Genomic DNA, 40,534 nt, shown 5'->3' on the forward strand with positions numbered 1-40,534 from the left:
AGGGGGGAATATTCCCCCCTCCCCGTCAGCCCCTCCCCAAATGGCGATAGTCACTGGGAAGCCGTGCACGGGATGTAGACTGCGCGTAGGACAGGAGCTTGAGCACCGTCAGGTGCGGGGGCGGGAGCACGAGAGGCCGTGAGGCTTCGAGGAGGCAGTCCCCTCAAAATCCGTGCCAGGTGCAATTAAAAGAGACAACCGAATGCAAATGCAGAAGCATGAGCAACATCGCAGACCCGGAACCGTTTCCCGGGACACCATCGGCATACGAAAAAACCAGATCGTTCATATCCCCCGGTGGTGCATAGGGTAGTATGCCCCAAAAGAGCGAATTCGGCAGAGGGTTCGTCGTCAACCTGATGCTGCTTTCACGGCATTTCGGCCTGCCTCCCGAGAAAGCCTTCTATGGCGCCGCGGATCACCTCACCGACTTCATGGTGCCGGAACAGTTCCGGGGAACCGAGATCGATGAACTCGTCGAACGCCTCCGCAAGATGGTGATCTGGCACCAGCCGGGAACCCTGGACAAGGAGGATGCGGCGGACATCAAGAGGATCCTCAACCGGCTCGCGATCGCAGTCGATAGAGAGCTCGGCATACCCGATCCGGATACCGGCAAGTACGACTGACGGGCGCGCGTGCCTCCCGCCCCGTAACCGTGACCGGCCGCGACGCCCGGCCCCTCCGGGTACGTTCGCGCGCAGGCTCCATTGGAACGTAGACAGAAAGGATTACCCCAAAACAGTGTATTTTTCGGAGCCATACAGTATAAGTGGTTATAAAACCAATATATACTGTGAGTTTTGCTGCGATTCAGGACGCCGCTCGTTCAGCGGAGGTCACAAATGACTGATACCTACGATGCTTCCCACATCACGGTACTGGAAGGCCTGAGGCCGGTGCGGGAACGTCCCGCCATGTACATCGGCAGCACGGATACCCGGGGGCTGCACCACCTGGTCTACGAAGTTGTGGACAACGCCGTAGACGAGGCTCTCGCCGGGGCCTGCGATCTGATCCAGGTGGTCATCAACCGGGACGGCTCGGTCTCGGTTGACGACAACGGCCGCGGCATCCCGGTCGATCTCATGCCCCAGTACGGCAAGAGCGCTCTCGAGATCGTTCTCACGGTGCTGCACGCCGGCGGAAAGTTCGATAAAAACACCTACCAGGTCTCCGGCGGGCTGCACGGCGTCGGCGTCTCGGTCGTCAACGCCCTCTCAAGCTGGCTCGATGCAACGGTCTTCAAGGACGGCAACGTCTATGAGATGCAATTCCGGCAGGGCCTGGTTGCAAAGCCGCTCGCGAGCCGCCCGGAGACCGAACACGAGATGGAAGCCCGGTACGAGGAGCGCTACGGCGCCCGGGACGGACAGCGGCTCGACTACGAACGCCTCCGGGGCACCCGGATCACGTTCCAGCCCGACCGCTCGATATTCGAGACCGTCGAGTTCGATTACGACGTGCTGGACCACCGGCTCCGTGAGCTCGCCTACTTAAACAGCGGCCTTACGATCGTTCTGCGGGACGAGCGCACCGGCGATTCGGCCGTCCACTGCTTCGAGGACGGGATCCGGCAGTTCGTCGCCCACCTCGGCGAAGGAAAGGAGAGCCTCCACGACGACATCATCTACTTCCAGAAACGCGACCCCGAGAGCATGGTCGAGGTCGAGGTGGCCCTGCAGTACAACAACTCATACTCGGAGACGCTCTACACCTACGTCAACAGCGTCAACACCCGGGAGGGCGGGACCCACCTCGAGGGGTTCCGGAGCGCCATCACCCGGGCGATCAACAGCGCCGCCCGGAGAAACAACCTCCTCAAGAACAACGATGCGCAGGTCAAGGGCGAAGACGTCAGGGAAGGGCTCGCCTCCGTCATCAGCACCCGGGTGGCGAACCCACAGTTTGAAGGGCAGACCAAGATGCGCCTTGGAAACAGCAACGTTCGGGGCATCGTGGACTCGCTCGTCTACTCGTCACTCACGGAGTACTTCGAGGAGCACCCCAAAACCCTCCAGGCGATCGTGGAGAAGGCGATGGCGGCGGCCCGGGCCCGGGAGGCAGCCCGGAACGCGCGCGAACTCGCCCGGCGGAAGAGCACGCTGGAGTCGACCGGCCTTCCCGGGAAACTCGCCGACTGCCAGGAGCGGGACCCGGCAAAGAGCGAGATCTATATCGTGGAAGGAGATTCAGCAGGCGGCTCCGCGAAACAAGGGCGGGACCGGAAGTTCCAGGCGATCCTCCCCCTGCGGGGGAAGATCCTGAACGTCGAGAAGGCGTCGGAGCACAAGATCCTGAAGAACGCCGAGATCCAGGCGCTGATATCCGCTATCGGCACCGGGGTCGGCGACAGCTTCGACGCGGAGCGGGCCCGCTACCACCGGATCATCCTGATGACGGATGCCGATGTCGACGGAGCGCACATCCGGACGCTCCTCCTCACGTTCTTCTACCGCTACATGGTGGGGCTCGTCGAGAACGGCTACATCTACATAGCCCAGCCGCCCCTCTACCGGATAGCGAAGGGCAAACAGGAGCAGTACGTCTACCGCGAAGAGGAGATGCGGGAGATCCTCGCCGGGTGGGGGGAGAAAGGCGTCTCGATCCAGCGCTACAAGGGTCTTGGTGAGATGAACGCCGGACAGCTCTGGAGCACCACGATGGACCCGGCAAACCGGATTCTCAAACAGGTGAAGATTGAGGACGCCGCCTACGCGAACGAAATATTCGAGAAACTTATGGGAGAGAATGTAGACGCCCGGAGAGATTTCATCCGCAGGCATGCAAAGGAGGTGAGCAACCTTGACGTCTGAAGGGGAAGGGGTTGTCCCGATCAACATCGAAGAGGAGATGAAATCATGCTACATCGACTACGCGATGAGCGTGATCATCGGCCGCGCCATCCCCGACGCGAGAGACGGCTTGAAGCCGGTGCACCGCCGCACCCTCTACGCGATGTGGGAGATGGGCAACACGAGCGACAAGCCCTACAAGAAGAGCGCCCGTATTGTCGGAGACGTGATGGGTAAGTACCATCCTCACGGCGATTCAGCCATCTACGATACGCTCGTGAAGATGGCCCAGCCCTTCTCCTACCGCTGCATGCTGGTGGACGGCCAGGGGAACTTCGGGTCAATCGACGGCGACTCCGCTGCCGCCATGCGTTACACAGAGGCCCGGCTCACGAAGATCTCGGAGGAACTGCTCACCGATATCGACAAGAAAACCGTCGACTTCGTCCCCAACTTCGACGAGTCGCTCCAGGAGCCCAGTGTCCTCCCCGCCCGGATCCCGAACCTCCTCGTCAACGGGTCGAGCGGGATTGCCGTCGGGATGGCGACGAACATGCCGCCCCACAACCTCAGAGAGATCTGCGAGGCGACCTGCCGCGTCATCGACGACGCGGGCATCTCCACGGAGGAGCTGATGCAGGTCATGCCCGGGCCGGACTTCCCGACCGGCGGGATCATGATGGGCACCGCAGGCATCCGCGACGCCTATCTGACCGGTCGCGGAAAGTGCGTTGTCAGGGGCGTCGCGGAGATCGAGGAGGAGGGCCGGACACCGCAGATCATCATCACCGAGATCCCCTTCCAGGTGAACAAGGCGCGCCTGATCGAGCACATCGCCGGCCTCGTCCGCGAGAAAAAGATTGAGGGGATCGGCGATATACGCGACGAGTCCGACCGCGACGGTATGCGGATCGTGGTCGAACTCAAGAGGGGAGCCGCGCCCCAGGTGATACTGAACTTCCTCTATAAGCACACGGCGCTCGAGTCGTCCTTCGGCATCATCAACCTCGCAATCGTCGACCGCCAGCCCCGGACCCTGAACCTCAAGGAGATCATCCACGAGTTCCTCAAGCACCGGGTGGACGTGGTCCGGCGGAGGACCGAGTTCGATCTCACGAAGAACGAGGAGCGGATGCACATCCTCCGCGGCCTCCTCGTCGCGCTCGACAACATCGACGCGGTCATTGCGACCATCCGGGGTTCCGGGACAACCGATGAGGCGCAGAAGGCCCTGGTGGTGAAGTTTGCGCTCGATGAGGTGCAGGCGGATGCCATCTTGAAGATGCAACTCCGGAGGCTTGCGGCACTCGAACACCAGAAGATCCTGGACGAGCGCGATGCAATTGCGGCGGAGATCGAGCGGTTGTCCGCGATCCTGGCGAGCGAGGCGAGCATCCTCGCCGAGATCAGGAAAGAACTCGTCGATATCGGTGCGCGCTTCGGCGACGAACGGAGAACCCGGATTGCGCAGGCAGCCGAGGCGTTCGACAGGGAGGACCTCATCGAGGATAAACCGATGCTGGTCTCGCTCACCTCCTCGAACTACGTAAAACGGATCGACCTCGACACCTACCGGAACCAGCGGCGCGGAGGGCGCGGCATCATCGGCATGGCGATGAAAGACAACGACGGCGTCGAGAGGGTCTTCGTCGCGAACATGCACGATAACCTCCTCTGCTTCACCGACAGGGGGAGAATGTACTGGTTGAAGGTCTACGACCTTCCTGAGGGGCAGCGGACGGGCAAAGGCAAGGCCCTCGTCAATCTCCTGAACCTTGCCGGCGAAGAACGGGTGACCGCGGTGATCCCGGTCCGGGAGTTCCGGCCCGACCGCTTCCTCTTCTTTGCGACCAGGAGCGGAACGGTCGCGAAGATGGCGCTCGACGAGTTCTCGCGGCCCCGGCAGACCGGGATCAATGCCATCAACCTCCGCGACGGTGATGCGCTGGTGGACGTGAAGGCGACCGACGGCGACCAGGAGCTGATCCTGACGACGAAGTTCGGGCAGAGCCTCCGGTTCCACGAGGAGGCCGTCCGCCCGGTTCACCGGAACGCCATGGGCGTGCGGGGGATCAAACTCCGCCACGGCGACGCGCTGCAGGCCGTATCAGTGGTCGAGGAGGAACATCTCCTCACCATCACGGAACGGGGCTATGGTAAGCGGACGGAGTTCGACGAGTTCCGCGGCCACGGCAGGGGCACGCTCGGGGTGCGAAACATCGTCGTCGACGCCCGGGCGGGCAACGTCGTCGGGTCGATGGCGGTCTCCGGCGACGACGAGATCATCGTGATGAGCGCGTCCGGCATCGTGATCCGGACGAAGGTTTCCGAGATCTCGATCCAGAAGCGCGGCACCCGCGGTGTTCGGGTCATGAGGCTCGACGACGGCGACAGGGTTATCGGGTTCACGATCCTGGATTCCGAGGAGCCCGGGGAAGAGGCGTGACGCGTCTTTCCGGCCTGAAAATACCAAAGAACGTTCTTTTTTTCTATCTGGCGAAGGCCGGTAAACGGCGGCTGCAGTGGGTTGAAGGGCACGGTCTCGGACCGTTTCCCGGCCAAAAACAGGTAAACATTCGGTCCTGTTGCAACCCTGTTCCGATCTTCATCCTTTCCCTGGTGAGGCTGGTGCCGGGCCCGGCTGTCCCCAGGATCAACCTTTTTCCTCGAACATGTCCCCATGCAGTGGACCGTGGGAGAATCGCCATTGGGGGAGGGGCTGACGGGGAGGGGGTGTCCCCCTCCCCTGTCTCTCCGCGTTGTAATGGATCTCTGTAACCCCCACCACCCGCGCTTCGCGCTCCTCCCGCCCCCAGGGGGGCGGGCAGTGTGTGGCGATAGGCGATGCCCCTACAGGACATCGCTGGAGAAGACCGAAGGTCTTGGACTTGCGATGGACGGAATGCGACCGGCCGCTAGGGCGGGAGCATGAGCACCGAAGATGCGAACATCCGGAGCACAAGCACCGCAGGTGCGCAGTAGGATGCTCCTCAGGGAGCGTCCTTCGAGCATTGTCAGATGCGCAGCCCGGTGGAAAGCCGTGCCCCTGAGTACCCCTGATTGCGGCCATCTAGAGCAAACGGGGGGTTCAACAAGGCCTTTTTTTCCGCCCGGGTTAAGGCCAATAGACGGAAACTGCAGCGGGTGAAGGGCACGGGCTCAGGCCATCCTCCTGAAGTTGTCACGAAACGCTATTACCAGGAGGAGGACACCCCTTCCCGGGCCCTCCCCCGAGTGACGATGTCCAATAGAAAGCCGTTTCACCCTCCTTGCTCTGAATGTGGCTCAGATGGTAGATACCCGGGAAGTAAGGGCTCCGATCAGGATGTATCGAAGGTTCGGAGATTTTTTGGGACGAACTCCCCGGCCAAAAAAGTTAGAATTCCGGCTTCCTGAAGTACCTGAGCGCTTCGGGCCGGTGCCGTTCAAGCTCCGTGAAGAAGTGCTCTGCAAGTTGCGGTTCGGAGTCATTGATCGCCTGCTGCAGGGTGTGCATCAGCCATCCATGGATCTCCTGGCCGCGGTCAAGCGTGTTCATCACGGCGACGACCGCCTCGTCCACATCCTGTCTGTTGTTCCATCGATAGGGCATCACCACCATCTCCGGAGAGGAAATACCCGTCTCGCCCATAAAGCGTTTTTGGCGATCCCACGCAGGACGGCCGCTCCGCACCGGGAAACGTCCCCGTAACGTGCCGGATCTCGGCACCCCGCACCACCGTCGTTCTCCGCGGGTTTTATCCGGCCGGAGGACAACAGGACGTTCGGATGAGGTGTCTGTGATGTTTCGTACGACAATCCAGGTAGACACGCACGGGGAAGGGGAGATCGTGGACCTCACGCCCCGTGTAGCGCAGGCGGTCACCGAGAGCGGTGTTCGGGAAGGGCTCGCAACCGTCTTCGTCGCGGGCTCGACCGCCGCCGTCACCACCATTGAGTACGAGCCCGGCGTGCTCTCCGATCTCTCCCGGGCGCTCTCGGTCATCGCCCCGGCCGATATCCCCTACGCCCACGACGCGGCATGGGGCGACGGTAACGGGCGGTCCCATGTCAGGGCGGCGATCGTCGGCCCGTCGCTCTCCGTCCCGGTCATCAGCGGTGCGCTCGCGTGCGGGACGTGGCAGCAGATCGTCCTCTTAGAGCTCGACGTGCGGTCGAGCCGTAAGCGGACGGTCTACGTCACCGTCGTGGAGTGAAACGCGAGGAAGGAGACGCACGGCGGCGATACTGCAGGCAGAGCGATAGGGTCGCCTGACTGGCAACCCGAGAATACGTATCGCTCTGCCCTGGTCTTCGCCGGAATTGTTCAGGAAGAATGAGTGATTTAATCGAGCGGTACCGTTTCGAGTTGAGATACCAGTTCCCAGATGCGGGTCCGTGCGTGGACCGGCATGTTCGGGTCGTTGCTGATCTCATCGATCATGGATATTGCGGTTGCGGCGCGGAGGCCGATACTCCGGGACTCGTCCTGGAGAACCGTTTTGGTCGCGTCTGCGACGCGTCGGATATTGCGTGGAATGGTAGAATCCTCGCTGATATTCTGCAGCATCTGAATGCAGATCCGTATTGTTTCGTCTGGACTTGCCATTAGAATTACCCCTCTATTATTAATGGCATCCAGACATATATAAGTTCATTAAGGGAGTTCGACGAAATGACAGCAGATCAGGCTGACGAAGTCATGGCCGAGTATCTCCTGAAGGGAGGGAAGATGCTCGCCAAATCCTGTAAGGTCTGCGGGTACCCCCTGTTTGAGTACAAGGGAAAGACACAGTGTGTGATCTGTCCGCTTGCTGCGCCAGAAGAACCTCTTCCCGAACCGGAGCCGCCTGCACCGGCACCAGAATCCAGGCGGTCCCCGGCACCGGCGGCGGCCGCACGAGGGGAGCCGCAGGGTGAGGCTGCCGTGGAGATCGAACGGACGATCGTCCACCTCTGCGAACGGATCAGGGAAGAACAGAGGCCCGAAGAGTGCCTGACCCTGATGAAGGCGGTCGAGCGGGGCGCCAGAGCCCTCGCGAGACTGGGTCAGCGGTAAGGTCTGCGGGCGAGATCCCATATCGCACGGGCGGTCTTTTCCCCGATCCCGTGCACCGACGCCAGTTCCTCCGGTTCGGCATCGACGATCGCTTTGAGCGACCCGAAGTGTTCGAGGAGGAGACGGGCGCTTTTTAAACCGACATTCGGGAACGCAGCGAGCGCGTACTCCTGCTCTTCGCGGACCGAGTGGTACGACTTCTTCGGGTGCACCTTCCGCTCCCCCCGCTCGCTCCCCTCCCGCTGCGCAAGGACGTAGAGCGTCTCGGCGGTATCGTCCGCGTCCCGCGTGCGGATGAGCGCGACGCCCATATCGACCGTGATGGCCGCAAGCGTGCCCCTGATTGCGTTCGGGTGGATGTTTCGAACCGCATAGAGGTCGTCCTCCCCTTCGATGATCAGGACAGGACGCGGCACCGCGTCGGCCATGGCTCGAATCTGCCCGAAGAGGTCACGCTCGACGAGGGTGTTCATGAAGTCCTGCACGGTCTTCCTCTCCACGAGGATACGGTCGCCGATGGCGTAGTCGCCGAACTCAAGGCGTTCGAGGGTGATCGACGCCCCGAGTTCATGCAGGCGCCCGGCGACCCGTGACGACGTCTCCCGGTCGTCGACGGTGATCGCCGGCCCCGCGGGGGCAAACGCGAGGAAATCCGTCTGTCCGGTGGCGGACGGAACGGCCAGGGCGGGAGGGGGTGCGGGCGTGGTGCTCATGCTCCTGATCCCCGTCACCATCGCCCGCTCCCGGTTCTGGCTCACGTACCGGAATGTCTCATCAGACGTGCCTTTCGTCACCAGCACGACGATCGTGCCGCTGCCGCTTCTTCCTGTCCGCCCCTTCCGCTGGATGCTCCGGATCTCCGAGGGGACAGCCTCGTAAAAGATCACCATGTCCGTCGAGGGGACGTCGAGCCCTTCCTCGCCCACCGAGGTCGCGACCAGGCACCTGAACTCGCCCTCCCGAAACCGGGCGAGGCTCGCGATCTGCTCCTTCTGCGAGAGCCCCCGCTCCGCGTCCCGCGACGCCTGGCCGACGAACCGCTCGCAGGCGATGCCGGCAGCGGTGAGCGTATCCACGAGCGTCTGGACGGTGTCGCGGTAGGTGGCAAAGACGATGATCCGGCTCTCGGGGTGGGCCGCAAGCTGCGCCCGGACAAGTTCGCGGACGATCGAAGCCTTGGGGTGCAGTTCCTCCGTCCAGCCGGAAGCGGCCTCGACGAGGCTTATGTAGGCGGGATCGGCGACGAGGCGCTTGCTCGCCTTGCTCCCCGCGCTCGAGGCTCCCTCCGCACCGAGCCGGGCGAGGTAGAGTTTGAGCGCCTCGCTTCCCTGCGTCTCAACGAGCGAGATGGCATGGCGGAGTTTCATGCACTCGGCGTGCAGGGACGCCGCGATGAACGCCGATGGGTCGCGCGTCCGTATACGCTGTTGGATCTGGGCGTTTAAGGCGTTGAGCGCCTTCATCGAGAGTTTGTCGGGCTTCGGGACGCGGAAGTTGAGTTTCGCGAGCCGGGCAAGACGCGACTCCACGAGCCCCCTGAGGACGACGAGCGCCGCCTGGAGTTCCTCGGGCAGGTAGACGTCGACGTACTGGATGTCGCGCTCGTGGATGTAGGGCAGGACGTCCTCGTCGGTCTCCACCCGTGTCTCGACCGCCTCGATGTGCAGGTTGTCGCAGACCTCCTGCACCTTCGCCGGGTCCCCTCCGGGCGAGGCGGTCATCGCGAGCAGCAGGGGGTCTTTTGCCGCGGTACAGTAGTGCCCGGCAAGGAAGACGTAGGCGTAGTTCCCCACCGCCCGGTGGCACTCGTCCACGACCAGCAGCACGACGTCGGCGAGGCTGTACCTCCCCGCAAGGCAGTCGTTCTTGATCACCTGCGGGGTGGCAAAACAGACCCGGCACGCCTCCCAGGCCCGGGCCCGCTCCTCCGGGGGGGTGTCCCCGGTGAACATGGCAAAATCGGACTCATCCGGCTCGGAGCCGTTCCGGAATAGCAGGAACTGTTTGAAGAAACGGAGGTGCTGCTCAACCAGGGGTTTCGTGGGCGCAAGCACGAGCACCCTCCCCGGGTGGGAGTGGAGGCGGGACGCCGCGACAATGAGCGCGACGGCCGTCTTCCCGAGGCCCGTCGGGAGGACGACCATCGTGTTCGCGTCAAGCGCCCGGAGCGCGATCGAGAGTTGATACCGCCGTTCCTCGATGCTCTCTGGCCGGATCAGCGGGTGGGAGATGTAATTCATGCCCTGAGTTCACGGAACGTGGTGGCGCCGGAGATGAGTGCGGAGAGGACCTGGGGCAGCCGCTCGATCGGTATGCGGACCTGCTCCATGCTGTCGCGGTCCCTCACGGTCACGGTGTTGTCCTCGAGCGTATCGTAGTCGACGGTGACGGCAAAGGGCGTCCCGATCTCGTCCTGTCTCCGGTAACGCCTGCCGATGGCGCCGGAGTCGTCGTACTGGGCGAGGATGCGGCACTGCGTGAGCCGCTCCGTGATCGTCTGCGCGATGGTATCGAGGCCGTCCCGGCTCATCAACGGGAAGACGGCGGCCTGGACCGGTGCGACCGCCGGCGGGAGCCGGAGCACCTTCCGGATCTCGCCTTCGACCTCTTCCTCGGCGTAACTGTGCTCCAGCGCAACGTAGATCATCCGGTCGATGCCGTATGACGGTTCGATGACGTGGGGCATCACCTCTTCGCCGCGGACTTCCACCTCCTCTTCCCGAACCTGGTAGAGGTCAGCGGAGATGAAAACCTCCTCGCCGTCGACGGTGACCCGCGCGCCGTCCTCTCCGGGGTCAGAATTTGCCAGCGCATCCGCGACCGCCTTCGCCTTGCCGCGGTACCGGGGGCCGAGCACGCCCATGTCGGCCACAATCCGCCGCTTTACGACCCTTTTGGGCTCGTCGTAGGGTATGAAGACCGTCATCGAGGTGCCGGAATGCCCGGCGTGCGAGCGCAGGTCATAGTTGGTGCGGTCGGCGATGCCGACGATCTCCACCCACCCGAACCGGCCGGAGTAGACCTCAGCGTCCCAGCAGTCGGCCGCATAATGTGCCCGCTCATCGATCAGGTGCTGGCGGAACCGGAGTTTTGCCGGGTCCACGCCGATAGCGGTCAGGATCCGGTGCGTCAGCGCGATGTAGTAGGCGACGTACTCGTTTGCGATCAGCCCCTCGTCCACGGCGGCGCGCATCGTGATTGCGGCCGGTTCCCGGCCGTCGAGCTGCCGCGCGATGGTGAGGAGGGGCGCTGTGTAGTCCGCGTAGCGATGGAAGGCAGGGTGATCCTTCCGGTCGGGGTGGACGAAGATCTCAGCCTCCGCCTGGGAGAACTCGCGCAGCCGGATCATGCCCTGGCGGGGGGAGATCTCGTTTCGGTAGGATTTCCCGATCTGGACCGCGCCGAAGGGGAGCTTGTCGCGGTAGAAGCGCAGGAGCCGGGCGAAGTCGGTGAAGATGCCCTGGGCGGTCTCAGGGCGCAGGTAGCCCTTCCGCTGCGACCCGGGCCCGATTGTCGTCTGAAACATCAGGTTGAACGCAAAGACGCCCGCTTCGCCCAGAGGTTCCTTGCACGACGGGCAGGGGAGTTCGTAGAGCGCCGCCTGGAGCGCCTCCGCCGGGAGTGTGCCCGCGTTCTCGATGCCGTTCTCCTCCGCGATGTGATCGGCGCGGAGATACTCACCGCAGTGCGGGCACTGCACCATCTTGTCGGCGAACTCTTTCACATGGCCGGATGCGACGAAGATCGCTTCGTTTCCGACGGTGGGGCATTCGATCTCGTAGTAGCCTTCCTGAAAGACGTAGAACGAACGCCAGAGGTTCTCGACGTTCCGCTTCATCATCGCTCCGAGCGGGCCGTAGTCGATGAACCCGGCGATCGACCCGTATATCTCGGATGAGGGCCAGACGAAACCCCGTCTTCTGGCTACTTCCATGACTTTTTCGTAAATATCGCTCGTCTCGGCCATAGTCTTGCAGTACACTTGAGCGCCGGTGCTAATAAAGAATGGTCCTCACCTCGCGCGAGATCACAATTCGTCGAAAAAGGAGCCGGGTGAGGAGGTATTTTTTCCACCGAGGATGAGATTCCGGAAGATATGGTTACATCCGCGAAAATGATCTTTCTGTTTCGACGGATTATATGGTAAGTTTTAAATGTTAGCGGTTGTAATGTAGGGAACGTTACGCCCCGGTTGGGAGAAAAAGTATATATCGAAGGTCAGCATGGGTGACCCTCAGAACCAGACGGTGGAATACAGAACAGAGAGAGACGGACATGGCAGAAGATACCCGCAAGCAGCAACTACTGGAGCTGTTCACGACCATCACGAACAAGAAGACGATCGTTGAGCCGATGAGGAAGGTTCACGGTACACTTCGGGATCGCGACGCTGTTGAGCGCGAGATCGCCCTGATCATGCGTGAGATCCTCGATCAGGGGTATTTCAAGACCAAGCTCGCTCCGCGGCAGCTCGCAAAACTCGTGGTCGCATACTACGACGGCAAGAACGATACCGAGATCGCGAGGGCGCTCGGCGACGAGAAGCTGAGCAAGACCGTGGCACGTGCCCGGGTTCGCCTCAAGCTCTTCAGGGAACTCGATTTCAAGATGCCGTTTGACCAGGAGGCGATGTCGGAGCTTCTTGATTCGGGGAAGACCATGAAGGAGATCAGCGAGGAACTCGATATAAGCCCCTCGACCCTTCGTGAGTACCGCCACGTGATCGAGCAGCAGAGAGACACCACGCTCGATCCGTACCTGGAACGGATCAGGGATGTCATGGAAGACCGCGATCTCTCCGAACTGATGACGCGCGGTGTCGTGAACGACGGCCTTAGCGAAGCGATCGACATCACCGAAGCGATCGACATGGGGGAGTTCTGAACCCCTGCCCATCCCCATAACCCACTGAACACTTTTTTAGTATCCGAGCCGATCTCTTCTCCATGAGGTTGACCTGGCTTGGCCACGCGTGTTTCTCGCTTGCTGGATCGCAGACGATCCTCGTCGATCCCTTCATCCCGGAGGGTACGCTCCCCGCTGAACCGGATATCGTTGCCGTGACGCATGCCCACGCGGACCACCTGGGCATTGCTGCGGAACTCTCGAAGAAGACGGTTGCCATCAACGAGGTGGCGAAGTATCTAAGGACAAAGGGCGTTCCTGCGGAAGCAATGAACATCGGCGGCACCATCACCGTCGACGGTGTCCGGTTCACGATGACGCCCGCGCTCCACTCGTCATGGCTGGAGGACGAGGGACCGGGCTTCTACGGCGGTGTCGCCGCTGGATTCGTCATCACGATGGATGGTATCAGCATCTACCACGCCGGCGATACGGCGCTCTTCTCCGACATGCAGCTCATCCGGGACCTCTACCGGCCGGATGTGGCGCTCCTCCCCATCGGCGGGTGCTTCACGATGGGGCCCGACGAGGCGATGATCGCGGCCCGGTACATCGGCGCGCCGCTGGTGATCCCGATGCACTACGACACCTTCCCCGCCATCCGGCAGAACGTGGAGAACTTCAAGCAGGCCGTCGAGCGGACGACGTCGATCCGGGTCGCGGTGCTCGCACCGGGAGAGAGCATCGAGGTCGGCCCGGAGGGGGCCGGGGAATAAAGGGGGCCCCACACCCCGTTTTGCGGTTGCAGAGGGCGTATGGGTGATTTTTCTGGGTGGCGCATTTGACCGATGATTGAGGGAGATCAACTCATACCTTCGGTGCAAGGAAGGGAGCTTGAGCACGGAAGTGCAAGGTGCGCAGTCCCCACAGTTCACTACATCGGGCTTTATCTCGGCTCTACAGGGCCAGGAATCGTAGACAGCGACAGCACAAGGTGCAAGAGTTCAAGAACACATGTATCTTAACTAACAGAATCGTGGAAAATAAGAGCCGGCGCCTCTGCCAGCACTGAAAACCTTCTTTCACTCTTTCCGTGCCGGAACCCCGATCTTGAACCCGACGCCCTCGAAGGAGGCGACCAGCCGGTCGCCCGAGTAGACGTCTACCGAGAATACCGACGTCCTTTCCGTCTCCGAAACCCTGCGGGCGACCGCCTCGAGCGTGTCCGCCGCCGGCACGGAGAAGTAGCGGATATGGGCCGAGATCGCTATCTGATCGACCCCGTCCATGTTCGCGGCGATCCCGAAAGCGTGGTCGGCGATGGCGAAGATCGCGCCCCCGTGGGTCGTGCCGTGCGCGTTCTTCACGCCACTGGTCGACATCGCCACCCGGACGCAGCCGTCCTCGATCCCCGTGACCTCCATCCCGAGCAGGCGTGCGAACTCGCAGGTGTCGGACCGGTGCACCGCCACGGCATAGTTTTCCGGGATGGATACGGCCTTCTTCATGACACTACTTGTACTCCCGCTGCGTGTAGGTGGCGCCGCCGGCCTCGCCGCCGCGAAGAACGATGTAGAACCATTCCCAGAGCGACTTGAGCGTCCCGAACTGCTGGTAGCGCCGCATCGAGAACCCGACTTTCAGGCCGGTATCGAGGTAGACCTTCCCGAGTTTGCGCATCCGCTGCGCGATCTCGAGATCGTCCCCGGCGTCGATGCAGCGGTACATCCCCGCCCGGAGAAACGCCTCCCGGTCGAACGCCGTGTTGCACCCGAGCGTGAAGTAGATCGTCCGGGTGTAGTAGCCGAGACGCGCGAACGTGTTTGCGCCGAGAAGAGAGAGATGGTTCCTGAACCCCCCCTCGATCGGATAGACCGTGCCGTAGAGCTGCACGATATCCCGCTCTGCAAAGTCCCGCCCGATCCGCTCCACCCAGTCCCGGGGGAGGATGCAGTCGGCGTCGGTCGTCGCGATGATATCGCCTTTCGCGGCCATCGCCCCGTCGTTTCGTGCCCCGCCGACTCGCTTGCTCGTCTGGATAAAGACCTGATCCGCAAGGGGTTCGGCCAGTTCCCGGGTCTTATCCTTTGAGTTTCCGTCGACGACGATGATCTCGTAGGTCTCCCTCGGCACCGTCTGGTCGGCGAGAGACGCAAGACAGCGCTCGATGTTCTGCTCTTCGTTGTAGGTCGGAACGACGACGGAGATCATCCTTCGATCAACTCCCGGTATAGTTGTTGATGCCGTTTTGCTATAAGCGTGATGTCGTATTCCTCCGTCGAGGCACGGGCACGGGAGGCGCAGCGATGCAGGGCCGCTTCGTCATTCAGAACCTCCCGCGCCTCATCGATCTCGGAGAAGAAGAGGACCGAGTCCCCGAAGATCTCCCGGAACTCGTAGATATCCCCGGCGATGACAGGAAGGCCCGCCGAGAGCGCCTCGACGATCACGAGGCCGAACGTCTCGGCGTGGGAAGGCATGAAGAAGACGTCCGCCCCGCTGTATGCCCGGGAGATATCGTCGATGACCCCGGTGAAGATGACGTTCTCGTGGCACTGGGTCTTGAGCATCTGGATCTTCGCGTAGTCCTTCGAGAACGTCCCGTACGGGAACCCGCCCACCCAGATCCAGGTCATATCGGGGTGCTGGTCCGCGAGTTTGAAGAAGTCGTAGATGCCCTTCCGGGGTGTCTGCTGGCCGACGGAGAGCACCACCCTCCGGCCGGGGTCGATCCCGTACTCGTCACGGAATGATTTGCGCTTCTTCCCATCGCGCTTGAAGTATTCACGGTCGATGCCGTTCGGGATGAGGGTCATCGGGATGTCGGGGACGAGCTGTTTGGTCTCCCGGTGGCAGGGTTCCGATATCGTGATGATATGGTCGAACTGGCGGTAGATCTTCGGGTATACCGTGTTTATTCTCTTTGAGAAGGCGACGTTCCCCTCGTTCAGGCGGGGTGTCGAGTGGGCGGTCAGGACTTTTGCGCCCTCGGTGAACTTCAGGTGATACATCGCCCACGGCCCGAAGGTATGGTAGTGGGTCAGGTCGAAATCGTTATGATACCGGTTGCGGGCGACCTCCATACCGGGGAGCAGGGCGAGGTGGTTGTAGAGCGTCCTCGCCGCCGTCGCGCACCCGATGTAGCGCAGGAACCGGAAGTCCTCGACGAATATGTTGACCTTCATTCGTTTCCCCTCACGAAGTCGATCGCGCTCCTGATGCAGCCATCCATATTGAGGTACTCGAACTCTGCGAACCGCCCGACAAGGTCGATGCCCCGCTCCCGGCAGAACTCCCGGACGATTGCGATGTTTCGGAGGTACCCGGTATCGTAGACGACGTACGCGAACTCCTCCCGCGCGACGCCGGTGTAAACGATCCGCTCCCGGGAGGGGATGAGCCCGGCGGCGATGAGCGACGCGACGGTATGCTCGATCACCTCGGCGTCCGTCATCCGCGAAACCGCATCACCCTCGTTGTAGGTGATCTCGGCGAGAATCGAGGAGTGGCCCGGGGGAGCGACCTCGCTGCTGTAGTTTGAGGGGAACGATATCCGGTTGAAGAGGCCGGTCTTCTCGTCGGGGACGTAGAGCCACGAGATCTCGGGAACGTCGCCGGATAGCCCGATGAAGACCGAGCAGAGCGAGTTGTAGCGGAGGGCGTCGCAGGCTGCCCGCACCTCTGCCGGGACGTCCGATAGGCAGGGGAGCAGGTTCTGGAGCGGAATGGTCGAGATCACCCGATCGGCGCGGACGGTCTCGCGGCCGTCGCTCACCACAAAACCCCCACCATCCTCGCGGACGGAGGCGACGGAAAAGCCGGTCCTGACGGCGGGGAGGACCGGTTCCGCGATCGCCCTGACCAGCGCCTCGATTCCGCCGGTCACCGGGTAGGAGAAGACAGCCTGGTGGACGTAGCCCTCGGTCTCGATGCCGATGGCCGACCGGATGATATCCTCGACCGGCGGGCGGGGGATGCGCCCCTCCACCCAGTGGTGCGACATCCGGTCGGCCGGGTAGTTCCAGATCTTTTCGTTATAGGGGAGCATGTAGCATTCGGCGATGCCCCGGCCGAAGGTGTAGGTGATCCACCCGGCGAAGTTTTCCGGCGGCGGGATCTCCCCCTTCTCGACGGCGATGAGGTTTTTGACGAACTCGTTGATGCAGAAGAAGCGGTCTTCGTCGGGCAACTGGTAAAGACCGTTCTCGAAGGGGTATTTGACGTAGCGGCCTTTATAGAGGATCTTCGTGTTCCGCTTCCGCCGGTCGGCGTTCTCACCGAGAACCGAGAGCATGAAGGAGAGGACTTCCTCGTCGCGGGAGAAGATGATGTGGGAACCCCCGAGATCGAACGTGAAATCCTTCTGTGTCTGCGAGCGGCAGAGCCCCCCGATCTTCTCGTTCCGTTCAAGAACGGTTACGTCGTCGCCCTGTTCGTGGAGCAGGCGGGCCAGCGTTATCCCGGTAAGGCCGCCACCCAGTACCGCCGATTTCACGTTCGTACTGTTTATGCCGAAACCATATATGGTTGACCATCCGTTTCCCGCGGTTGCCGCATATCGGTGAGGAAATCAGGAGAAATCAAGCCTGGAGAGCGCGGGGTGCAGGGTTCTCCCATGCTGTCCGGGAGGCCTACGAACTCGCGAGTGCCCCGACGAACTCCCAAACGTCCTTCGCGTAGAGTTCGGGCTCTTCCCAGGCCGCGAAATGCCCGCCGTGGGGGAGTTCGGTGAAGTGCTTCAGGTGCACTCTCCGCTCCGCCCACTCACGCGGCAGCGGGGCGTCGCGGGGAGGGCGGGCGACGGCCGCCGGGACCGGGGTGCGCCGCCAGGGACCAGAGGGTGCGTGGGCGTCGAGGTAGTACCGGCGGACGGACGAGCCGATCGTCTGCGTAACCCAGTAGATCATGATGTTCGTGAGCAGGTCGTCCCGGGACAGACGCTTCTCGACCTCCTCGCCGGTCGTGCCCGAGGCCATGAAACTCATGATCCAGGCGGCGAGGCCCGCGGGCGAGTCGGCCAGCCCGTAGGCGAGGCTCTGGGGTTTGGTCGACTGGATGATGTTGAAGGCGCCTTCGCTCATCCACCACTGTTGAATGTAGTTCGCGAATTCGATCTCGGGCTCTGTAAGGGTCGAAAAATCCGTCGTAGGGTCCGGGTAGCCGACGTCGGTCAGGTGGATCCCGATTAGCACCTCTGTATGCCGTTCCGCGAGTGATTGAGCGATCAGTGTCCCGGCATCGCCGCCGGCCGCGACGAATCTCTCATAGCCCAGTTCTTCCGTCACCAGTCCGGCGAAGAGATCGGCGGTATCGTCGGTGGTCATGGCCTTCCGGTCGGAGAACCCCTGTCCGGGGATGGACGGGACGACCACGTCGAAGGAGCTGGTCAGGAGCGGGATGACGCGGTGATACCGGTAAAACGAGTCGGGCCAGCCGTGGAGGAGGAGGAGCGGCACCGGGTCCGGTCCCTTCCCGCGCTCGTGGACGAAGTGAATTCCCGTCCCGTTGATCTCAGTCCTGAAGTGGGCAAACCGGTTCAATTCCGCTTCGCGGGCCCGCCAGTCGTAGGAGTGCTCCCAGTAGTCGACAAGGTCTTTCATGTACGCGAGGTTCGTGCCGTACTCCCAGCCGGCGCCGTCATCGGGCCAGCGAGTGCGGGCGAGGCGTAGGCGCAGGTCGTCGAGGGTTGTCTCCGGAACGGCGATGGTGAAGGGTTGCATGCCCGGGGTGGATGGCCGCCATCCGGTTATACGTTTCGCGCGGGAGGCTACTTCAAGAGAGGATTCTATCGTCTTTTCCTCCTCTCTGCGAGAACCCTGCTCGTTTCTATCGCCTTCTGCAGGGGCTGGATCATATAGGTGGGCATATTCTTCACCACCTCCCGCCTGACGGAGGGGATGCACATCATGAGAGAGGTCGCCCGGGTGCCGATCCTCTGCAGGTAGTTCCGGGTGGGGAAGTCGTAGAGCCCGTGCTGCCGGTAATACCGGTCGTCCGCCTTGAAGGTCGCCCGCATCCCTCCCCAGATCTCGTCCCGGAAGATCTTATGGCCGGCGACGGCCGGGAAGGTGGCCGGTGCGATATACCCCCGGTCCGCGAGCCTCACGGAACGTTCGGCGAGAGTGTGCAGGGCGGCATCGATCTCGCCCGGGTCCGGCTCGTTGGTCACAATCCCCACAAGGTTGGCTTTTTCCGTCATCACCAGGCTCGTGAGAACCTCCCGGAGGGTTGCGAGATGGCCGAGCGGGCCTTCCACCAGGTATGCAACCTGTTTTCCCTTAAACGCCGGCACATGGCCGCTGAAGAAACTCCGGTCGAAGAACTGTTTCCAGGCAGCCGAAAGAAAGCGATCCCGGACGGTCCCGGCCATGACCAGGATATCCGCCGGGACGACATACTCCTCCCAGAACGCCCGGAACCCGTCGTCATAGACGCAGGCGTTCTCGAAGGCGCACCGGCAGCATCCCAGGCAGCCACCGTTCATCATGGCGTCCCGGATGTGGGCAACCTGGACGGAACCTGCGTAGCACGCTGCGAGGTGCCGGACCATCGCCTCAAGGTCGGAGCCGGATTCCGCGTCGTGCAGGATGACCACCCGTTTACCGCGGGTGTCCACCGCGGCCGGCGGGATCGTCGGGGTGTAGTGAGGAGAGATTGCAGGTAGTGGGGAAAACTCCCGGAGAATCGGTCGTTCTTCTGCAATCGCTTCCAGGAAATCGGAGACGAAGAGGACAAGCTGCTCCTGGAACGCCTCCTTCTCGAGATCCTGCATGTGGGCCGAGCAAGAACCGGTGTACCGCATGCCGAGGTCGTCGCAGACCCCGTGCAGGTAGGCGTGGGCGGTGTGGTCGAAGTAGTGGATGGAGGTGGTGAGGCAGGCGGCGTGCTTCCCAAAAAACGTCTCCCCCGCGTTCCGTTCGCCGACCAGTTCGATGAACCGCTTGAGCTGCGCCGGGACCAGCATGACGTAGACCGGGGTTGCCCAGAGCACGCCGTCGGACTCCTTCACCGCGGCGAGCACCCCGCTCCACACCTCTTCCTGCCGCTCAAGCGTCCTGATATCCCGCCCTGCATGCACCACGGAGAAGGTGTGCTCCAAAAATGCCTCCTCGAGGAACCGGACGTACTGCAGGGTGACGCTCTTCTCGCCCTTGGGGCTCCCGGAAATGACACAGATCTGCATGGTCCCGTCCTGTACATACGGATCTGAACCAGGCGGATAGATATACCTTGCGAACGAGCGGAGCGATCTCCGGCGGCCTATCCTTACCTGCGTGCCGGAGGTTTGGGCAACCGGGAAATGGAGGGGTTACGCTCACTTTCCCCTCCACGCGTACCCAACGACACCCTCCGGGCAGGCGTCCACGCACTCGCCGCAGAGGATGCACTCCGTCTGCTCCATCCGCCCCTCCCGGACCATGCCGCGAACGTCAAGGCTCATCGGGCAGGTCTCCGAGCATCTCCCGCAGTCCACACAGCGCTCCGGAGCGGCCGCGAGGTGGAGCGCCGGCCACCCGACGGCGTTCCTGATCTTCCGGCCGAGGATCAGCATGACCGCAATCGGGCAGAAGGTGTGGCAGAACCCCCGCCTTCCGGCGAGGAGGGCGAAGACGGTGATAAACGCAATCTGGGCATAGAGAAGGGTGTATGCGCCCGACCGGTCGACCGAGATCCCGTTGCCGGTCTGGTAGAACGGGTCGAAGACCCAGAGGCCCCCGGCGGAGTAGACGGCGAGGGCGAGGGAGCCGAAGATCCCGAGGAAGATAGGGTATTTGAGAAGGTTCAGCCACCCGGCCTTCACCGGTCTTCCGTTCACCCGGGCGTAGATCTCCTGCAGGCCGCCCGCGGGGCAGAGGTAGCCGCACCAGAGCCTCCCGAAGAAGAGCGAACCGACGAAGAGCAGCGCGAAGACGAAGAGGCCGCCGGTAGCGATCCCCTGCGACGCACCTTCGGTGATGAGCGGGCAGGAGATGTAGGCGAAGGTCACCGGCATCAGCACGAACGAGAAGATGAGGAGGGCTATCCGTATTTTCTGGCGCAGTGCCGATTGGATCTTCGGTTCGTATGTCATGGCTCAAACCTCGCCCGTGCGGGCTCACTCCCCCCGCTGGCTCACCATATCCGCAACCGTGAGATCCGGGTGCCGGTAGCGTCCCCGGCCCTCCGTCCCGAGCATCACGTTGAGCTGGATCGCCTCGGTCGGGCAGAAGTGGAGGCAGGCGCAGCAGATCTCGCACTTCCGGCCCCACGCCGGGCGGCCGTCGACGAGGGTGAGGTTGCCCGCCGGGCAGATGGCCGCGCAGGTGCCGCAGCCGGTGCAGGCGTCCGATACGGAGAAGAGTTCGCCTGCATCGTGAGCGCTCTTTGCGAGCGATCCGTAGCTCAGGGCTTTCACGAGCCCGGAGAGGGGTGCGAACCCCGGGGAGACCAGCCGGCCGCTCCCGATCGCCTCCGCGATATCGCCGAGCCGTTTGTCCGCCTTGCTGAGGGTCTTACCGCACCTCTCTGCCGGCACCGACCGCATGAGCGGCGGGAAGTTGCCGGGCATGCTGACAGCAAACGCGGCGTCGAGTTTTCGGTTCTGCTGTTTGATGAATATCCCGTTCAGCTGGTGGAGTGCCGAAACCCCCATCCCGCCCATCGTAACGACCGCGAAGGCGTACCTCGCCTTCGAGAGGTCGAGCCTCTCCGCGAAGTTGGCGACCATGACCGGCACCCCGCAGTCGTAGACCGGGCAGACGATCCCGACCCGGTCGGCGGCCGGGGAGATAATCCCCGGGGTATCCGCGAGCGATGCGATCGGGACGAGTTCGGTCTCCCCGAGGGCCCCGGCGATCTTCCTTGCAGCGGCAAGCGAGTTGCCGGTCCCGGTGAAGTAGTAGATGGTGGTCTTCATGGCCGGCGCTCCAGTTCGGCGATGCCGACCGACGGGTGCCGGTAGCGCTGCCTTCCTTCAGTAGCCTTTCCGGCCTGAATCGCCTCGACCGGGCAGAGGTGGATGCACCCGCAGCAGAGTTCGCACCGGTGGTTCCAGACCGGTCGTCCATCAACCATATCGATGTTCTCCGCCGGGCAGACAGCTGCGCAGATGCCGCACGATGTACATTTTTCCGTCACCGTGAACCTGCGGTCGTCCCCGTGGACCCGGGAGCGGAACCGGGGGTACATGACGGCCTTGATGAGGCGTGTCAGAGGCGCGTACGGGAGTTTCAGCCTCTCCCCCTGCTGGATTCGCCCTGCGATCCTCTCAAGGTCCGCGTCCGCCGCGGCAAGCAGCCGGTCCCGCTTCTCCCCTGCCGGCGACCCGTACATCAAGATGTAGTTGCCCGGCATGCTGACCGCGAACCCTGCATCGAGCCCCCTTCCGGCCCGCTTCCCGAGGATTCCGTCGAGCTGCCGGAGAGCCGCGGAGCCTCCGCCTCCCCCGTGCGTGACGATCGAGAAGACGTAGCCTGCCGGGGCAGGATCGAGCCGCTCCGCAAACGCCGCCACCATCGCCGGGAGCCCGGAGAAGTAGACCGGGCAGACGATCCCGATCCGTTCGGCGTCGGGGGTGATTGCACCCGCGGTGTTCCGGAACGCCGCTATCGGGACGAGCTCGGTATCCCCGAGGGTTTCGGCGACCTTCTTTGCACCGGCAAGGGAGTTGCCGGTGCCGGTAAAATAGTAGATGATCGTCTTCATGGCAACCTCAAACGATCCGGTTTGATCCAGCCGGCATGCCGGCCGTCCCCGGACCGATCCCGCTGTCCACCGGTTGTGTCAGCAGTCTTAGTGTTCGCTCATATAGATATGGACTTTGCGAAGACGAGCGGGCGGGCGAACCGGGGCTATTGGCGCGGCGCGCCATCACAGCGACGCGGTCTCATGCAGAGGCGTGAAAAAAATGCCGGGAGCGCTCCGCCATCACTGCTGGCGGGGCGAGTCGTGATCGACGAGCCAGGTCTCTCCCGGGGTACCCGCCCCCGGGGCGCTACGGGGCGACTGGATGAACCAGCCGGTCCGGGTGCCGTCGAGCGTGGTGGAGGCGCTCCGGGCCGTCACGAGGCTGACGACGACCATGGCGAGCGCCGAGAGTATGAGCGCATAGAGGCTGAAGTGCACGGGAAGCGATCCTACGAACTTTGAGTAGTATCCAAAGATCCCGGCCGCGGCGAGGCCGGTTGCCATGCTCGCGATCGCTCCCTCCCCGGTGGCGCCGCGCCAGTAGAGCCCGGCAAGCAGCGGGACCGCGAACGTCGCAAGCATCACCCCGATACCCATCCAGATCAGCCAGGCGAGCATCTCCGGCGGGTTGATGGCAAGGAGAAGCGTCCCGCCGGCCCCGAGGACGACCGCGACCTTCGAGACCAGGAGCACCTCGTTATCTGTCGCCGAGGGCCGGAGGATATTCTTGTAGACGTCCCACGCGAACGAGGTGCCGACGGTGAGCATGAGCCGGTCGGTCGTGGACATCACCGCCGCAAGGACGATCACCGCAAAGAACGCCCAGAACGCCACGTTCGGCATTGCGTATTCGACCCCGACGATGAAGGAGTAGTCCTGCGCGTTCACGGCGTTCGGGAGGACGAGCGTCCCCTCCTCAACAAGCGAGCGGACGGCAAATCCCGTGAACTTCACCAGGAACATCACGACCGCATAGATCGAGAACGCGACGAGCGGCGCCCACTTGAAGAAACGGGCCTCTTTTGCGGCGAGGACGTTGTTGATGACGTGCGGCGCACAGGCAAGCCCGACCATCAGGAGGATCCCGAACGAGACCAGGAACTCCGGCGTCGCGTAGGCGTATGATGCGTAGGCCGGGCTCGGGAACCAGGGTTCGACGAAGTTCGGGTCGACTCCGGCGATGACGGTATTGATATGCTCAAGCCCGCCGGCGCTCGCGATGACGAACGGCGCCATCAGGAGCACGCCGAAGATCAGGATGCCACCCTGGAAGAGGGTCGTCCAGGAGACGGCGTAGAGTCCTCCGACGACCGTGTAGGCGGTGATGATGACTCCGGCAATGAGGAGCGCCTGCCAGTGCGGGATAGCAAAGAGCCAGACGAGCACGATGCTGATCGCAGCGTACTGCCCGACGAGATAGATCAGCGAAACAATGATGCCCGCAACGGCCGAGAGGCCCCGGAGCGCTCGCGGGCTCTCGAACCGGTCGGCGAGGTAGTCCTGGACGGTCAGGTAGCCCCGCTCCTTCCCGATGGCGTTGAGCTTCACCCCGAAAAAGATGATACAGAACGCGGCCGCGAGCGGGACGAAAATCTGCTCCCAGATGCCCGGCCAGCCTGAGGCATACCCGAATCCGCTGACGCCGAGCAGGGTCATCCCGCTGCAGATCGAGCAGACGATCAGGATCGTAAAGACCCAGAACCCGAGCGATCTGCCCGCAAGGATGTAGTCCTCGGTGTTATGAATCTTCTTCGATGCCCAGCTCCCGATGCCGACGAGAATGACAAAGTAGAGCACGATCAGAGCAAGCGTCAGTGCGTCCGCCATTCAAACGGCCTCCCGGAACATGAGCCCCCAGAGGGCGAGCAGGACGACGACCAGGGCGACAGCGCCGCCCACAACGATTCCCGTGAGAAGAGGTAATCCGAAGAACATGCTGTGCTAGTGTGTGACGTGCTAACATATAACACAATCGCCAGCGGGGCAGGGAGTTTACTCCGCCGGGATGATGAAGGTATCACACCTAAAAGAATGCTGTTTGGAACTCTTCACAGGCTTTGCACCCCGGAGGAGCGCAATCTTACCTGCGTAGACAGGTTCCCTGATACTGGCCGTGAAGATTAACACCTGACGCCCGGGGAGGGCGGGAGTGCCCCACCATCACTGTTGGCGGGATGAGTCCTGATCAACGAGCCAGGTCTCTCCCGGGCTCCCGGCCCGCGAAGGCTGGCCGGGCGGCTGGATGAACCAGCCGGTCCGGGTGCTGTCGAGTATCTCCGTGGAATTCCGGGTGGAGAAAAGGCTGACGACGACCATGGCGGCGAGCGAGAGCGCAAGCGCAAAGAAACTGAAGTGCACAGGGAGCGCTCCTACGAACTGGTGCCAGTAGCCGAAGCCTACGGCCGCGACGAGCCCGACTGCCATGCTCGCGATCGCCCCCTCTGCCGTGGCGCCGCGCCAGTAGAGCCCGGCAAGCAGCGGGACCGCGAACGTCGCGAGCATCACCCCGATACCCATCCAGATCAGCCACGCAAGCATCTCCGGCGGGTTGATGGCGAGCAGGAGCGTCCCGCCGGCCCCGAGGACGATAGCGACTTTCGAGACGAGGAGCACCTCCCTGTCTGATGCCGAAGGCCGGAGGATGTTTTTGTAGACGTCCCACGCAAACGAGGTGCCGATGGTGAGCATGAGCCGGTCGGTCGTGGACATCACCGCCGCGAGGACGATGACCGCGAAGAATGCCCAGAACGCCACGCTCGGCATTGCATGCTCGACCCCGACGATGAAGGAGTAGTCCTGCGCGTTTACGGCGTCCGGGAGCACCAGTTTACCTTCCTCGACGAGTGAGCGGACGGCAAATCCCGTGAACTTCACCAGGAACATTATGACTGCATAGATGGCGAACGCAACGAGCGGCGCCCACTTGAAGAAACGGGCCTCTTTTGCGGCGAGGACGTTGTTGACGACGTGCGGTGCGCAGGCGAGGCCGACCATCAGGAGGATCCCAAACGAGACCAGGAACTCCGGCGTCGCGTAGGCGTATGATGCGTAGGCCGGGCTCGGGAACCAGGGTTCGACGAAGTTCGGGTCGACCCCGGCAAGGACCGTATTGATATGCTCAAGCCCGCCGGCGCTCATGACGACGGCCGGGGCCATCAGGAGCACGCCGATGATCAGGATCCCGCCGTGAAAGAGGGTCGTCCAGGAGACAGCGTAAAGACCGCCGATGACCGTATAGGCCGTGATGATGACCCCGGCGATGAGGAGCGCCTGCCAGTGGGGAATACCGAAGAGCCAGACGAGCACGATGCTGATCGCGGCATATTGCCCGACCAGGTAGACCAGCGAGACGACGATCCCGGAGATGGCTGAGAGACCCCGGAGTGCCCGCGGGCTCTCGAACCGTTCGGCGAGGTAGTCCTGGACGGTCAGGTAACCCCGTTCCTTCCCGATGGCGTTGAGCTTCACCCCAAAAAAGATGATGCAAAACGCGGCCGCGAGCGGAACGAAGATCTGCTCCCAGATGCCCGGCCAGCCCGACGTGTACCCAAAGCCGCTGACGCCGAGCAGGGTCATCCCGCTGCAGATGGAGCAGACGATCAGGATGGTGAAGACCCAGAACCCAAGCGATCTTCCGGCGAGCATATAGTCTTCAGTGTTGTGGATCTTCTTTGAGGCCCAACTCCCGATGCCGATGAGAAAGACAAAGTAGAGCCCGATCAGAGCAAGCGTCAGTATATCTGCCATTATGGGGCCTCCTTAAACCGGAGCCCCCAGAGGGCGAGCAGGACGACGACCAGGGCGACTGCCCCGCCCACGATGAGTCCTGTATGGAACGGTAATCCGAAGAACATGCTGTGGTAATGTGTGATGTAGTATGTGATAACGCGATCGCTAACGAGGCAGAGATATCGTCCCGATGGCGCAACCGGCGTCTTTTGCCGGAAAAAATTATTTGGAACTCTTCACGGTCTTTGCGCCCCGGAGGAGCGCGATCTTCCCCGTGCGGACGAATTCCTTGATGCCGTACTGGCGCAGGAGTTTCTCCAGCGCGTCGATCTTTGATGTATCCCCGGTTACCTGGAGGACCAGCGTCTTTGACCCGACGTCAACGACCTGGGCGCGGAAGATATCGGCGATCTGGAGGATTTCGGCACGGGCCGGTCCGTTCTCGGCCGCCACCTTGATGAGGGCGAGTTCCCGCTCCACACTCTCCCGCTTCGTCAGGTCCGAGACCTTGATGACGTCGATGAGCTTGTTGGTCTGCTTCATCACCTGCTCGATGACCCCGTCGTCGCCGTTCACCACGATGGTGATCCGGCTCATCTCCGGCTCCTCGCAGGTCCCGACGGCGAGGCTCTCGATGTTGAACCCCCGCCGCGAGAACATCCCGGCAACCCGGCTCAGGACGCCGGCCCGGTTCTCGACGAGAACGCTCAGGGTATGCGGTTTCATGGCTGCCGCACCCCGATCATCTCGTTGATGGCGGCACCGGCAGGGACCATCGGGAAGACGTTCTCCTCCCGCTCGACCCGGAAGTCCAGGACGAACGGCCCCTCGGTGGCGAGAGCGGTCTCGAGCGCCTCCCGGACACCGTCCTTCCCCGTGACCGTAATGCCCTCGACACCGTAGGCGTTCGCGATCTTCACGAAATCCACCGGCGGGAGTTCGGTGTAGGAGTAGCGGCGGTCGTAGAAGAGTTCCTGCCACTGCCGCACCATGCCGAGATACATGTTGTTCAAGATCACGACCTTGACGGGGATCTTGTACTGCGCCACTGTCCCGAGTTCCTGGATGTTCATCTGGAAACTCCCGTCGCCGGCGATGTCGACGACCGGCATATCCGGCCGGGCGTAATGTGCGCCGATGGCTGCCGGGAACCCGTAGCCCATCGTCCCGAGACCGCCGGAGGTGATCCAGGTCCGGGGTTTCTTGAAGCAGTAGTAGAGCGCGGTCCACATCTGGTTCTGACCGACCTCACTCACGACGATCCCCTCTCCCTTCAGGAGATCAGAGAGCTGCTCCACAACGTACTGCGGGCGGAGATGGTCGTCTTCGCAGTAACCAAGCGGGTACTGCGCCTTCCAGGCGTTGATCCGGGCGACCCAGTTCGCCGTATCGCCACGCTTCTGCATCCTTCGCAGAAGCGCCTGGAGCACCGCTCTCACGTCGCCCACGATCGGGACGTCGACTTTCTTATTCTTCCCGATCTCCGCCGGGTCGATATCGATGTGGACGACCGTGGCGTTCGGCGCGAAGGTCTCGATCTTGCCGGTGACCCGGTCATCGAACCGGACACCGACGGCAAGCAGAAGGTCGCACTCCGTGACCGCGTAGTTCGCCGACTGGGTGCCGTGCATCCCGAGCATCCCGAGGCAGAGCGGATGGTCGCCGGGGACGGCGCCGAGCCCCATCAGGGTCGTCGTCACCGGGATCGCGGCGGTCTCTGCAAACTCCAGGAGTTCGGCGGATGCCCCCGAGAGGACCACTCCGCCGCCGGCGTAGATGAGCGGCCGCTGTGCCCCTGCGATCAGGTCGAGCGCCTTATCGATCTGGCGGACGTGCCCTTCGTAGGTAGGCTGGTAGCCCCGGAGGGAGACCGTCCCGGGAACAGGCGTTCCCTCCACCACCTGGCTCGTGCTGACGTCTTTGGGGAGATCAATCAGCACCGGGCCAGGCCGGCCGGTCCGGGCGACATAGAACGCCTCCTGGACCACGCGGTCGAGGTCGGCGGCGTCTTTGACCAGGTAGTTGTGCTTGGTGACCGGCATCGTGATCCCGGTGATGTCCGACTCCTGGAACGCGTCGTTCCCGAGCAGCGCAGTCGGGACCTGGCCGGTGAGCGCCACGATCGGGATGGAATCCATATACGCCGTCGCGATCCCCGTAACCAGGTTGCACGCGCCGGGGCCGGAGGTGGCAAGGCATACGCCTACGCGGCCGCTTGCACGCGCGTATCCGTCGGCCGCGTGCGCCGCTGCCTGCTCATGCCTTACCAGTATGTGCCGGATCGACGAGTCGTAGAGTTCATCGTAGATCGGCAACACCACGCCGCCGGGGTAGCCGAATATGGTGTCCACCCCTTCACGCTGCAGCGCTTCTATCAGAGTCCTGGCTCCGGTCTTCATGCTCTTCCCTGAGTAATCTGTTCATCCCTGCGATAACTGCTTCGACGCTTGCCATGATGATGTCGGTCCGGGCACCCCGTGAGGTCACGGTCTTCCCGTTCCGGCTGAGCTTCACCGATACGTCGACGAGGGCATCTGTGCCCCCCGTTATGGCATCCACGCTGTATTCGTCGAGCCTTACGCTGCCGACGTCCGCCACCGATCGCTGGAGCGCGCGGATCGCCGCGTCCACCGGCCCGGTCCCGACTGCGGCACCGGTGATCTCATCGCCGCGGACGAGCATCGTCACCGAGGCGGTCGGCATCGCGTTGCTCCCGGAGACGATGGTGAACTGGCGAAGTTCGATGCAGGGCGTAAACTCGATCTCCATGACGGTGTCGGCGATCGCCATGATATCAGCGTCGGTTATCCGCATCCCGGCATCCCCGAGGCGTTTGATCCGGGCGACGATCTCCTTGAGTTGTGTCCCGTCCGGGGCATACCCCATATCGTTGAGCGCGGCCTCGACCGCCGCCGACCCGGAATGTTTCCCGAGGACGATGCGGCGCCTCCTCCCCACCCGCTCCGGCCGGAGGGGTTCGTAGGTGCTCGCGTCCCGCATCACCCCGTGGGCGTGGATCCCGCTCTCGTGGGTGAAGGCCATCTCGCCGACGATGGGCTTGTTGGTCGCGAGCGGAACCCCGGTCAGCCGGGCGACGTGGGTCGAGAGCGGGTAGAGTTCTTCGGTCTTGATCCCGGTATCGACCCCGTAGAGCACCTCGAGCGCCATCACCAGTTCTTCGAGGGACGTGTTTCCCGCCCGCTCCCCGAGGCCGTTGACGGTGACATGGGCACAGGTTGCCCCCGCACGGAGGGCGGCAACGGTGGTTGCGAGCCCGAACCCGAGGTCGTCGTGGCAGTGGATGGAGAGCGGGGCGAACAGGAGCGGCGGTACGATCGCGGCCGCCCGTTCGGGCGTGAGGAGCCCCACGGTGTCGCAGAAGCAGAGCCGGTCGGCTCCCCGCTCGACCCCTTCGCGGAAGACCTCCGCGAGGAAATCCTGGTCGGCCCGGGACGCGTCTTCTCCCGAGAATTCGACGATGAGGCCACGCTCCTTCGCGTACTCGACGGCGCTCCAGGCCATTTGAGAGACCTGCTCGCGGGTTTTGCGGAGTTTCTTTGCGATGTGGAGATCGCTCACCGGGACGACGAGGTGGACGGAGTCGGCGCCTGCGTCGGCGGCGAGGTCGATATCCCCGGGAAGCGCCCGGACGTAGGTGCAGCACTCGGCGGCAAGCCCTGCGTCGGCGATTGAGCGGATCGACTCCCGCTCTCCGACGGATGCGGCTGCTGAGCCGGCTTCAATTACGTGGACGCCGACGTCGGCAAGGTGCGTTGCAATCTCAAGTTTCCCGGCCGGCGTGAGAGAGACACCCGGTGTCTGTTCCCCGTCCCGTAAGGTAGTGTCAAAAAAGCGGATCGATTCACCAAATAAAACAATCACACATAGTGCAATTCACCGTCAGAGAATTGGCGGCGGGGATACTTAAACGTTGGGCATTCGGGGAATCTGGTGCAGGGCAAAAAATAAGGGGGTTTTAGGCCGGCGCCGGGGCACTCTCGTAGAGGAGGGCGACGTAGCGGGCGGAGAAGATGATGAACGCCGGCATGAGGAGGAAGAGGAGGATCGGCCCGGCGAGCGGGATCAGGGCAAGGACGAACTGTGCGATCGTTATCACGATGCCCATGACGAGGAGGGCGATGAAGACGTTCAGCCATCCGATCCTGCCAATATGAGTGAGAAGGGTGCGGATCCTGAAGGCCTCGCCCATTCTCCCCGTCCGGGCGAACCGGACCATCGCAAACGTCGAGAGGATCCCGATGATGATGGCGGCGACGATGAAGATGACGAAGATCGCAAGGGCTGCAAAGGCGGCCAGTTCCGGGCTCAGAAGCGATTCGGGGCCTGATCCCGCCGGGGTTACCGTCGATGAGACCGGGATGAAGTACATCGCAACGGGCAGGAGCGTGAGGATCATGAGCGGGATCGAGTAGATGATCGTGATGACGATCAGTTTGATACCGTCGATAAAGAGCCCGATCCAGTCTTCGAGCTCAGGAGCGGGCTTTGCGCCGCTCATGACCCGCACCGTGTAGCCGTAGATAAGCGGGAATATGATTGTGCTGATGAGCAGGAGAAGCCAGCGGACCCACCTGCCCCAGATGGCGTCCTTTGCATATTCAAAGGAGTCGCCGAGTAATCGCATTAAGTCCATGAGTATCACCGCATTGTTCGGTAAGAATCTTATGTTCATGGAGATAAACGCGCTGCTTTGTTCACAGGGAAAAGGCCCTGATCCAGAAGTTGACGGCAGCCCGGCGCTCCGTCCGGCACCATGCAGGAATGAGCGCACGGGTCGGTTGTGGGAAGTACTGCGGCAATGTCAGGACGCTGAGAAAAATAGGAAATTCTCTGATATTACACAGGAGCAGGTGCTTCCTCGTACACCAGGGCAAGGTAGCGGCCGTAGAAGACGGCGAACCCAGCGCTGAGGAAGAGGGTGATGATAAAGCCCAGGAACGGGATCATGTTGATGATACCGACCACGAAGCCGTAGACGAACGCGACGACGATGAGGACGATGACCGCGATGATCCAGGTTCCCCACCCGAGTTTGCCGATGTGCTCGAGGATCGCGCTGAAGGCGAATGCCTGGCCCATGCTGCCCGTGTGGGCGAAGCGCAGTATGGCGAACAGGGCGATGAATGAGAGGATGATCGCGATGACCCCTGCAAGCAGGAAGCCTCCGATGATACTCAGCACTGCAGCGCCCAGAGCCGCCGGGTCGCCGCCGGCTGCTTCGCTCGCAATAATACCGATTGCCCCAAGCCCGCCGAAGAGCAGGAATACGATGATTGCCGGGAGCATGTAGACCAGCGAGATGATGTTCAACTTCCATCCGTCGACAAAGAGCCCGACCCAGTCGTCGACTTCGGGGGCCGGCTCCTTGCCGGAGAGCACCCTCACGGAATAGCCGCTTAAGAGCGGGATCAGCGAGAGCGTGAGCCCCTGCACGAGAGACAGGACGGCCAGGATGATCCACTGCATCCACTTTCCTACCAGGGCATCCTTGGTATACTCAAATGACCTGGAAACAAGGTTACCGTAGTCCATAGGTATATCACCTACGAGTAGATGTGAGTAAACCAGATATAAACATATTGATGTAATTAGCTGAACCTCGTCAAATTTATCTTGAAATTAATCGATATGAACAGCATACATCGGTAGATCGCCGTGATAACTGATCGGGGAAGATCCGGAGCGCGGCGAGACCTGCACGATGTATCTAAAGATCCCTTTGAAGGTAATGCCGGTTGCAAAAAGTGAGGGGTTTTAAGCCGGTGCCGGAGCGCTCTCGTAGATCAGCGTCACGTACCGAGCTGCAAAGATTATCCAGACGGGGTACAGGAAGAGCGATATCAGCCCGCCGAGAACCGGGATCACGACCAGCAGCCCGACAACGAAGCCAAAGACAATCCCGGCAATCCACAGGACGATGATGGCAATAATGTAACTTCCCCAGCCAATCTTTCCGATGTGCTCGAGGATGGCGCTGAAGGCAAATGCCTGGCCGATGCTGTCCTTTTGTGCAAACCGGATCATACCGATTGCCGAGATCAGCGTGATAACAATCCCGACAATGATCATGACCAGGAGACCGATCCCGATCGCCCCGAGGGCAGCCACGGGGTCCCCGTTGCCCAGCATGCCCGCCGGTATAAGGAAGAGAACCATGATTACGAAGAGCGGGATGGAATAGATAAAGCCGATGATAAGAAGCTTCAGGCCGTCGATGAACATTCCTACCCAGTTCCCGGGCTCGGGAGCCGGCTTTACACCGCTGTAAATGCGGACCATGTACCCCATGATGAGCGGGAATATGATCGTGCTGATGGCGAGCAGGATCCACTGAACCCACTTGCCCCAGACAGCGTCTTTTGCATAGCTGAACGAATCGCCCAGCATGTTTCCGTAATCCATAGGTATATCACCCACGGTTTACCTTAAGGCAATATGATATAAAAGCATTGCTAAGATTCCTCTGTCCGCAACCCCCCTTTACAGAAAAAAAACAATCATATCCGCAGAAACGGGCCAGCCGGGGTCGAGAGCATCTCCCGGGATCCGGAGTAGCATAGCGGCGGTGATACGGGCGGGCAGGGGGACGAAGGGTCCTGCTCTGTGCAGGGTGAATCGCCATCTCACGCGAAGTGCGAGTGTAGCGAGCGTGAGCACCAAAGGTGCGAATTGCGACAGGTCAAGGGGCGGGAGCTCAAGCACCGGAGGTGTGACTCGCGATGGACGCGAAAGATTGGGGGTAGCAATCGATCGTCTTCGCAGCTTCGGGTGAGGCGACGTTGTGTGAAATTCTAGATGAAATAGTCCACTAGTACACAGAAGCCATCCCAAATACAAATGCAGCTACCATTGCGAATAGCATGAAAATGATGAGTAAGCCTAGCCAGATTATCAAACCTGCGACGAGATTGTAGCCAAATACCGCGAATGCACGTTTTAAGAAACTGTCCGATATTAACCAGCCCTTATAGCCATATGTATCCGTTTCGCCATTGGACATAATCGGGTATTTTGACAAATCGTATCTTAAACATTGCCATTTAACATTTGTTCTCATTGAGCGGTTATCCTGGAAGCGTTAGATCCAATCTGGTTAGGGGTATTTTCCTCGAAATTGGTCTATCATATAACGACCGCTGGCTTTTGAAATATCGCGCAACGATTTCCGTTATAACTCCCGGGGCACGGCACGACGGTGATAGGGGTGTGGGATAGGAGCCCTTCACCCCGGCGCCGGGGCGGTCTCGTAGGCTGCCGCGAGATAACGGGCGTGGAAGATGCCGAACGCCACCCCGATGAAGAGGTTGATGATCCAGCCGAGGATGGGTATCGAGGTGATGAGCCCGGTCACGACCGCATAGACGAGGCCGATGAGGACGAGGACGATGACCGCGACGATCCAGGCCCCCCACCCGATCCGTCCTATGTGTCTTGCGATCGCCCCGAAGCTGAACGCCTGGAAGAAACTTCCCGTATGAGCGAACCGCACGACCGCAAACATGGCGATGAACGATATGATGACCCAGATGACGGCCGCGATCACGATCCCGGTGACGGCGGCCGCGACGGCTGACGCCCAGACATCGGGGTTGTCGAGCCCCTTCGCCGCTATGGCGGAGATGGCGGCAATCCCCCCGAAGACGGCCAGGACCACGATGACCGGGATAAGGTAGATCAGGTTGATGATGTTTAACTTCCACCCGTCGATAAAGAGCCTGCTCCAGTCGTCGACCTCAGGAGCCGGCGTCCTGCCGGCGAGCACCCGGACGATATAGCCATTGTAGAACGGGACTAAAAAGAGCGTGAACGTCTGGACGAGCGAGAGGAGTACCAGGAGAATCCACCGCCACCATTCGCCCAGGAGGACGTCCTTTGTATAACCAAGCGACCTTGAGATGAGACTGCCGTAGTCCATATCACACCACCTTCGGCCGTGGAGAGACGGTGGAGTGTATATATGTTGGGTCACCCTGTCCCTGTACCGGCTCGCGGCATCGCGGGCCCCCCGGCCCCGGAACCGTCAGAGTTCCTGTTGCAGATACACCATATCGACGAGTTGTTCGCCGCAGTCGAAGACCGGGTGGTCGTAATGATCGATAAAGAAGTTTTCGACGCGGTGGGAGACGGTAAACCCGCACCGCTCGTAGAACCGGAGGATACGGGGGCAGTCGCCCGTGCCGACGAGCATGACGCGGCACCTGCCCGTGTAGTGCTCGAGGATGCATTCGATAAGCCGCTTGCCGTAGCCCTGTCCCCGGAACTCTTCATACGTGGCGATGTTCTTCAGTTCATAAACGCCGTCGCCTTCGCAGGTCACCACGCAGACACTCTTAAGATCGCCGTCGTAGAGGGCAAAGAGATCCCCGCGATAGAGGTAGGTCTCGATCATGGATTCCTGCTCATCCCCGATCAGCAGCAGGTCAAGGAACCGTCTCCTGTCGTCCCGAACGAATTCGATCTTCATGGCTTACCCGGCTGGAATGTGGTCTTACGAAAAAAAGGCTCTGTTGAAATCCTATTCTGGTCTTCCTCCCTATCCAGATAAGGCTGGTGCCGGACCCGGCTTGTCCCCGTGACGACTTTTTTCTCGGGCATCTCCGCATGCCGTGGACCGTGGTGGCTATCGCCATGGGGGGTGGGGCTTGACGGGGAGGGGGTCTCCCCCTCCCCTGTCTCGCGCGAAGAATCGCATAGCTCAGGCCCCACCCCGCCCGCGCTTCGCGCTCCTCATTCGCACCTGCGGTGCTCAAACTCCTGCTGTTCCAGCAGTCGTTCCCCGCCCCGGGGGCGGGGGCAGTCATGGCGATAAGCGATGGTTCGGAGAACCTGAGCTAGAGCACCGAAGGTGCGAAGCCGGTGGAAAGCCGTACCCCGGAGTGCGGCCATCTGGAACAAACAGGTGGGGGTTCAACAAAGCCGAAAAAAGAGATCTCCGGCCGGCCCTTCAGTGCCGGAAGTGCCGAACCCCGGTGAAGACCATCGCGATGTTGAGCCGGTTTGCCGCCTCGATGACCTCCGCATCGCGGATGGAGCCGCCCGGCTGGACGAGCGCCGTTGCGCCCGCCGCCGCCGCGACCTCCATCGTGTCGGGGAACGGGAGGAAGGCGTCCGAGGCGACTGCCGACCCGGCGAGGGATTTGCGGGACTTCTTGACCGCGATCTCCGCGGACTCGACCCGGTTCATCTGCCCGGCGCCGATCCCGATGACAGCGTTCTCGTCGGCGAAGATGATGGCGTTGCTCTTCGTGTGCCGGCAGACCTTCCAGGCAAGCTCCATCGCCCGCATCTCGTGGGCGTCGGGCTCCCGCTCGGTCACGACCCGCCAGTCCTCGCGGAACGGCTCCGTCCTCTGGACCAGGACCCCGCCGTCGATGCTCCGGACCTCGTCCTGCACCACCGGCTCGGGCAGCCGGAGCACCCGCATGTTCTCCTTCGCCTTCATGATCTCGAGCGCCTCCGGCGTGTAGGACGGGGCGACCACCACCTCTACGAACGTCCCGGTGAGTTCGCGGGCGACGTCCGCCCCCACCTCGCGGTTCACCGCGACGATCGACCCGTAGGCCGAGACCGGGTCGACATCCCGGGCAGCGATGTAGGTCTCGAGGGGCTTCTCCCCCGTCGCCACGCCGCAGGGGTTGTTGTGCTTGACGATGACCACGGCGCAGCCGTCGAACTCCCGGAGCAGGCCGACCGCCGCGTGGACGTCGAGGTAGTTGTTGTAGGACATCGCCTTGCCCTGGAGCGGCTCTTCTCCCGCTATGCCGGTATCGCCGTAGACCGCGGCCGCCTGATGGGGGTTCTCGCCGTAGCGGAGCGTCCTTCCGTTCCCGAACTGGAGGGTGAGGACGTCGGGGAACGGCCGGTCGATGCCGGTGAGGTAGTTCGTGATCGCGCCGTCGTAGGCAGCCGTCCGGGCGAACGCCTTTGCGGCGAGGTTCAGGCGCTCTTCTGCCGTAAAGCCGCCCCGCCGGACGGCATCCGCCACCGCCCCGTAGTCGCCGGGGTCCACCACGACCGCGACGTACTTATGGTTCTTCGCCGCCGCCCGCACCATCGCCGGGCCGCCGATATCGATGTATTCAATGATCTCCTCCAGCGTCAGCCCCGCAGCCTTCATCGCCTCGAAGGGGTAGAGGTTCACCACCACGAGGTCGATCGGCTCGATACCGTGCTCCTGCATCACGGCATCGTCGATGCCGCGGCGGCCGAGGATCCCCCCGTGGATCTTCGGGTGGAGGGTCTTGACCCGCCCGTGCATCATCTCGGGCGAGCCCGTGTAGGTGGAGACATCGGTGAACGGGACCCCGGCCGCTGCGAGCGCGGCCCCGGTGCCGCCGGAACTCAGGAGTCGGTAATCGTGCTCGATAAGCACCTTTGCAAGATCGACGATGCCTGCCTTGTCCCAGACAGACAGCAGTGCCCATTTCATGGTTACACGTGAGCATGATAGAGAGATATATCTGGCGCTGCCCGCAAAACCGGCCGTATTTCCCCCGGTCAGGAAACCGGACCCGTGTTATGGGGAATACCGGCAGGGCCGGAGAGGAAGGCGGTTCTTCTCCCCTGAATCCACATGCCGGCGGGAGGATACAGGCTAAAGGGTGTCCAATCGGAAATCCGGGCAGTTAGAGAAGACGGATGCCTGCAGTTTGAGTTAATATTATATAGAACCACATTACAATAAATAATCGAACAACTACATTCTATATCGTTTTGAAGCAGGTTAGGCGTATGAAGGAGGATACATCCGAACCAAACGAGAAGCAACAGAATCTCGCAAACGAGGCGGATGCAGCATCTCCGGCGCTTGAAGAGCTGCAGAATGCATATGACGACCTTAACAGCCGTTATCTGCGCCTTGCGGCGGATTTCGACAACTACCGGAAGCGAATGGACCGGGAACTCGACGCCCGTACGACGTTCGCCATCGAAAATTTCGCGGTGGAGTTGCTTGAGGTCATCGATAACTTCGAGCGGGCAGAGAAAGCCGACGGTGCAGCCCTCACGGAAGGGATGGAGCAGATCAAAAAACTCTTCATGACCATCCTCGAACGGCATGGCATCGGGCCCATCGAATGCCGGAACCTTCCGTTCAACCCGGAACGGCACGAGGCGATAGCCTACGTGCCTTCGGATGCGGAGGAGGGGACTGTGATCGACGAGGTCGTTCGCGGATACTGTATGCAGGATAAGGTCATCAGATGCGCAAAAGTTGTAGTATCTAGAGGATTGGAGGAATAACACAATGGTTTCGGAAAAAGTTCTGGGTATCGATCTTGGAACAACCAACTCGTGCATGGCAATCATGGAAGGCGGGCGGGCGACGGTCATCGCCAACGCCGAGGGCGGCAGGACCACCCCGTCTGTCGTAGCGTTCACCAAAGAGGATGAGCGGCTGGTCGGCACCGTCGCGAAAAGGCAGGCGATCACCAACCCGAACCGCACCGTCCAGTCAATCAAGCGCAGGATGGGCACAAGCGAGAAGATCACCATCGGGGACAAGACCTACACACCGCAGGAGATCTCCGCGATGATCCTCCAGAAGATGAAACTGGACGCGGAAGAGTACCTGGGCGAGAAGATCGCGAAAGCCGTCATCACGGTGCCCGCCTACTTCAACGACGCTCAACGGCAGGCGACGAAAGACGCAGGGACCATCGCCGGCCTCGAGGTGCTCCGGATCATCAACGAGCCGACCGCGAGCGCCCTCGCCTACGGTATCGATAAGGAAGGCGAGTCCACGGTGCTCGTCTACGACCTCGGTGGCGGCACGTTCGATGTCTCCATCCTCCAGCTCGGCGACGGCGTCTTCGAAGTCAAATCGACCGCAGGCAACAACCGCCTCGGCGGCGACGACTTCGACAAACTGGTCGTCGACTACCTGGCCGAGGAGTTCCGGAAGAAGGAGGGCGTCGACCTCAAAAACGACCCGGTCGCCATGCAGCGGCTGCGCGACGCGGCCGAGAACGCGAAGATCGAACTCTCCACCGTCCAGAAGACCAACATCAACCTCCCCTACATCACCACGACGGAGAGCGGGCCCAAGTTCCTGGACATCGATCTGACCCGGGCGAAGTTCGAGCAGCTCATCGCCGACCTCGTGGACTCGACCCTCGGGCCGGTGAAGCAGGCGCTCGCCGACGCCAAACTGGGCCCTGACGGCATCGACCACGTCCTCCTCGTCGGCGGGTCGACCCGGGTGCCGCTCGTGCAGGAGACCGTGAAGAAGGTCCTCAAGAAGGAGCCCGACAAAGGCATCAACCCCGACGAGTGCGTCGCCCTCGGCGCCGCCATCCAGGCCGGCGTGCTGACGGGCGAGACGAAAGACGTCCTGCTCCTCGACGTGACCCCGCTCTCGCTCGGCATCGAGACGCTCGGCGGCATCGCGACGAAGCTCATCGAGCGCAACACTACCATCCCGACACGGAAGAGCCAGATCTTCTCGACCGCCGCCGACGGCCAGACCTCGGTCGAGATCCACGTGATGCAGGGCGAGCGGGCACTCGCGAAGGACAACTTCACGCTGGGCCGGTTCCAGCTCACCGGCATCCCGCCCGCGCCCCGGGGCATCCCGCAGATCGAGGTCACCTTCGATATCGATGCAAACGGTATCGTCCACGTCTCGGCCAAGGACCTCGGCACCGGGAACGAGCAGTCGATCACCATCAAGCCGCAGGACTCCCGGCCATCGGAAGCCGAGATCCAGCGGATGATGGACGACGCAAAGAAGTTCGAGGCGGATGACCAGAAGAAGCGCGAGGAGATCGATCTGCGCAACACCGCCGACACCGCGATCTTCACCGCCGAGCGGGCGATGAAGGACGCAGGAGAATCGATCGAGGCCGCAGATAAGGAGAAGATCGAGAGCGCGATCGCCGACCTCAAGAAGGCGCTCGAGGGCGACGACCTCGATGCCATCAAGCAGAAGATGGATGCCCTGACCGAAGCGGTATATGCAGTCACGACAAAGATGTACCAGCAGGCTCAAGCGGCCGCCGCCCAGCAGCAGCAGGCGGAGGGTGCCGCAAAGAAGGATGATACTGTCGTCGATGCCGATTACGAAGTCAAAGAGTGAGGTAAATGGGTCCGGACAGCTACTATGATATCCTCGGTGTTCCACGAAGCGCCGAAGATAAGGAGATCAAGAAAGCCTACCGGAACCTGGCCCGAAAATACCACCCCGACGTCTGCAAAGAACCGGGGGCCGAGGAGCGGTTCAAGAAGATCAACGAGGCCTACAGCGTCCTCTCCGATGCCCAGAAGCGCGCCCAGTACGACAACATGGGGCACGAAGCCTACAGCAGCGCGTCCCGTGGCTCGTACGCCGGCGGCGGAGGCTACTCCGGCGGGTTCAACGCCGACTTCTCGGGATTCGGGGATATCTTCGAGACCTTCTTCGGCGGTGGGGGCAGGCAGCGGGCCGGCCCCCGTCCCGGCGCCGACCTCCTGATGAAGATGCGCATCACGCTCGAGGAGGCGGCGTTCGGGACCGAGAAGGAGGTCGGCGTCGACCACGTCGAGCCCTGTCCCGAGTGCGACGGATCGGGGAGCGAGACGAAGAAGACCACCACCTGCCCGACCTGCGGCGGCAGCGGCCAGATGCGGCAGATGAGCCAGTCCATCTTCGGGAACTTCGTCCGGATGAGCACCTGCACCACCTGCGGCGGGCGGGGGAAGGTCCCCGAGACCCGGTGCAAGGCCTGCGGCGGAACAGGGCACCGGCGTGCCCGGCAGACCGTGAAGGTCCGGGTTCCGCCGGGCGTGGATACGGGCATGCGCCTCCGGATGGAGGGCTACGGCGACGCCGGGGATTACGGTGCGCCGAGCGGGGACCTCTATATCGAGATCAGCGTCGCGCCGCACAGGACGTTCACCCGGCGGGGCGACGACCTGGAGACGACCGTCGATATCTCCCCAGCCCAGGCGGTGCTGGGCTCCGAGGTTGAGGTGCAGACGATCGACGGGCGCACGGTCGTCCTGGATATCCCGGCCGGCGTGCAGCACAACACCGGGCTGAAGATACGGGGCGAGGGCGTGCGGTGGCAGACGAAGCCCGGCGATATGCTGGTGCGGGTGCATATCGTCGTGCCCGAGCGCCTGACGGACGAGGAGCGCGAACTCTATCTGCGCCTGCTCGAGATCGGGGGGCACAAGCCCTCCGCGAAGAAGGGCAAGGGCTTCTTTCAGGACGTCGTCGATAAGATGAAAGAGTCGGTGAAGTGAGGGGGGTTCCTCTCGCTTTATCAGCTATCTTCTTTTTAGATCCCACTTTAGGCATATTTCTTGATCCGAGAAGGCAATGGGTCGCATTTGCTGGGAAAACAGCTGGATGTGTGATGAATGACCACGGAAACAGCAGATGCGAGCACAAAGCCCGGTACAGTGGACCGTGGGAGTATCGCCATTGGGGGAGGGGCTGACGGGGAGGGGGGAGTATTCC

Annotated in this window: 34 protein-coding genes; 10 read left to right on the plus strand and 24 right to left on the minus strand. The window is 62.1% G+C overall.

From position 1 onward, the window contains the following. The first annotated feature begins 314 nt into the window (after positions 1–314). From HL657_RS12550 to gyrA, 3 genes are all read left to right on the plus strand, one after another. Positions 315–629 carry a hypothetical protein gene (locus HL657_RS12550; protein ID WP_317297153.1) on the plus strand — a complete coding sequence of 105 codons (315 nt, stop codon included), beginning with the start codon at positions 315–317 and terminating at the stop codon, positions 627–629. A gap of 216 nt (positions 630–845) precedes the next feature. Next, positions 846–2,816, plus strand: a complete 1,971-nt coding sequence (gyrB, locus tag HL657_RS12555) for a DNA topoisomerase (ATP-hydrolyzing) subunit B (RefSeq protein ID WP_317297154.1) — start codon at positions 846–848, stop codon at positions 2,814–2,816. Then, positions 2,806–5,241, plus strand: a complete 2,436-nt coding sequence (gene gyrA / locus HL657_RS12560) for a DNA gyrase subunit A (RefSeq protein WP_317297155.1) — start codon at positions 2,806–2,808, stop codon at positions 5,239–5,241. The genes gyrB and gyrA overlap by 11 nt, the downstream gene beginning before the upstream one ends. 930 nt (positions 5,242–6,171) lie before the next feature. Here gyrA and HL657_RS12565 read toward each other — a convergent pair. Beyond that, positions 6,172–6,396 carry a hypothetical protein gene (locus HL657_RS12565; RefSeq protein WP_317297156.1) on the minus strand — a complete coding sequence of 75 codons (225 nt, stop codon included), beginning with the start codon at positions 6,394–6,396 and terminating at the stop codon, positions 6,172–6,174. A 181-nt stretch (positions 6,397–6,577) separates the two neighbouring features. Here HL657_RS12565 and HL657_RS12570 point away from each other — a divergent pair, with 181 nt between their 5' ends. Continuing rightward, on the plus strand, positions 6,578–6,991 hold the full coding sequence (locus tag HL657_RS12570; protein ID WP_317297157.1) for a secondary thiamine-phosphate synthase enzyme YjbQ: 414 nt from the start codon (positions 6,578–6,580) through the stop codon (positions 6,989–6,991). A gap of 128 nt (positions 6,992–7,119) precedes the next feature. Here HL657_RS12570 and HL657_RS12575 read toward each other — a convergent pair whose 3' ends face one another. Then, on the minus strand, positions 7,120–7,383 hold the full coding sequence (locus HL657_RS12575; protein WP_214041376.1) for a UPF0147 family protein: 264 nt from the start codon (positions 7,381–7,383) through the stop codon (positions 7,120–7,122). 66 nt (positions 7,384–7,449) lie between these two features. Between HL657_RS12575 and HL657_RS12580 the strand changes: the two genes are divergently transcribed. Next, on the plus strand, positions 7,450–7,833 hold the full coding sequence (locus HL657_RS12580) for an autoantigen p27 domain-containing protein (RefSeq protein ID WP_317297158.1): 384 nt from the start codon (positions 7,450–7,452) through the stop codon (positions 7,831–7,833). On the opposite strand, the gene HL657_RS12585 is transcribed toward HL657_RS12580, so the two are convergent. Together HL657_RS12585 and glyS are read right to left on the minus strand one after the other, a co-directional pair. Next, positions 7,824–10,073: a DEAD/DEAH box helicase gene (locus tag HL657_RS12585; protein WP_317297159.1), complete on the minus strand. Its 2,250-nt coding sequence runs from the start codon at positions 10,071–10,073 to the stop codon at positions 7,824–7,826. The two genes, HL657_RS12580 and HL657_RS12585, sit on opposite strands and share 10 nt — an antisense overlap. Then, on the minus strand, positions 10,070–11,800 hold the full coding sequence (gene glyS, locus HL657_RS12590) for a glycine--tRNA ligase (protein ID WP_317297160.1): 1,731 nt from the start codon (positions 11,798–11,800) through the stop codon (positions 10,070–10,072). Before glyS ends, HL657_RS12585 begins: the two co-directional genes overlap by 4 nt. A gap of 308 nt (positions 11,801–12,108) precedes the next feature. Here glyS and HL657_RS12595 point away from each other — a divergent pair, with 308 nt between their 5' ends. Beyond that, on the plus strand, positions 12,109–12,717 hold the full coding sequence (locus tag HL657_RS12595; RefSeq protein WP_317297161.1) for a helix-turn-helix domain-containing protein: 609 nt from the start codon (positions 12,109–12,111) through the stop codon (positions 12,715–12,717). 62 nt (positions 12,718–12,779) lie between these two features. Further along, positions 12,780–13,454, plus strand: a complete 675-nt coding sequence (locus HL657_RS12600; protein WP_317297162.1) for a metal-dependent hydrolase — start codon at positions 12,780–12,782, stop codon at positions 13,452–13,454. 306 nt (positions 13,455–13,760) lie between these two features. Here the strand turns inward: HL657_RS12600 and HL657_RS12605 are convergent, their stop codons facing one another. From HL657_RS12605 to purH, 20 genes are all read right to left on the minus strand, one after another. Beyond that, the gene (locus HL657_RS12605; RefSeq protein WP_317297163.1) at positions 13,761–14,186 is read right to left on the minus strand and encodes a PaaI family thioesterase; all 426 of its coding nucleotides are present in this window, start codon (positions 14,184–14,186) and stop codon (positions 13,761–13,763) included. A 4-nt stretch (positions 14,187–14,190) separates the two neighbouring features. Next, a complete protein-coding gene (locus HL657_RS12610) occupies positions 14,191–14,889 on the minus strand; it encodes a glycosyltransferase (RefSeq protein ID WP_317297164.1) in 699 nt (232 codons plus the stop codon). Next, complete coding sequence (locus HL657_RS12615; RefSeq protein WP_317297165.1) at positions 14,886–15,863, minus strand: glycosyltransferase family 4 protein; 978 nt, start codon at positions 15,861–15,863, stop codon at positions 14,886–14,888. Before HL657_RS12615 ends, HL657_RS12610 begins: the two co-directional genes overlap by 4 nt. Beyond that, a complete protein-coding gene (locus HL657_RS12620; protein WP_317297166.1) occupies positions 15,860–17,173 on the minus strand; it encodes a protoporphyrinogen/coproporphyrinogen oxidase in 1,314 nt (437 codons plus the stop codon). Before HL657_RS12620 ends, HL657_RS12615 begins: the two co-directional genes overlap by 4 nt. Before the next feature lie 136 nt (positions 17,174–17,309). Beyond that, positions 17,310–18,398, minus strand: a complete 1,089-nt coding sequence (locus HL657_RS12625; protein WP_317297167.1) for an epoxide hydrolase family protein — start codon at positions 18,396–18,398, stop codon at positions 17,310–17,312. Between the two features lie 65 nt (positions 18,399–18,463). Further along, positions 18,464–19,861, minus strand: coding sequence for an NAD(P)H-dependent oxidoreductase (locus tag HL657_RS12630; RefSeq protein ID WP_317297168.1), 1,398 nt, complete (start codon positions 19,859–19,861; stop codon positions 18,464–18,466). 132 nt (positions 19,862–19,993) lie between these two features. Next, positions 19,994–20,749, minus strand: coding sequence for a 4Fe-4S binding protein (locus tag HL657_RS12635; RefSeq protein WP_317297169.1), 756 nt, complete (start codon positions 20,747–20,749; stop codon positions 19,994–19,996). 24 nt (positions 20,750–20,773) lie between these two features. Continuing rightward, positions 20,774–21,574 (minus strand): EFR1 family ferrodoxin, encoded by an 801-nt coding sequence (locus HL657_RS12640; RefSeq protein WP_317297170.1) that lies wholly within the window; start codon positions 21,572–21,574, stop codon positions 20,774–20,776. Next, positions 21,571–22,362 carry an EFR1 family ferrodoxin gene (locus tag HL657_RS12645; protein WP_317297171.1) on the minus strand — a complete coding sequence of 264 codons (792 nt, stop codon included), beginning with the start codon at positions 22,360–22,362 and terminating at the stop codon, positions 21,571–21,573. The genes HL657_RS12640 and HL657_RS12645 overlap by 4 nt, the downstream gene beginning before the upstream one ends. A 222-nt stretch (positions 22,363–22,584) precedes the next feature. Beyond that, positions 22,585–24,171, minus strand: coding sequence for a sodium:solute symporter family protein (locus HL657_RS12650; RefSeq protein ID WP_317297172.1), 1,587 nt, complete (start codon positions 24,169–24,171; stop codon positions 22,585–22,587). A 333-nt stretch (positions 24,172–24,504) separates the two neighbouring features. Further along, entirely contained in the window at positions 24,505–26,091 is a 1,587-nt protein-coding gene (locus HL657_RS12655; RefSeq protein WP_317297173.1) for a sodium:solute symporter family protein, read from the minus strand. Positions 26,092–26,295: 204 nt separating this feature from the next. Further along, positions 26,296–26,799 (minus strand): acetolactate synthase small subunit, encoded by a 504-nt coding sequence (ilvN, locus tag HL657_RS12660; RefSeq protein ID WP_317297174.1) that lies wholly within the window; start codon positions 26,797–26,799, stop codon positions 26,296–26,298. After that, a complete protein-coding gene (gene ilvB / locus HL657_RS12665; RefSeq protein ID WP_317297175.1) occupies positions 26,796–28,472 on the minus strand; it encodes a biosynthetic-type acetolactate synthase large subunit in 1,677 nt (558 codons plus the stop codon). The genes ilvN and ilvB overlap by 4 nt, the downstream gene beginning before the upstream one ends. Beyond that, positions 28,429–29,955 (minus strand): 2-isopropylmalate synthase, encoded by a 1,527-nt coding sequence (locus HL657_RS12670; protein WP_317297176.1) that lies wholly within the window; start codon positions 29,953–29,955, stop codon positions 28,429–28,431. Before HL657_RS12670 ends, ilvB begins: the two co-directional genes overlap by 44 nt. 94 nt (positions 29,956–30,049) lie before the next feature. Then, positions 30,050–30,718, minus strand: a complete 669-nt coding sequence (locus HL657_RS12675; protein WP_317297177.1) for a DUF4013 domain-containing protein — start codon at positions 30,716–30,718, stop codon at positions 30,050–30,052. A gap of 212 nt (positions 30,719–30,930) precedes the next feature. After that, positions 30,931–31,626 (minus strand): DUF4013 domain-containing protein, encoded by a 696-nt coding sequence (locus HL657_RS12680; protein WP_317297178.1) that lies wholly within the window; start codon positions 31,624–31,626, stop codon positions 30,931–30,933. Positions 31,627–31,848: 222 nt separating this feature from the next. Beyond that, on the minus strand, positions 31,849–32,511 hold the full coding sequence (locus HL657_RS12685; protein WP_317297179.1) for a DUF4013 domain-containing protein: 663 nt from the start codon (positions 32,509–32,511) through the stop codon (positions 31,849–31,851). An 805-nt stretch (positions 32,512–33,316) separates the two neighbouring features. After that, complete coding sequence (locus tag HL657_RS12690; RefSeq protein ID WP_317297180.1) at positions 33,317–34,009, minus strand: DUF4013 domain-containing protein; 693 nt, start codon at positions 34,007–34,009, stop codon at positions 33,317–33,319. A gap of 105 nt (positions 34,010–34,114) precedes the next feature. Then, positions 34,115–34,558 (minus strand): GNAT family N-acetyltransferase, encoded by a 444-nt coding sequence (locus HL657_RS12695; RefSeq protein WP_317297181.1) that lies wholly within the window; start codon positions 34,556–34,558, stop codon positions 34,115–34,117. Positions 34,559–35,038: 480 nt separating this feature from the next. Further along, positions 35,039–36,523 carry a bifunctional phosphoribosylaminoimidazolecarboxamide formyltransferase/IMP cyclohydrolase gene (gene purH, locus HL657_RS12700; RefSeq protein WP_317297182.1) on the minus strand — a complete coding sequence of 495 codons (1,485 nt, stop codon included), beginning with the start codon at positions 36,521–36,523 and terminating at the stop codon, positions 35,039–35,041. Positions 36,524–36,825: 302 nt separating this feature from the next. Here purH and HL657_RS12705 point away from each other — a divergent pair, with 302 nt between their 5' ends. The 3 genes from HL657_RS12705 to dnaJ are packed head-to-tail and all read left to right on the plus strand — an operon-like array spanning position 36,826 to position 40,317. Continuing rightward, positions 36,826–37,335: a nucleotide exchange factor GrpE gene (locus tag HL657_RS12705; RefSeq protein ID WP_317297183.1), complete on the plus strand. Its 510-nt coding sequence runs from the start codon at positions 36,826–36,828 to the stop codon at positions 37,333–37,335. A gap of 4 nt (positions 37,336–37,339) precedes the next feature. Further along, positions 37,340–39,169 carry a molecular chaperone DnaK gene (dnaK, locus tag HL657_RS12710; protein ID WP_317297184.1) on the plus strand — a complete coding sequence of 610 codons (1,830 nt, stop codon included), beginning with the start codon at positions 37,340–37,342 and terminating at the stop codon, positions 39,167–39,169. A gap of 5 nt (positions 39,170–39,174) precedes the next feature. Continuing rightward, positions 39,175–40,317: a molecular chaperone DnaJ gene (dnaJ, locus tag HL657_RS12715; protein WP_317297185.1), complete on the plus strand. Its 1,143-nt coding sequence runs from the start codon at positions 39,175–39,177 to the stop codon at positions 40,315–40,317. The last annotated feature ends 217 nt before the right edge of the window (positions 40,318–40,534 follow it).

It is taken from the genome of Methanoculleus nereidis, from assembly GCF_032944295.1.
GTDB classification, from domain to species: Archaea; Halobacteriota; Methanomicrobia; order Methanomicrobiales; family Methanoculleaceae; genus Methanoculleus; species Methanoculleus nereidis.

Excerpts from the sequence above, each read along its gene's own strand:
- HL657_RS12550 (WP_317297153.1), top strand. The coding sequence starts at position 315 with ATGCCCCAAAAGAGCGAATTCGGCAGAGGGTTCGTCGTCAACCTGATG.
- gyrB (WP_317297154.1), top strand. The coding sequence starts at position 846 with ATGACTGATACCTACGATGCTTCCCACATCACGGTACTGGAAGGCCTG.
- HL657_RS12565 (WP_317297156.1), bottom strand. The coding sequence starts at position 6,396 with ATGGTGGTGATGCCCTATCGATGGAACAACAGACAGGATGTGGACGAG.
- HL657_RS12570 (WP_317297157.1), top strand. The coding sequence starts at position 6,578 with ATGTTTCGTACGACAATCCAGGTAGACACGCACGGGGAAGGGGAGATC.
- HL657_RS12575 (WP_214041376.1), bottom strand. The coding sequence starts at position 7,383 with ATGGCAAGTCCAGACGAAACAATACGGATCTGCATTCAGATGCTGCAG.
- HL657_RS12580 (WP_317297158.1), top strand. The coding sequence starts at position 7,450 with ATGACAGCAGATCAGGCTGACGAAGTCATGGCCGAGTATCTCCTGAAG.
- HL657_RS12585 (WP_317297159.1), bottom strand. The coding sequence starts at position 10,073 with ATGAATTACATCTCCCACCCGCTGATCCGGCCAGAGAGCATCGAGGAA.
- glyS (WP_317297160.1), bottom strand. The coding sequence starts at position 11,800 with ATGGCCGAGACGAGCGATATTTACGAAAAAGTCATGGAAGTAGCCAGA.
- HL657_RS12595 (WP_317297161.1), top strand. The coding sequence starts at position 12,109 with ATGGCAGAAGATACCCGCAAGCAGCAACTACTGGAGCTGTTCACGACC.
- HL657_RS12600 (WP_317297162.1), top strand. The coding sequence starts at position 12,780 with ATGAGGTTGACCTGGCTTGGCCACGCGTGTTTCTCGCTTGCTGGATCG.
- HL657_RS12605 (WP_317297163.1), bottom strand. The coding sequence starts at position 14,186 with ATGAAGAAGGCCGTATCCATCCCGGAAAACTATGCCGTGGCGGTGCAC.
- HL657_RS12610 (WP_317297164.1), bottom strand. The coding sequence starts at position 14,889 with ATGATCTCCGTCGTCGTTCCGACCTACAACGAAGAGCAGAACATCGAG.
- HL657_RS12615 (WP_317297165.1), bottom strand. The coding sequence starts at position 15,863 with ATGAAGGTCAACATATTCGTCGAGGACTTCCGGTTCCTGCGCTACATC.
- HL657_RS12625 (WP_317297167.1), bottom strand. The coding sequence starts at position 18,398 with ATGCAACCCTTCACCATCGCCGTTCCGGAGACAACCCTCGACGACCTG.
- HL657_RS12630 (WP_317297168.1), bottom strand. The coding sequence starts at position 19,861 with ATGCAGATCTGTGTCATTTCCGGGAGCCCCAAGGGCGAGAAGAGCGTC.
- HL657_RS12635 (WP_317297169.1), bottom strand. The coding sequence starts at position 20,749 with ATGACATACGAACCGAAGATCCAATCGGCACTGCGCCAGAAAATACGG.
- HL657_RS12640 (WP_317297170.1), bottom strand. The coding sequence starts at position 21,574 with ATGAAGACCACCATCTACTACTTCACCGGGACCGGCAACTCGCTTGCC.
- HL657_RS12645 (WP_317297171.1), bottom strand. The coding sequence starts at position 22,362 with ATGAAGACGATCATCTACTATTTTACCGGCACCGGCAACTCCCTTGCC.
- HL657_RS12650 (WP_317297172.1), bottom strand. The coding sequence starts at position 24,171 with ATGGCGGACGCACTGACGCTTGCTCTGATCGTGCTCTACTTTGTCATT.
- HL657_RS12655 (WP_317297173.1), bottom strand. The coding sequence starts at position 26,091 with ATGGCAGATATACTGACGCTTGCTCTGATCGGGCTCTACTTTGTCTTT.
- ilvN (WP_317297174.1), bottom strand. The coding sequence starts at position 26,799 with ATGAAACCGCATACCCTGAGCGTTCTCGTCGAGAACCGGGCCGGCGTC.
- ilvB (WP_317297175.1), bottom strand. The coding sequence starts at position 28,472 with ATGAAGACCGGAGCCAGGACTCTGATAGAAGCGCTGCAGCGTGAAGGG.
- HL657_RS12675 (WP_317297177.1), bottom strand. The coding sequence starts at position 30,718 with ATGCGATTACTCGGCGACTCCTTTGAATATGCAAAGGACGCCATCTGG.
- HL657_RS12680 (WP_317297178.1), bottom strand. The coding sequence starts at position 31,626 with ATGGACTACGGTAACCTTGTTTCCAGGTCATTTGAGTATACCAAGGAT.
- HL657_RS12690 (WP_317297180.1), bottom strand. The coding sequence starts at position 34,009 with ATGGACTACGGCAGTCTCATCTCAAGGTCGCTTGGTTATACAAAGGAC.
- HL657_RS12695 (WP_317297181.1), bottom strand. The coding sequence starts at position 34,558 with ATGAAGATCGAATTCGTTCGGGACGACAGGAGACGGTTCCTTGACCTG.
- purH (WP_317297182.1), bottom strand. The coding sequence starts at position 36,523 with ATGAAATGGGCACTGCTGTCTGTCTGGGACAAGGCAGGCATCGTCGAT.
- HL657_RS12705 (WP_317297183.1), top strand. The coding sequence starts at position 36,826 with ATGAAGGAGGATACATCCGAACCAAACGAGAAGCAACAGAATCTCGCA.
- dnaK (WP_317297184.1), top strand. The coding sequence starts at position 37,340 with ATGGTTTCGGAAAAAGTTCTGGGTATCGATCTTGGAACAACCAACTCG.
- dnaJ (WP_317297185.1), top strand. The coding sequence starts at position 39,175 with ATGGGTCCGGACAGCTACTATGATATCCTCGGTGTTCCACGAAGCGCC.